The organism is Mesorhizobium sp. M0854, assembly GCF_040319815.1.
GTDB lineage: Bacteria > Pseudomonadota > Alphaproteobacteria > Rhizobiales > Rhizobiaceae > Mesorhizobium.
Genome location: NZ_JAMYOL010000006.1, coordinates 114,200 through 170,369, shown reverse-complemented (window position 1 = coordinate 170,369; position 56,170 = coordinate 114,200). Strand labels below are relative to the sequence as shown.

Below are 56,170 nucleotides of genomic sequence, written 5' to 3'. Positions count from 1 at the left end.
GATGCGGTCGAATTCCTTCGCGCGCCGTGCCGAGGTGTGTTCCTCCAGCACCCGCTCGCGCGCTCGACGGCGGATGGCGTCAAGCTCGGCGTCGGACAGGTCGAGCGCGGCGACCACGTCGTCGGTGCTGTTCGCCACGACGATCTCTTCGCCGGGCCGGAAAAAGGCCTCCAGTCCCGGCCATGTGTCGCTCACCATCGCGGCACCGCAAGCGGCGGCTTCGAACAGCCGGCCGGATGGGCACCAGCCCCTTTCTGCCATCGCCTCGCGGGTCACATTCAGAGTCAGCCGTGATGATGAAAAGAAGGCGGGGTGGTCGGCGGGCGGCAGGTGACGGACGAAGAAAATATTGTCGCTCCACGGGAATTCCTGCGGATATTGTGCGCCGCCAATGATGAAGCGGCGCTCCGGCAGGCGCGCAGCCGGACTGACCAGCAGCCTCTCGACCCCGGCCTGGCGGTCTGCCGCATAGGTCCCGAGATAGGAAAGGTCGCCGGCAAACTCCGGCCTGGGCGGAGCCGGCCGGTGTCGCTCTGGATCGACATGGCCGTAGAGCGGCATGACGTGGCGCGCACCCAGCATCGACCTCAATGCGTCGATCGCGGTTCCTCCCGTGTAGCTCAGCACGAGATCGAAATCGCGAAGCCCTTCCGGCCCGAAATAGGCCGGAGGCTCACCTTGTTCGATCCGCGCCAGCGTCACCGGCGTGTCCAGATCGTAGAACACCTTCAGTCCGCGGCAGGCCTGGTGGGCAAGGCGCGACGCGCTCACGGCATCGGGGCAATAGGAGGTGACGATGACGACATCGGCCTCACTCATCGCCTGCTCGGCAACGCTCTGGATGTCCTGCCAGTCCGGATAAAGGACAATGCTGCCGCCATCCAACTGATCGAGGTCGCGCGTCCCGGCATAATAGGGAGTGTTGCGTTCGAAGAAGGTGATGGACCAGCCCAGCCCGGCCATCGCCCGGATCAATCCGCGCCACAGTGTGGCGTGCCCATTGCCCCACGACGATGTCACGGTAAGACCGAAAATAGCCATGCGCATCCGGCAATTCCTCGTCAGGCAGCTTCGTTGAGTCTGATCAGCTTCGACCCCCAGTCCCCCCAAACAACCGTGGTGATCGAGGCTGGGTCGATATCGAAGCGAAAGCAGTTCCCCAGCGACAGGCCGAGCACCTTGCACACGGCGGCCTTGATGACGTCGGCATGGCTGACCAGTGCGACGCCCTGGTTCTGGTAGGTGCCGCGGACCTGCTCGATCAATGAGACGACGCGTTGCTGCACGTCCAGCATGGTCTCGCCGCTCGGTGTTCTCGCCTGCTGACGCTGGTCGTTCCACACCCGCCAGTCGGCATCCTGGTTCAGCTCCTCGAAGGTCTTCCCCGACCAGGTGCCGAAGTCGATCTCATCGATCTCCTCGCGGATCGCGATTTCACCGGCATTGCAGGCGAGCGCGATCGGATTGGCAGTCTCCTGCGTGCGTTCGCGCGGGCTGCAGAAGATTGCCGCTATCGCCTCACGTGCCATGCGGTCTGCCAGATGCGAGGCCTGTGCCTTGCCGGCTTCGCCGAGGCAAACGCCGGCCATCCTTCCGGCAAGATAACAGCCGACATTGTCGTGCGCGGCGTGGCGCACCAGAAAGAACGTCGTCGTCATTCCGCGGCATCGAGCATCGGCTCGTCCTTGCCGGCGATAAAAGAGAGCGTGCGCTGGCGCGCTTCCGCGTCGGTGAACTGCTCGGGCGGCGATTTCATGAAATAGCTGCAGGGACCGGTCAGCGCGCCCGCGATACCGCGGTCGAGCGCCAGCTTGGCGCAACGCACCGCATCGATGACGACGCCGGCCGAATTGGGCGAATCCCACACTTCCAGCTTGAGCTCGGCATTGAGCGGTACGCCGCCAAAGGTCGTGCCTTCGACCCGGATATAGGCCCACTTGCGATCGGTCAGCCACGGGACATGGTCGCTCGGCCCGACGTGAATGTTGCCGGGCTCCAGGGGAACGTCGATCTGGCTGGTGACGGATTGCGTCTTTGAGATCTTCTTCGATTCCAGCCGCTCGCGCTCCAGCATGTTGAGGAAGTCGGTGTTGCCGCCGAAATTGAGCTGGTAGGTGCGATCGATGCGCACGCCGCGCTCGCGGAACAGGTTGGCGAGCAGCCGGTGGACGATCGTCGCACCGACCTGGCTCTTGATGTCGTCGCCGATCAGCGGCAGGCCGTGCTGCTCGAAGCGCCGGCGCCACTCCGGCCGCGAGGCGATGAAGACGGGTATGCAGTTGACGAAGGCACAGCCCGCCTCGAGCGCGCACTCGGCATAAAAGCGCGTTGCCTCCTCCGAACCGACAGGCAGATATGACACCAGGATTTCGGCGCCGCTTTCGGCGAGGATCTTGCTGATGTTGGCGACGGGTTCGTCGGCCTCCACGATCTCGTCACGCAGATATTTGCCGATGCCATCCAGCGTCGGTCCGCGTTCGACGCGGGCGCCGGTAGGCGCTACATTGGCAAAGCGGAAAGTATTGTTCGGCGCGCTGTAGATCGCGTCGGCCACATCGCGTCCGACCTTGCCCTTGGCGACGTCGAAAGCGCAGACCACCTCGATGTCCTTGACATGGTAGCCGCCAAGATCGGCATGCATCAGCCCGGGTATGGGCTCATTGCTTCTTGCGTCGCGGTAATAGGTGATGCCCTGAACAAGGGAGGAGGCGCAGTTGCCGACGCCGACTATTCCGATCCGAACTTTCTTCGATCCCACGAAACCGCTGCCTATGCTGTTGAAGGTAAGTTCTTCGTGCCAAACCGCCTGCCTCGCTGATTGTTCCTTGCCGGCTGCAAAAATCGTGCAACCGATGGTGGATCAAAGTAGCGCTCGCCGAGTTGTGCAGTGAGGCCAACCGGGACGGGACAATGATCGTCTATGGCGACCACAAGCGAATTGAGAGCGCGCGACATGTTCGCAGCTCGGCCTGCGAAGCGGCCGGGCACATTGCGGACATGCCCAGCGGGATCGAACGCCACGCAGCCCTGGTCGGCCTGTTCATCAAGACCTCGGAATTGGTCCAGGGCCTTGCCGATGCTGAATTCGAGGCCAACGGCATCGACAGGTATTCTCGACAGCGGATCGCGGGCGCAAATCTCCTGGTCGGCTTGGCCCGGGACGTGGGCAGATCGTGGAGGGCCGGATTCGCCGTCGACGGCCCGATCGATGCCGACGTGCCGCGAATGCTGGCCGAACTCGATTGCGACGGCGAAATCCTCATCGGCACGGCCGAGGGCTACGCGCATTACGCGCTCTATCCGGAAAGCTATTTGGTCGCCGCGCGGCAGTCGGGTCTCGATGCGAACACATGCGTAATCGGCATCCGCAGCATCGGCCTGGGGCTTGCAGCGATGGTGGCTGCAGCCATCGGCGCACCGGCACCCGTCAGCGTCCGTCCGACCGGTCATCCGTTTCGCAGGCGGCTTGCCGCCGATCCGGAGTTGATCGGTAGCTGGATGGCGAAGCCGTCGGCCCGCTTTGCCATCGTCGATGAGGGCCCGGGCCTGTCCGGCAGCTCGTTTCACGCCGTCGTCGCATGGCTGCAAGCGCTGGATATCGATGCCGGGCGCATCCATCTGTTCCCCAGCCATTCGGGTGGGCCGGGGGCCGAGGCATCGGCGGACATCCGTGAGGCATGGACGGTTTGCCAACAACACACAGCGGATTTCGAACGGACTTTCCCCGCGGGATCCGCTCTGCCGGCGCTGCGGGATTGGGTGGCCAGGACGATCGGCCGCACAGCGGTCAGCCTGATGGAAATATCCGCCGGAGAGTGGCGTCGCTTGCATTATGGCTCGCAGGATCATTGGCCACCCGTCCACCGCCGCTTCGAGCGGCGAAAGTTTCTTGCTTCTGCGGGCCGGGAAAAATGGTCGGTCAAATTCGTCGGCCTCGGTGAAATCGGAATGCACAAGGCCGAGACTGCCAGGAGGCTGCATGACGCAGGCTTTGGCCCGGAAATTGCCGGGCTGTGCCATGGCTTTCTCGTCGAACGCTGGAGCGACGGTGCAACGCTGGAGCGGGCAAGGCATTCGAAACAAAAAATGGTCGCTCATCTCGCGCGCTATCTGTCCTGGCGCGCAGCCAATCTGCCCGCCTCCGAACCGGGCGCCTCGCTGAAGGCGCTTGCCGACATGGCCGTGCGGAATACAAGCGAGGCTTTGGGCGAAAGCCGCGCGGCGGAGCTGCGGAACTGGTTCTCGAAACAGGCTCCACCAAAGACCATGCCGCGGGTCGAAATCGACGGGCGGCTTCATCCGTGGGAGTTCATCCTTTCGCGCGGCGGAACGCTGATCAAGACGGACGCCCTCGACCATTGCCGATCGCACGATCTGATCGGCTGCCAGGACATCGCCTGGGACATTGCCGGCGCCCGTGTCGAGTACAGCCTCTCCGACGCGGCGACTGCGGCACTGTACAAAGCTGTCGAGGCGACTACGTCTCGTCCCGTCGATGCCAAACTGGTCCACTACTACGAGCCCTGCTATCTCGCCTTCCAGCTTGGCTTGTGGAGCATGGCTGAGCGATCGGGCGATGATCGGGAACAGATCCGGCTGGCGGCCGCGGCAAGACGTTACGCTGCCGCGCTGCTTCGTTTCCTGGAAAGCCAAGGCGACCTGCCGCCGCTCGAGCGGGATCAGTCCAGCCGGCGCAGCATATCCGCTTCCTTTTCGAGGATGGCGGCTACCTCCTCGCGCTGAAGATGCGTCATCATCAGGCTCACACAACATTCCAGATAGGTGATAGAGGCGCGCCGCAGGAAGGCAGCCGTCTCCTTTGCGGCCATTTGTTCGATGTCTTTGGCGGATCGCTTCGGATGCACAATCGTCTCCATGCCGGTACCTTGGCAGAACCAGAAGCTGGACGGGTTGTTCCCGCGACGAGAAAAAGTGACCAAATCCGAAACGACCGCGCGATCATACAGCGTCCAGACGCTCCTCGCCTCAGGCCGGCAGGTTTTGCAGCCGGCCTGATGCAGAACGCACGGTGGCGGCAATTCGACGTCTTCTGTCGATCATCTGCGCCGTCTCAAGCTCGGCAAAATAGCCGATCGTGTGCATCAAACCCTGCCTGAGCGGCACTTTTGGCGACCAGCCGAGAAGCTTTCTTGCGCGGGAAATGTCGGGTTGCCGACGACGAGGATCGTCTTGCGGCAGCGGCAGGAATTTCAGGCCCGATTTGGTTGCGGTCATGCCTCTCACCAGGCCCGCCAGTTGCAGGATGGTGAACTCCCCCGGATTGCCCAGATTAACCGGCTGGCGTGGATTGGGATCGACCTCCATCAACCGGATCAAGCCGTCGACCAGATCGGAAACGTAGCAGAACGACCTGGTCTGCAGCCCGTCGCCGAATATCGTCAGCGGCCGTCTCTCGAGTGCCTGCATGATCAGATTGGAAACGATCCGTCCGTCCGCAGGGTCCATCCTGGGACCATAGGTGTTGAAGATGCGCGCGACTCGGATATCAGCCTTTCCCATTCTCAAATAATCGAAGCATAAGGTTTCGGCGGTGCGCTTGCCTTCGTCATAGCAGGCGCGGGGCCCGATGCAGTTCACGTGGCCGACATAGTCTTCCTTCTGCGGATGCTGTTCGGGATCGCCGTAAATTTCGCTGGTGGACGCCTGCAGGAACCGGGCGCCATTGCGGGCGGCGAGCTCCAGCAGATTGAGCGTTCCGATGACGCAAGTCCGCGTCGTATGGACGGGGTCGGCCTGGTAACGCGGCGGCGAGGCCGCGCACGCCATGTTGAAGATGCGGTCAACCGGTTCGCCAAGCTCCAACGGTCGGCAAATGTCTTGCTTGATCAGCCGAAAATCCGGACGATCGGCGATCGATGCTATGTTCTCCATGCGGCCGGTAAGGAAATTGTCGACGCAGATCACGCGCCAGCCGGCCTGGAACATTGTCTCGCAAAGATGCGAACCGAGGAAACCTGCGCCGCCGGCGACAAGCACGGTCTTGGTCCGTTGCGCCTTTCTTGATAGCTGCATCTCTATCTTCTCCCGTCTGCGGGTCATGCTGCGCTCTCGACGTCCAGATCGAGAACAGAACGTGGCGATTTGGCCTGCGCCAGCAGCGAAACGAATTCGCGAGCTCTTGCGATGCTTGTGTGAGCTGCGAGGATGAGCACGCGCGCCTGCCTGGCCATGGCAAGCCGGGCGCCGTCGGATTCCCCGGACAGGATACCGACTACGTCCTCGGTCCTGCGCGCCGTGTGGATCGTCCGCTCTGGAAACAGGCTGTCCAGTCCGGCCCAGCTATCGCTGATGATCGCCGTACCGCAGGCGGCTGCCTCGAAGAGGCGCACGCTGGGCGACCATCCGGCCGCGATCATGGAACTGCGCGTGACGTTCAACGTGTAGCGTTGGCGGCTGTAAAAGGCGGCGTGATCTGCCGGCGGCAGGTGTTCGATGCGATCCACATTGTCCGGCCAGGCGATTTCGCGCGGATATTGCGAGCCTGCCACGACGAAGCGGCGCTCCGGCATGCGACGCGCCGGTTCGAACAGCAGCGCCTCCAGCGTCGCCTGGCGGTCGGGGCTGTAGGTGCCGAGATAGCCGAGATCCCAGCGGATTGGATCACCGGTTCCGTGATGCCGTTCAGGGTCGACGGAGCAGTAGAGCGGCTCGGCCCGCCTCGCGCCGAATTCCGCCGTCAGACGGGCAAGCGTCGGCCCGCCGGTGAAGGAGAAATAGACGTCGAAATACGGGACCTGCCGCCTGGCAATGTACTCGCAATCATCGGTCGAAAGCTTTGCCAGCGTGATCGGCGTGTCGATGTCGTAGAAGCAGAACTGACCCGTGCACAGCGATGCCACGACGTCGATGATTTCAGGGCCTTCGGGAACGAAGGAGCCGACGACCACGATATCGGCATCGCGCAGGCAGCGCGCAAAATTGCGGCGAAGATCATCGATCGTTTCATAGTAGCGCAAGGCGCAGAAATCGGGATCGCGCAGATCCCGGTGACTTGCGTACCACGGCACGTCGCGTTCGAGAAAAGTGACGCGGTGGCCGAGTTCGTGGAGACCTTTAAGCAGCCCCCGAAAGGTGGTGGCGTGGCCGTTTCCCCAGGATGAGGAGAGCGACAGGCCAAGAAAGACGATGTCGAGCGGCTTTGTCATTCGGCCGCCTCCACGGTCGGACGCTCGAAATGGCGCCTGAAGATGGCGTCGGCCAAAACGGCACGTGTCGTATAGGTATGGTCGCCAAGCACGCGCCGAAGCGCCGATGTCCCGATCGCCTTGGCCCGTCCGGCACTAAGGCTTTGCATGATCTCGGCGACGTCCTCGCCATCGCGCGCGACCAGGATTTCCTCTCCGGGTTTCAGGAACAGGTCGACGCCGAGCCAGGCGTCGGTGATGAGGCATGCGCCGGCGCCCGCCGCCTCGAAAACGCGCGTCGCAGGTGAAAAGCCATTAGCCGCCATGCTGTCGCGGCTGATGTTCAGCACCGCCTTGGCCGTGACGTTCAATGCATTGTGGTCACGCGTGCCGACATGGCCGAGCCATCGGACATTGGCGGGCATCTGCTTGTCGCCCCAGCCCGATCCGCCGAGCAGGAAGTGCTGATCGGCGGAGCGGCCGGCCGGGTCGAGGAAGAAGGCCTCGACGCGCGCCTCGCGGTCCGGCAGCCGGTTGCCGAGAAAGGCGAGATCGCAGGCAAAGCGCATATCCTTGCCGACCGGATGATGCGTTTCCGGATCGAGCGCATTGTAGATCGGCACGCATTCGGCCGCCCCCATTGCCCGATAGGCCCAGACCACCGGGTCGCCGCCGCCATAGGTCAGCACGAGGTCGATTTCCTGCAGCGCGCGATGCAGCGGATGGTCGGGCTCGTCGCGCAACTGGCCAAGCGTCGCCGGCGCATCGACATCCCAGAATACGGTGAGCGCATCGGCACGGGCGTGATCGAGCACCGCCCGCAACAGCGCGTCGTCGGCGAATCCGACGCCGCTTGCCTTGACGACGATATCTGCCTCCGCCGCTCGCGCCGCCACCTGCATCATGGCATGCGGAGTGGCCTCGTAGACGACGACGGCACACCAGTCCGGCGCCTCGATATCGCGGTTCTTCTGGCGATCGTAGACGTCCGGCTCGTAGAAGGTGATGTCGTAGCCGAGCCTTGCCAAGGCCTTGAGCAGTCCGCGGTAATAGGTGGCCGCGCCGTTCCAATAGGACGACAGCAGGCTCGACCCGTAAAATGCGATCTTCATTCGGCGGCCTCCTTTGCAAGGATCGTGTCGGCGGCTTGGCGGTGCCCGCATTCGGCGAGCACGCCGAACAGCTCATCCGCCCGGTGCCGGCATGTGTGCCGCAAGCCGATGGTCTCGAGGCCCGACGTCGCCAGAGAGGCGGCGAGATCCGCGTCGTGCAGCACGGCGCGAAGATGACGCCGCATCTCGGAACCGTTGTTTGCAAACAGAAAATCTACGCCGGGCCTGAACAGGCGTTCGACATCGGACCACGGCGCCGAAACCAGCGGGATGCCGCAGGCGAGCGCCTCGAACATGCGGATGGTCGGGATGCCGGGCAGGCTTTCGCGGTATGGACGCCGCGGGATGTGAACCGTGATGCGGTTCGCCGCGAACGCCTTCGGCACGTCGGCATTGGCGATCCAGCCTTCGCAGCGCAGGCCGGCGGCCGCAAGGTCGGCGAGCGCCTCCCGCGGATAGCGAACGCCGTGGACGGTTCCGCTCAGGCCGAGTTCACGCACCGGGCCGACCAGGAACTCCCTGATTTCGGCACTGCGCTCGTCGTCGCCCCAATTGCCGATCCAGATAAGGTCGGAACTACGCTCGATTTCAGGATGCGGCTGGAACAGGTGGTCATCGGCTGCTTCATGCCAGGTGAAGACCCGCTTGCCCCATCCGGCGCGAAGATAGCTTTCCCGCAGCGCCTCGCCGAAGGCGAGCACGCCGTCGTAATGTTCAAGCCGCAAGGCGGAAATCGCTTGCGTAGCCGAGATAGCGCGATGGTGCGTGTCGTGGAACAGCAGCGTGAAACGCCCGCCAGTTGCTTTCGCCCTGCCCAGCCGCGCAACAAGGTCCGGCTCGGTCCACTCATGCACGATCACCACATCGGCGTCGGAGATCCAGGCTTCGTGGTCGAAAGCGGCATCGTAGGTCACCGGCATCAACTCGGGAAAGTCCTTCCGGAATCGCTCGATTGCGAAGGACCCTTTCTCGGCCAGCAGGTTCGACCGGCTCCAGCCGTCGGCGGGCTCCAGCGCGATAGCCTGGTGCCCGCGCGCGACCAGCTCACGCATGATGCCGCGCAGGAAATGTGCGTTGCCGTGGTTCCAGTCGGAAACGATCGAATGGGTGTAGAATAAAAATCGCATAATCAATTATCCGCCATGGTGGCCAGGGCCGCCTTGTCGTAGACGCCGCGCATGGCGGTCGCCTGTCTCGCCAATGAAAATCTGCGGCTTCGGCGAGCCGCTGCTTCACCGAGCTCTCGCCGGCGCTGCGCGTCGCTGCAAAGGCTGTTGACGCATCTGGCGAGATCGCCCGGATCGCGCGCGTCGAAGAACATGGCCGCCCCGTCCCACAATTCGCGATAGGTCGAGATATCCGCGAGCACCAAAGGCGTCTTCGACATCGCGGCTTCCAGCGTGGCCAGGCCGAACGGTTCGTAGAGCGACGGCGATACGAAAATGCCTGCCCGGGCCATCAGCGAGCGCACTTCCTCATGTGGCACCGGTCCGACGGGAACGGCGTGACTGAAGCCAACATGCTGGCCGTCCGGGCCTTGCAAGGAGCCGGCGACGAAGACCGGCCATTGCGTCAGGGAGGCGGCCTGGTCCAGCACCGCCGCATTCTTTCCTTCGTCCCACCAGCGCGCGGCGGCGAAAACCACCGATTCCCGTCTTTCGCTCTTCGCGCCGGGCCGCGCCCCGTTGCCGACGACGCTCAGGCGCGCGATCGGCCCGTAGCAGGTTTCGAGCATGTCGGCATGGCTGCGGCTGGGTGCAACGATAATGCCTGCTTTGTCGAAACCGCGCCGGTTGCGGTCCTTCTGCCAGGCCCATTCGCCGTCCGCCGCCTGTCCCTTGACGGCGTGGAACCATGTCACCACGCAGGAATGCGACACCGTCACGACCGGGCAGGGCACATCGAGCCCCGCGGCCTGCGTCGGCGCGTTGAGATGGACGATTTCGACGGCGTAGTCACGTATGAGCGGGTGCAGCTCCTGCTGTAATGTGTCGAGGTCGTGCTCGTTGCGGGTCATCCAGTCGGGCGGCGTGTTGAGCCATGTCAGCGCCGCGAATGACCGGGCCTCCTCCGCCTGCTGCCTGGACGGTTCCGGACCAAGCCCGGCAAGCACGACGCTGTCGCCGCCGGCGACCAGTTGCCTGGCCAGATCGAGCGCATAGCGCCAGACGCCACCGACGGCATCGACGGTCATCAGTATGCGACGCGGCGGGCTCAGTGTCCGCAACATGTGGCCTCCAATTCAGCCAGCGGACGCGGCCGCTTCTCCTGGATGTCGCTGAACGTTCGGAAGGATGCGAGGTAATGTTCATGCGCGCGCTCCCAGGCGAGATCGTCCGGCTCGCCCCAAAGTTCGCGATAGCTCGGCGAACTCGGATAAGGGTAGAGCGGCACCGGTTCGTTGGCCCAAACGCCGTTGTCGATCAGGTGCTTTCGCCAATAATCGACGAGCGCGGGATCGTCCTCGACCACGCCGATCAGATTGGCTTGGACGAACGGCACGTGGCGCCTTGCGTCGACCAGCAGCGCGGCCAGCTCCTCGGTGCCCAAACGGCAGCGTTTTGCCAGCATGGCGCGGCCTTCCACAGTCAGGCTTTCCAGGCCCGCCTCGATCGAGACGCAGCCGGCGGCACCGAGCAGCTTCAGCAATTCCGGCTTCCAGAGGTCAATACGGGTCTGCACGCCGAACTTCACATCGCGATCGACCAGCGCCTCCAGCAATGCCTTTTGCGGCAGGAAGATCTCGTCGATGAAGTAGATGTAGCCGACACCCTGTGCGATCAGCCGGTCGATCTCGGCGATCACTGCTTCGTGGTTCCGGCGGCGATAGGCATCGCGGAAATCGATCTTGGCGCAGAAGCTGCAATTATACGGGCAGCCGCGCGACGCCTCGACCTCCGCGCCAAAGCCGACCTGGTTGTCGTCGAAGCGATGATGGTGGTGCGAATGCGCGGCAATCCAGTCCGACGGCCATTCGAGCGGCGGGTGATCGATGAACGAGCTCGCATGCACGCCGCCGTTCGAGACCAGTTCTCCATCCTCGAAATGGGCCGTGGACGGCACCGCGCTCCAGTCGTCGCGCCGGGCAAGTTCCGCGACCACTTCCTCGCATTCGCCGCGCACGACGATGTCGACGCCTAGCTTGCGCAAAGTCGGCGTCGGCGTCGCCGAGCCATGCGGCCCGACGGCGACGGTGCGACCGCCGCGCCCGGCAAGATGATTGAGGAAATCGGCCGGCACCCGCAACTCGGGCGGTGCGCAGCGCCAGAACAGGTAGGTCGGCGCGGTGCTGACGACGGTCATGTCAGGCTCGAATGCGGCGACGCGATCGGCGAGCGCGGCGTTGTCGAGCTTCTGGATCTGCCCGTCCAGCATCAGCACCTCGTGGCCGGCGGCGTCGAGCAGCGCTTTCGAATAGCCGAGTTCGAGCGGCAGATGCGGCTGGCGGCAGCCGAAATAGATGCTGTCCTGGTACGTCCAGGACGGATTGACCAGAGCGACCCTCATGCCACGTACCTCGCCGGTTCGGGATGCGGGTCGAGGCGATGACGCTGCAGCCAGTCGGCGAGGTCGCGGATGCCGTTTTGCCACGGGACGTGCGCTTTCCATCCCAGCGCCGCCTCGATCGAGCGTGTGTCGGCGACGAAGAACGGTTGGTCGCCGGTGCGTTCGCGGTCGTAACGGATCGGAACGTCCCGTTTCGTTATGTCGCGAATCTCGTTCAGCAGCGTGCGCAGGCTGACGGCGTTTTGTGGTCCGCCGCCGAGATTGAATGCTTGGCCGCTGATTTCCTCGATCCGGTCGAGCACGGCGCGATAGGCCGCGACCGCGTCGGCAACGTGGAGGATGTCGCGCACCTGCTTGCCGTCGCCATAGATGGTGATCGGCCGGTCCGAGAAGGCGCTAAGCAGGAAGTGGGCGACCCAGCCCTGATCCTCCGTCCCGAACTGGCGCGGTCCATAGATGCAGCTCATGCGCAGCACCGCCGTCGGCAGGTCGTATGACTTGGCGTAGTCGAGGACATACTGGTCCGCCGCGCCCTTGGAGCAGCCATAGGGCGTGCAGAAATCGAGGCCGCGCGTCTCGTCGATGCCGTGCGCATGGATGGCCGCGTCGCGAGGCGCGTATCTGCCGTCCTCTTCGCGCATGGCGAGATCGGCAAGGCGGCCATAGACCTTGTTGGTGCTGGCGAAAACGACGGGGGTGCGCTTGCCGCTGCGGCGAGCGGCTTCCAGGACGTTGAACGTCCCGCGCAGGTTGACGTCGAAATCCTCGTCTGGCCGAACCAGGCTCGTGGTGACGGCGGTCTGCGCGGCAAAGTGGAAAACCGCTTTCGAACGCGCCACCAGCGGCGCGAGCGCCTCTGCGTCGCGGATATCGGCGATTTCGATGGTCAGGCCGCTGCCGTGCTTTTGCGTCAGCCATTCCAGGTTCTGCTCGACGCCGGGACGGCTCAGGTTGTCGATGACCAGCACCGGTTCGCCGTCCGACAACAGGCTGTCGGCGAGGTTCGAGCCGATGAAGCCGCTGCCGCCGATAATGGCGATGGGCATTTCGCGAAAATCGGGTGACTCCGGTCTCATGATACCAGCCCTCGCGCTTCGAGTTCCCGCTTCATCTCGGCGCTGCGATCGATGGCGACCGTGTTGCGCACCCAGGCGACGAAATCGCCGAGCGAATGCTCCAGCCGGTACTGCGGCTGGAAGCCGAGCAGTTCGCGCGCCTTGGAGATGTCGGCAAAGCAATTGCGGATATCGCCGGAGCGTGCCTTGCCGAGGATTTCCGGCTGGCGGCCAGGCACGCCCATCGCTTCGGCGAGCAGCCGGGCGACGTCGCTGACCGCGTAGGCCCGGCCGCTGCCGATGTTGATGACGTGCCCGCGCGCCTGCGGCTGTTCCAGCGCCAGCCGGAAGGCGCGCGCGACGTCGCGTACATGCACGAAATCGCGCTGCTGTTCGCCGTCTTCGAAGATCAGCGGCCGCTGGCCATTGGCGATGCGCGAGGCGAAGTTCGCCAGGACGCCGGTATACGGGTTCGAGAGTGCCTGTCCGGCGCCGAAGACATTGAACAGGCGCAGCGCCACCGCATCGACGCCATAGGCTTCGCCGAAGATCAGCACGGCTCGTTCCTGGGCATATTTCGTCAGCGCGTAGATCGAGGCGAGGTCGACCGGTTTCTGCTCGTCGGTCGGCAGCGGCAACAGGACTTCACCTTCCGGCGACAGGGGATTCCATTGGCCGCTGCGGATGTCGTCCGGCTGCCGTCTTGCATTGTCGATGCGCCGGCCGTCCGGCGTGGCATAGAGACCCTCGCCATAGACGCTCATCGACGACGCAACGACCATCCGTTCGATCGGCCGTTTGATCAGGGCCTCCAGCAACGTGGCGGTGCCGAGGTCGTTGGCGCCGACATAGCGGGCGATCTCGTACATGGACTGGCCGACGCCCACTTCAGCCGCCAGGTGAATGATCGCGTCGACATCGTCGACCGCCTCTGCGATGGCGTCGCGATCGCGAACGTCGCCTTTGATCAGCTTGGCGCCTGGCGGCAGGCTGATTGCCTCGCCACCATGCACCTGGTCCAGCAGCGCATCGAGAATTGAAACCCCATAGCCATGTTCAACGAGTTCCTGGGCGACGTGGCGGCCGATAAAACCGCAGCCTCCCGTGACCAGTATACGTTTCACGACAACTCCTCATACGAATGGCTTTGCCGCCCCAAACTTCCGGGCGAAAGGTTTGTTCCCTTGCTTCAACAAAGTTCCCGGAACGCTGCGCTCTGAAAGCGACCCCGCCTTGGGCTGGGCACGGGAACATCGAAGCGCGCTTGGTGTTAGGAGCCATAATCAACCAACCGCGCGCACATGCCGGGCAGCAATGCATCTGCTGGTTGTGTGAGGGCAGACCGGAGCAACGCGTGAGATCTCGCGGCCTGCGGTGGAATCGAAGGGAGATTGCGATGTCTGAATCCAAGACGACCACCGATCACGACGAAATCCGCCGTTGGGCCGAGGACCGCGACGGGCGACCGGCGGTGGTGCGCACCAAGGGCGAGGGAGGCATACTGCGCATCGACTTCGGCGAGCCTGAAGAGACGTTCGAGCCTGTCGAATGGGACGAGTTCTTCAGGATCTTCGATGAGAACGAACTGGCCTTCCTCTACCAGGATGAGACCAGCGGCGGAAAGACCAGCCGCTTCAACAAATTCGTCGAACGCAGCCGGAAGTAGGATCGCGGCAAACAGCGGCCACGGTCAGTGCAGCAGGTTTGGCCCGCGTGCCCTGACGATGTTTCGCATGATGCCGTTGAGCCAGTCCTCCGTGGAGGAGCCGGATCGTCTCTTGTCGATTTCGCCGATGGCCTGTTCGAGCGTTCGCTCGACCAGCCGGTCGGAGGCCTCCACATCTCCCAGCAGCAGGCGCGCCGCGAGCCTGAGCTTGGGCAGCAGCGAAAATACGTCGTCCGAGGGCTCCGACGATCGGCCTCCTTTCGATGCCGACGTCTCGGCTGGGAAGAGAGCATCGAAGACAGCCTGGCCGTTCGAGGATTTTCGGAGGCTGCTGGCATAGCGAAGGCGCTCAGGAATAACGATGTCTTCGTCGCCGCTGAAAAACACGAACGGCACGCCACGGCGCATCAACTCGTCGGCGATCGGGAATACCCGTCGTCCGTTGAGATTGACGTCCAGGATCGCGGCCTCCGCCTCGTCCGTATGTTTTGATGCCTGTTCGACCGTCGCCACCGGGCCAAGCACCACGGCGCCCATCTTGCTGAAGTAACGTGCAAGATCGCCCGCCAGCATCCATTCGTCCTCGACGATCAGGATATGCAAGCCTTGCAGGTCGCGCACCTCATTGTTCCTTCTTCCTGCGGGATTTACGGCTGTCGGCGCGGACTTCCGCAAAATGGCGGGCCAGGACCTCTTGCAACCGTTCCGCGAGCGCGAGCAGGCGAGGCGGGATGTTTCCAGATACCGGGAACTTGGTCAGATCCGGCGAGGGCAACAGGATTCGCTTGGCCGGCTTTATTTCAGGTGGTCGTCTTGCCATTGGAACCGCCTCCGAAGTCAAATGTTAATGCCCAGCCGCGGTGCTTTGTTCCGTTACTGGACTATTTACTGGCCTCAGGCTCGGCCCGGTCTTAGTCTGAGGCGTGATTAGGGTCTGAGGCCCGATTTGACGGCTTTGTGTTCGCGGCTGTTACCAGGGGCTTGGCGTGGCATCCCAGAATGGAAGGTTTCCCATAGTCGGCGTCGGTGCATCGGCCGGCGGCATTCCGGCGATGGAGGGCCTGTTCAAGGGAATGACCGGCGGCACCGGCATGGCGTTCGTCGTCGTCACGCACCTCAGCCCGGAGCGGGAAAGCCTGCTGCACGAGGTCATCCGACGTTATACCGAAATGCCGGTCTTGGTGGCCGAGGAGGGGGCAGCGGTCCAACCCGACCAGGTCTATGTGATGCCGCAAAACGTCGTTCTCACCATCCGTAAGGGCGCGCTTTCGCTGCGCCGGCCGAACACGTTCAGCCGCGAGCGCAAGCCGATCGATATCTTCTTCAGCGCATTGGCCGAGGACCAGGGCGAGTATGCCGTCGGCATTATCTTGTCGGGTGGCGATTCGGACGGCACGCTCGGCGCCAGGGCAATCAAGGAGCATGGCGGGCTGACCATTGCCCAGGCCTCCAACGGTTCCGGCCCGCGCAATCCAGCCATGCCGCAGAGCGCGATTTCGAGCGGCCTGATCGACATAGCGGCGCCCGCCGAGCAGATCGGTGCAAAGCTTCAGGCGTTTGTCCGCGGTTTCGACGTGCTGAACGGCCTGACCGAAGCAGACGACGAACACAAGGCCGAGATGGATCGAGCCCGCGATGAAATCTACGCCATTTTGCGCAGCCATTCCGGTCACGACTTTTCCGGCTACAAGGCCAAGACGTTCCTGCGTCGCGTAAAGCGGCGCATGCAGATAACGCAGCTGCAGTCGATCACCACCTACACAGAACGGCTGAAAAGGGATCCGGACGAGGTGGCGAAGCTGTTTCGCGACCTCCTCATCAACGTCACCAGCTTTTTTCGCGACGCCGAAGCGTTCAAATTGCTGGAGGACAAGATCATACCGCAGATTTTCGAAGGCAAGAACGCCTCCGATGCGGTGCGTGTGTGGGTGCCCGGCTGCGCCACCGGCGAGGAGGTGTTCTCGATCGGCATGCTGATGCGCGAGCGCATGGAGAAACTTTCGGCGCCGCCGCGCGTCCAGATATTCGCGACCGACATCGATGAGCCGGCGCTCGCGGTGGCGCGTGCGGCACGTTATCCAGAAGCGCTGCTGCACGGGCTTTCGCCCGAGCGCAGGCAACGCTTTTTCCACAGTGACGGCGAGAGCTATGTGCTCGGCAAGGAGGTGCGCGAACTGTGCATCTTTTCGCCGCACAGCATTATCCGCGATCCTCCCTTCTCGCGCATCGACATGATTTCGTGTCGCAACCTGCTGATCTATTTCGGCCCGCAGATCCAGAACCGGGTCATCCCGATCTTCCACTACGCGCTGCGCCCGGGCGGCTATCTGTTCCTCGGGACCTCGGAAACCATCGGTCAGCACGGTGACCTGTTCGCCACGGTCGACAAGAAGCAGCGGATATTCCAGGCGCGGGAACATGCCACGCCGCGGCCGCCGGTCCTGATCGGCAATGGCCGCACGGGTGCCCTTCCGGTCGGACGCGGCGGCTCGAAGAAGGATGCGGCCAGCCATTCACTGCGCCAGGCGATCGAGGCTCAGGTGCTGGAGCGGTTCGCCCCGCCTCACGTTCTGGTCAATGGCGATGGCGACATCGTCTACTATTCGGCGCGGACGGGCAAATATCTGGAAGCGCCGCAAGGCGCCCCGAGCCGGCAGTTGCTGACCCAGGCCCGCCACGGGCTGAGACTGGAACTGCGCGCCGCATTGCGGGAAGCAGCCACGACGCGCCGCACGGTCGTGCGGGAGAACATAGCGGTCGAGGAAGACGACGGACAGCTTCAGGTCATTACATTGACGGTCGAGCCATACACGGAACGGGGTAATGGCGAGCCCCTCTACCTCGTCCTGTTCAATCCGGTGGGACAGTCCCAGATCCGCTCCGAGCCGGCACACGAAAGCCGCGGCACCGACGACGCGGCCGATCTCGAGCGGGAGTTGCGCGACACACGCGAGCGGCTGCAATCGACCATCGAGGAATACGAAACCGCGCTGGAGGAAGTAAAATCTTCGAACGAGGAACTCGTCTCCGTCAATGAAGAGGCGCAGTCGACCAATGAGGAGCTTGAGGCCTCGAAGGAGGAGATGCAGTCGCTCAATGAAGAGCTAAACACCATCAACGCGGAGCTGACCGGCAAGATAGAGGAACTCGATCGCGCCAACAGCGATCTCAGAAACTTGTTCGAAAGCACGGAAATCGCCACCATCTTCCTCGATCGCAACCTTGTGGTGCGGACCTTTACTCCCGCCGCGTCGTCGTTCTTCAACTTGCGTCCGTCCGATGTCGGCCGCCCGCTGACCGATCTTTCGAGCCGACTCGACTACCCCGAGTTGAAGCGGCACATCCAGGCGGTGTTCGAGACGGGAGAGACCCTGAACCATCACCTTGCGCGCGATGACAACGGCCGGTTTCACCTGGTTCGCATCAACCCTTATCGGGACAAGAGCGGCGGCGTCCAAGGCGTGGTCGTGACCATGATCGACGTGACGACGCTGGCACAGGCGGAAGAGCGCCAGCAGGTGCTCATCTCGGAGCTGAACCATCGCGTCAAGAACATGCTGGCGGTCGTCGCCAGCATCACCAACCGGACCCGTGAAAACTCGGCGTCGAAAGACGAGTTCGCCGACGCCTTGATCGGCCGCCTGCAGGCGATGTCACGAGCATACAGTCTGCTCTCGCGAGAAAGCTGGACCGAAGCTTCCGTCGAGGAACTGCTGCGCCAGGAACTCGATCCCTTCGGGGCCGAACGGTTCGAACTCCATGGCAAACGGGTGAGCCTCAAGCCGGTACAAGGGCTTTCCTTCGGCATGGCAATCCATGAACTTGCGACGAATGCCGCGAAATATGGCGCACTTTCGAAACCTGCCGGGCGGATAGTCGTGAAATGGTCGGTGGCGGACGGAACCTTCAGGCTCACTTGGCGCGAGAAGGGCGGCCCCCGCATCAAGGAGCCAACCGACAGCGGCTTCGGCCTTACCCTTCTGCGCGGAGAAATCGGCTACCGGCTGGGCGGAAAGGTTGAAACAACTTTCCACTCAAATGGTTTGGAGGCGGAAATCGCATTCCCTCTGACCCGTGAGGGCTCGTCGTGACCGGAAAGATGCGTGTGCTGATCGTCGAGGACGAATGGCTGATCGCCGACGACGCGGCGGCTTACCTGCGCAAAGCCGGCCATCAGGTGGTTGGACCTGTTTCGTCGGTAACGGCGGCACTCCGGCTCGTTGGCGAAGGCGGGATCGACGCCGCGTTGCTGGATATCCAGTTGAACGACGAGACCAGCTATCCGATCGCGGAAGCGTTACGGACGCGCGGTGTTCCGTTCGCCTTCCTCTCAGGCTTTGGCGAACGCGAAATTCCAGCCGGGTTCCGCGCTTGCAGGATGGTGCAGAAGCCGGCGAGCCAGAGTGCGATCCTGAATGCCGTGGATGAACTCGCGCGAGCCGGCTGAGGTCGCGATTGAAAGTCGCGCCAGGTCACATCGGCGTGGTGCGTGCCTGCCGCGAACGACGAACGCCTATGGCAATATCCGCACCGGTACCGATTTGACCGCCGGAACATGAGCCCTCTCGGCTCTGTGCCACAAAGGAACCAGCGGGTTGAGCTCGGGGTAGTAACCGGCACAATTTCCCTCCGGCACCGAGTAAGGCGTGATGCGCAGTCCGTGCACGCGGCGCTCCACACCGTCCCGCGCGTTGGCTTCGAGATCGACCTCCTGTCCCGCGCTCAAACCGAGGCGCTGGATATCCTTTTCATTCATCAACAGCACCATGCGTGTGCCGCTGATGCCGCGCAGCCGGTCGTTGTAGCCGTAGACGGTCGTGTTGAACTGGTCGTTGGAGCGCACCGTGATCAGTGTCAGCACATCATCGCCGGCGACATCGATGTCAGGATCGGTTTCAAGGCCACTTGGCAGCTTGAAATTGGCCTTCTTGTTCGGCGTCTCCCACACCCGCTTGCTCGCCTTGATGTCGCGATGGAAGCCGCCGGGCGTCAGGAAACGCTCGTTGAAGTCGCGGAAATGTTGGGGGTAGCAGCGCTCGATTTCGTCGCGGATGCGGGAATAATCGCCAACCCACTCATCCCATGGGATCGAACTCCTGCCCGGCACCGTGGCCTTGGCGAGTTCGGCGACGATCCTGGGCTCTGAAAGCAGATGCGGCGAAGCCGGAGGTCGCGATCCGAACGAGCCGTGGATACAGGCGGTGGAATCCTCTACCGACACCCTTTGTCGCCGCTTGCCTGATGGTCTCTTTCCAGCCGTGACAGGCAAGGCAGCAAATAGGTTGTCCGGCCGGCGATCAGGTGACTGCGGTTGAGCTTGGTCGCGATCTCGACATGCAGGTCGAGCCCACGCCAGGCTTTCTCGACCAGGCCGGTTTCCGGCACGGCCCGCACGAAATTGCCGCCGAGCCCGACAAAGCCCTTGACCGATCCGTCGATGACGCCTTCGCAGGTCTCGACCGTATCGAGACCTTTCTCGCGCGGCGGTTCAAAGGCGTAGAACTTGGCGAACTTGTCGAGCGGGACGAGCTGGGGCTTTTCCGATATGCCGACGGTGCGCTGTCCCTGGACATTGGAATGGCCGCGCAGCGGCGAAATGCCGGCGCCGGGTTTTCCGATATTGCCGCGCAGCATCAAAAGGTTGCACAGCATCTGGACGTTCTCGGTGCCGTGCCGATGCTGGGTCAGGCCCATGCCGTAATTGCCGATCACCGCGTTGGCATGGCTGTAGACCTCGGCGACATGCTCCAGGTCGGTCTGCGCAATGCCGGATCGCGCGACGATATCGCTCCACTGGGTTTTGCGCAGGAAGGCTTCGAATTCGGCGAAGCCATGCGTGTGTTCGGCGATGAAAGCCGTGTCGAGGACACGCGTCCTGCCGCTTTGGCGGGCGTCGTCGTCGAGCGCCAGCAACGCCTTGGCGATACCCGTCATCGCGGCGATATCGCCGCCCGAACGAACCTGGAAGTAGTCGCTGGACATTTTGGTACCCGGTCCGGGCGACAGCATGTCGAGGGGGTTTTGCGGATTCTTGAAGCGCTTCAGTCCCCGCTCGGGCAAGGGATTGAAAGTGAAGACGGGCACGTTGCGTTGACGTGCCTCCTGCAGCGGATGCAGCAGGCGCGGCGCCGTCACCCCGGTGTTGTGCCCGAAGAAGAACATCATGTCGCATTTCGCAAAGTCTTCGAGCTGCACGGTCCCCACCGGCGAGCCGATCGATTCCGGCAAGCCGACCGAGGTCGATTCATGACACATGTTGGACGAATCGGGCAGGTTCGAAGAGCCATAGATCCGCGCAAAAAGCTGGTACATGAACGAGGCCTCGAGCGAGGCCCGGCCGGACGTGTAGAACACCACCGATTTTGGATCGAGCCGCCGCAGTTCGGCAGCTATGTCGCGGAATGCATCGTCCCAGGAAACCGGCTCGTAACGGTCGGTGGCGGCATTGTAGCGCATGGGCTCGGTAAGCCTGCCCTGCTTCTCAAGATCGTGGTCCGGCCAATCGAGTAGTTCCGTCACCGAATGCTCGGCGAAGAAAGCGGGTTCGCAGCGCAGCTTGGTCTGGTCCCACATCGTCGCCTTGGCGCCGTTTTCACAGAATTCGAAAGGCCTCGGCTGGGCTGGCTTTGCCCATGAGCAAGACACGCACATATAGCCGTCGGCCTTGTTCTGCTTGAGCAGCGTGCTCCATATCCCGGACAACAGCAGGCCTTCGCCGCGCGCCTTGCGGACCAGGGATTTGAGCGATCCCCAGCCGCCTGTCGGGTGGTCGTATTTCTTGGTTTCGATGCGATCGGTTACGGCGGGTTTCATGCGAGCCACTCCCTGTAAGAAGAGCATGCATAAGAACCCGCCGTAAGGCTGAATGTTCCGGGCCGGGTCCGTTCCGTCTCGCCGGAACCATTTCCGCCATCGTTTGTTCGGCCCGAAGAAAGGAGCCGCGCGAAATGGAGCGACGTAACGCGTTAATTGCGATGGTGATTTCGGCCATCATCATCGTCGGCTTTCTCATCGGCTTTTTGTACGGCGATATGGGCTGGCGAACTTCGCCGCTCAAAAGAGCCCCTGAGCAGAACCAGGGTGGCAATGCTCCGGCCGACACCTCGCCTGCCGCCGGCATCAAGAAGAACCCCAAGGAAAATACCGAAATGCCAGGCCAGCAATGAGTGAGGTCAGCAATGAAGGCAGGCAATGCCACGAACTGAAACGGGGTCCTGTTTTTGCGGCGCCATAACGGCGGAGATGCGCGGCGAGCCGTTCTGGGTTTGCTCCGATCACGATGACGACTGCCGCAAGGCGATAGGAAGCCCGCTAACGGTGTGGGTCGGCTATCGGCCTTCCGAATTCACATTGCTCACCGGCACGCCCAAGACCTTTTCGAAAACCCCCGGCGTGCTCCGGTCCTTCTGTGCGGATTGCGGAACATCGATCGGCTATGTCGACCAGGGTCTGCCCGGCGAACTCTATCTGTCGATCGGCTTTCTCGACCACCCCGAACGGTTTCCGCCGCAGGCCCACGCATATTGGGACATGAGGCTTCCCTGGGTCGACTTTCCAGACGAGCTGCCGCGGGTGGGAAGGTATTCGAGGCGGCGCGATCCCGCTTTCGGAAATCCGGCGGACCGCTAGCCTGCTGCCCGCCTGCAGGTGGAAAACGTACCGTTCGCAGTTTCGTACGAATACGACAATTGGCGCGCGGCCGAAAACGCGCAATTATAGGCCAATGGGCCGCCGTTTGGATGACAAGCTCGATTGCAAGGCGTGCGGGACGATCCTGATGGAAATTCCCGACAACCCGAAGGATTCGACGCCGATCTATTGCAGCAATTGCGGCGCCTATCTTGGCGAATGGGGCGATCTGCAGGAGGATTTCTTCAGGCAGGCGTTCGGTGCCCAGGCCTTCGATCTGAACAACGGAAACATCATCAAGAAATAATCCTGGATCCCGCCGGCCAAGCCACGGCCTGCGGGCCCGGCTATTCGCGGCAATTGCCGTTCGGACCGGGCCATCGGGAACCTTTCTCCCGAGCCGCTTGTTTGGGTGACGGAAGGAGAAACGCCATGAGCACAAAACCTCCCCCTGTGCCGCCGAAGAATCTGAGCCCAAAGGGCACCGGTGACAAAAAACCGGTAGCAGCCGACCAGGCACCGCAATCAGCTGTTCCGGATCCCGACAAGCAGGGCCAGCAAGGCAATACGAAGGTCAACACCACCCATCAAGGCAACGTCCAGGATCGCTAGGTCATGTCCACGTCGAAGAAGACTCCTGCCAGCATCCGCCAGGGCGGTCCCGGCGCCGCGCACGAAAACGCCAAGAAGCCGCTGAGCGTCGAAAAGCCGCCGGCCGACTCCGACCGTCGCAGCCACAGCAAGGTCTCCGGCGGCGGCGGCGAACACGACAGCCACCATACCCACGACCCCGAAAAGAAAGGCGACACCCGGCCCGCGCATCAGGACAAGTGAAGTCGGGCGGCGACGCGACGATCGGTGAGGTTCGAGCGAAGTGTCAGCGGGGACGGCGCGCCGAGGCAATCGGCACGACGTTGTCGACCACCGGCAAATCGAACAGCATCGGAAGCCCCCGCGTCGCGGCCATCTCCACGATCAGTTCTTCGATGGAGTGATCGGTCAGACGCGTCTCGACGCCCAGCCGGATCATCGCCGCCAGCTTGTGCACCGGCACCGGCACGGACTTCGCCCGGTCGTCGAGCAGCTTGCTGATTTCGATCACGACGTCGGCGTCGATATTCCTGGGCAAGTCTCGCATAAGCGCCTCCCCGCCAAACGAAACGAAAAGCCCGCCGCACCTTTCGATACGGCGGGCGATCCAGTAATGCGTACCGGCGAGGGGATCGGGGTGGGCGTGCCGGCGCGCGCAGATCGCAAGTAATTTTAGTTAAATCCGTCAACTTCGATGTGTCACGGAAAAACGTCTGTACGTTTTTTACCGAACCGCGCGGATCGTTAGCTGTCCCCGCCGTCGCGCGGCGCGGCAGCACGGATGGCGCGATCCATTGCCCTCCGGACAGCGAACTCAAACAGTATACATTATAAACTTAAAACATCTTGCCAGGTGATCCAGCCTATGCTCCACTTGAGCCGGGAACATGGCTGATAGGTCAATTTCTGCCGACACGTGGCTGCATTTCAAACGGCACGACTGCGAGAACACAGCCTCAAACGATATACGAAATCTTCGCATGGGAAGGCGTGGATGACGGAAACGATCGAGCTCAAACGGGTTGGCGATGGCAATCTGCGTGCCCAGGTCTATCAACAAATCCGGCTGACCATACAGCATGGCGAATTGGCGCCTGGCCAGAAGCTCGTCGACGTCGATATTGCCGCCCAGCTCGGTATTTCCAGAATGCCTGTCCGCGACGCCTTGATGCAGTTGGTGCATGAGGGCTATCTCGTCGGCACCACACGCGGCTTCACCCTGCCCACGCTTACCGCGACGGATGTCGCCGACATCTTCGAGGTCCGCCGCCTGCTTGAGCCGCGGGCCGCCGCGCACGCGGCACGGACACTTGACGCCGCTGGCCTCAAGACGCTGGCAGCCGCGCTTCGGGAGGCCGAGGCTGCGGCCGCCGCCGGCGATGCCGACCGCTTTTTCCAGGCCAATTCGGCATTCAGGAATTGTTGGCTCGGCGCCGTCGAGAACGAGCGCCTTTCCCAAACGATTGCAAGGTTCGCCGACCATGTGCTCGTCGTCCGCTTAAGGACGCTGTCGCACCAGCCGACGCAGGCCGTTATCGTTGCCGGCATGCGCGCAATCTACGAGGCCTTCGTCAAGCGCGACGCCGTCGCCGCTTACGACCGCATGACCCACTTCATTCAGAACGCCGAGGAGCGTTTCATGAAGCTTAGCCCACCGTTTCAAAACTCCAACGGTGAAGGTGAGGGCATGTCGCGGCAGGGGAAAGCATGATCAGGAAGCAGCACCCTCTGAAAGGGCCGAACAGGTTCAAGCTCGGCGTCTTTTCAATGAACGCCGATGGCGGCCTGGCAATGACCACCGTCCCCGAGCGCTGGCGTGCCCGCTGGGAGGACAACCTCAATTCCGCCTGCATCGCCGATCGCGCCGGCCTCGAGTTTCTGCTGCCGATCGCCCGCTGGCGCGGCTTCGGCGGTTTGACGCATGTGCGGGAATGGTCGTTCGAGACTTTCACCTGGGCGGCGGGCCTTGCTGTCGCCACGGAAAACATCGGCCTGTTCATGACGGTGCATGTGCCGCTGGTTCATCCGCTGCAGGCTGCAAAAGCGCTGGCGACGGTCGACCACATCTCCAATGGGCGGGCCGGCTTGAACATTGTCTGCGGCTGGAACCCCGACGAGTTCGCCATGTTCGGGCAGACGGTCGGCGATCGAACCTACGATCAAGCCGAGGAATGGATCAACATCATCGTGCGTGCCTATCAATCGAGGGAGCCGTTCGACTTCGGCGGCGAGTTCTATGATCTGAAGGGGGTCGTCAGCCGCCCGCCAACTCTGCAGGCGCCACGACCGGTGACCATGAACGCCGCCTTCGGCGCGCCGGGGCGCAACTATGCAGCGCGCCACTGTGACTATTTGTTTTCGACTTTTTCCGAAATCGCCGACGGCCGTGCGCATGTGGTCGACATCACCAACCGCGCGGCCGAAGTCGGGCGCGAAGTCGGCGTCTATACGGTCTGTCACGTCGTCTGCCGGGAGACCCAGCAGGAAGCCGAGGACTACTACCGGCATTACGCGCTGGAATGCGCGGACGAGGGTGCGGTCGACGAGCACATGCGCAAGAAGAAGGAATTCGCGAACTCGCACGATGCGAAGGCTTTCACCGAATATCGGCAAAGGTTCGCCGGCGGTGCCGGAACGTTCCCGCTCATCGGCACGCCGGAAAAGATCGTCGACGATCTCACCGAGATCATGGACCAGGGTTATTCCGGCGCCGCCCTCACATTCGTCAACTACACCTACGAATTGCCCTTCTTCTGCGACCGCGTGCTGCCGCTGATGCGTCAGGCCGGGCTTCGAGTCAATTGATGCCGGCGGCCGCCATTCCGACCCCGTGGGTGGATGGGCACGACGCCATCAATCCGCGCGCCTTCAAGCAGGCGATGCGGGCCGTGGCGGGCTCGGTCGCCATCCTCGCATCGGAACATGACGAGATCGGTTTTTGCGGCATCACGGCGACGGCTCTCTGCTCGTTCAGCGCCGAGCCGCCGTCGCTGCTGGCTTGTGTCAACCGCGGCAGCACCTTTGCCTCGGTCATTCGCGAAGGTTTGCCGTTTTCGGTCAATCTTCCCGCCGGCGACCAGGAGAACGTTGTACGTGCCTTTGGCGGTATGACCAAAGCCAAGGGCGCTGCGCGGTTCTCGTCCGGATCATGGGTGCGTGGCGAAACCGGCGCGCCCTTGCTCGTCGGCGCACGGGCAATATTCGAATGCCGGGTGGCCGAAATCATCGTGCGGGCATCGCACATGATCGTCATCGGCATCGTGTCGGGCGTTGCGCTGGACCGCGCTCATCGATCGCCGGTCTTCTACGCGCATGGGCGGTTCCTGACAGTAGGAGATGATGCCAACTAACCGCCGTTCACGCGGCGGCGCGGCGATTGCAATTTTAGATCGAACCCGATCATGGGCCGGATCATGGACTATCAAAGGGAGTATGGCAATGCGCATTTGGAAATCCCTTGTTCTGGCTGCACTCATGTCGGGTGTGGCGGGTAGCGCCGCGGCCGAAGAGGTCGTCCTCAACGCCGTGCATTTTACACCGACGCAGAACGGCTACGCCCAGAGCTTCCTGAAGTTCGTTCAGAAAGTGAACGAAAAGGGCAAGGGCGTGGTCCAGATCAACGTGCGTGGCGGGCCGGAGGTCATTCCGCCGATCCAGCAGGGCGCGGCGCTCAGGAGCGGCCTGATCGATGTTATCGATACGCCGGCAGGGCAGTTCCTCGAACTCGTGCCCGAAGGCGAAGTTTTCTCCGCATCGACGAAGACGCCCTGGGAGGTTCGCGACAATGGCGGCTGGGACTTCATCAGCGGGATTTTCGAGAAGAAGGCCAATGCCCATCTGCTGGCGCATGTCGACGCGGGCTCGGGCTTCAACGTCTTCACCGTCGACGAACCCAAGCTCAACAGCGAAGGCAGCATCGACTGGGGCAGTCTGAAGATCCGCTCGTCGCCGCTCTACCGCGATTTCCTTGAATCCTTGGGCGCAACGGTGATCGTGCAGGCGCCGGGGGATGTCTATACCTCGCTCGAGCGCGGCGTCGTCAATGCCAACGCGTATACCGTGTTTGGCTATGCGTCGTTCGGCTGGGACAAATTCACCAAATACCGTGTCGACCCGCAGTTCTTCAAAACCGACGTGCTGATCTCGATCAACAAGGCCAAATGGGACACGCTGTCGCCCGAAGCGCAGAAGCTGCTTGCCGACACGGCCGTCGAATACGAGCGCGCGAGCTATGACGCCAACCTTGCCCAGTCCGAAAAACAGGCACAGGCGATGATCGACGGCGGGCAGAAGGTGATCAGCTTGACCGGCGCCGGCCGCGACAAATTCCTGGCGGCTGCCACGCAGGCGAGCTGGGCGAGAATGGCCAAACGCGATCCCACCAACATCGATCAGTTGAAGAAATTCTTCCAGTAGCCCGAGCCGAGGGCGCTGGTGCGCCCTTCATCAAGGTGGATATGAGGGTCGTCGGGCATGGACAGATTGTTTGCAGCGATCGGGAAGCTGAGCCTTGCGTTGGCGGCGGCGGCAAAAGTGGTGCTTGGCCTCATCATCGTCGCGGTGGTTGCTGATGTGTGCGTCCGCAATCTCGGCCTGAGGCCGCTTGCCTGGGCGGTGTCGGCGACGGAATACGGCCTGCTTTACGCGGCATTTCTGCCGATGCCATGGCTGGTCCACAGCAAGGGCCATGTCTTCGTCGAGTTCCTGCGCCAGGCGCTGCCGGTGCGGGCACGGGCGGTGCTTGAAAAGCTGGTCTATCTCGCCTGCATCGGCGTCAGCCTCTACCTCGGCAGCGTCGCTCTGTCTTCGCTGACAAGTGCCGTTGCGGGCGGCGAATATGAAACGCGCAGCTTCGATATGCCGAAATGGCTGGTCTTTCTGCCCATCATGCTCGCCTTCTATCTCTCGGCGCTGGAATGGCTCAGATATCTGCTCGGCCGTGACACGCTGTACACGCTCGATCCGCTGGAAATGGAAGGGCTCTGACCGGTGGCCTGGCTGTTTCCATTCGCCGTGCTCGTTGGCACCATCCTGGTGTTGATGGGCCTTGGGCTGCCGGTCGCCTTCGCATTCTTCGTCACCAATGTGATCGGGCTGTATCTGTTCTTCGGCGGCTCGATCGGCGTGACGCAGATGGTCGCCAACTTCTCCGACGCTGTCTCGACCTACGCGCTTGCTCCGCTGCCGATGTTTCTTGTCATGGGCAGCCTGTTCTTCCGCTCCGGCCTCGGCGAGAAGGTCATCTACGCGCTCGACCTGTGCATCGGCAATCTGCGCGGACGCCTCGCCTATGTCGTGCTGGCCGCCGGCACGATCTTTTCCGCGCTGTCGGGCTCGAGCCTCGCCAATACCGGCATGATGGGCTCGCTGATGGTGCCCGAGATGCTGAAGCGAGGCTACAAGCCGCATATGGCCTACGGCCCGGTGCTTGGCGCCGGAAGCCTTGCCGTCATCATCCCGCCATCCTCGCTGGCCGTCTTGCTCGGCTCGCTGGCCCAGATCGACGTCGGCGCGCTGCTCATCGCGGGGGCTCTGCCTGGACTGCTGCTCGTTGTCATGTACGCGGCCCTGATCTTCGCGCAGACAAAGATCGACCCGGACGCCGCTCCGCACTATCCGGTGTCCGCCGTCCCCGCGGCCGAGAAGGTGAGGGCGGTCGCCGTCAACATCATTCCGATGAGCGTCATCGTGTTCATGGTGGTCGGCACGATCATCCTTGGAATAGCGACCCCGACCGAGTCGGCAGGCCTCGGCTGTGCCGCCGTCTTCGCCTTGTTGGTTGTCTACCGACGGTTCAGCTGGTCGGTTGTCTGGAAGTCGCTGGACGATGCGATGAAGGTCACCGGCATGACCTTCCTGATCATCTCGGCTTCGACGACGTTCTCGCAGATATTCGCCTTCTCCGGCGCCTCCAACGGCTTTATCCAGTTCATCGTCGGCTACGATCTTGGACCGTATCCCATGCTGCTCATGATGGTGCTCGTCATCCTGCTGCTCGGCATGTTCATGGATCAGGTCTCGATGATGCTGATCACGCTGCCGATCTTCCTGCCGATCGCCCAGCAATTCGGCTACGAGCCGGTATGGTTCGGGCTGATCCTGCTGCTCGCCTACGAGGTCGGCTTCACCACGCCGCCGTTTGGTCTGCTGCTGTTCATCATGATCGGCGTTGCGCCGAAAGGCACATCGCTCAAGACGGTTGCCATGGCTGCGGCGCCTTACATCGCGCTGACGCTTCTGCTGATCCTGCTGATTGTCCTCTTTCCGCAGATCGCTCTCTTTCTTCCGAATTTGATCTAGTCGAACTCGATCCAGCAGGTGTCCACATGCGCTTTGCCTATCTTGCTTTCTTCCATGATGACCGCGAGGCAAATTTGGCCATCGCCGGTGAAGACGTTGACGCCGTGCGGCGTGTGATTGCTTCAACGCCGGGCCTTGGGCTTGCAAATATCTATCTGCCCGAAGTGGCGACGGACATGTTCAACAACGATGGTCCACCGCCGGTCTTTGGCTTCCAGCTCTATTTCGACGAACTGGCGGACATGGAGGCGGCGCTGGCGCCGTCCGGCCATCTGCAGGCGCTTGCCGCACCTGGTATGCTGTCGAGCATCGCCGGTTCGAGGCCGACGCAACAGGCAATGTGCGTGCGTCCGTTTCCCGTCGACGACGCTGGCGTCAAGACGTCCGGGCTGCCCTGCAGCTATCTTGTCCACTATCCCGGGCCGGCCGAAGACATGAATGCCTGGCTCTACCACTATGTGACGCATCATCCGCAATTGATGCGGGGCTTCCCCGGCATTCGCCACATCGAGGTTCTGTCGCGACTGGATTGGTGCGGTTCGCTGCCCTGGCCGCGGATCGACCATATGCAGCGCAATCGCGTCATGTTCGACAGTCCCGCCGCATTGACGCACGCGCTGCAATCGCCGGCGCGGCTGGAGATGCGCGCCGACTACAAGACCTTCCCGCCGTTTTCAGGCGGCAGCCGGCATTTTCCGATGTCGACGGAAGCCGTGCATCCTTCGTCAAGGGCCACATAGGCAAACAGGTTTTTGCCGACGCCGAAAATTTCGGGAGATTTCATGTACGACTTTCGCAAGAAATGTATCTCTCTCGATCGCCTCATCGGCACCTTCTGCGCCATCCCGCACCCTGTGGCGGTCGAAGTGGCCGCCGCCAGCGGGGTCGATTTCCTGTGCATCGACTGGGAGCATTCGCAGATCGGCCGCGAACGGCTCGAGGATCTGATCCGCGCCGCCGATGTCCACAAGGTTCCCGCGATGGTGCGCGTTCCCGGCCACACGCCGGAGTGGATGGCCGCCGCGCTCGACGCCGGCGCGTCGGGTGTCCTGGTACCCCGCGTCTCCACGGCCGAGCAAGCGCGCGTGGCGGTCATGGCCTGCCGGTACCCGCCGGTCGGCGCCCGCGGTGTCGGCCCGGGCCGCGCCGCCGGTTATGGCTACAGGATTCCGGACTACCTCAACTCGGCCAACGATGTCCTGACGGTCGCCATCCAGGTCGAGACGGCCGAAGGGCTCGCCAACATCGACGACATCGTCCAGGTCGACGGCGTCGACGTGATCTTCATCGGTCCCGGCGACCTGTCGGTTTCGATCGACGCCATGGGGCCGGCCGGCCAGGACAAGCTCAATGCAGCGATTATGAGGATCGCGGCCGCGGCGCGCACGGCCCGCAAGGCCGTCGGCATCTTTCGCCCTTCGGCGGATGATGTCGGCAAATGGTCGCGGCACGGCATCAGCTTCTACATGCTGGCCAGCGACACGATGTTTCTCGGGGCCGGCCTTGCCGCCGGCGTCGCCTCGGCGCGCAGCGCCTCATAGCAAGAGTTTGCCATGAAGATCATCAAGACCGACGGTGTGCTGTCAGTCGAGGAGGAGCAGCTGCGCTACCTTGACGGCCTGAACGTCGAATTTGTCGAGAAGACGCTGCTCACGGAAGATGCCCTGATCGAACACTGCCGCGACGCCGACGCATTGATGGTATTGCGGGAGCCGATCACGGCTCGCGTTTTGGCGGAACTGAAGAGGCTCAAGGTCATCGGACGGTTCGGCGTAGGGCTCGATTCGATCGACGTCGAGGCTGCCAGCCGTGCCGGTGTTCAGGTAACCTACGTGCCGGACGCCAATCTGGTTGAAGTCAGCACCCACGCCATGGCCCTGATCCTGGCCTTGACGCGCAGGCTGAAGCAGTTCGACAGCGCGGTGCGCGCCGGCCGCTGGGCTGCAATGACCGATGGCGCCGGCATCACACGGCCCGACAGGCAGATCCTCGGCCTGATCGGCTTCGGCCAGATCGGGCGGCTGACTGCCGAGCGGGCGCGGGTCTTCGGCTACCACATCATCGCCTACGATCCGCATATGCCGGCCGAGCGCATCGCGGCCGGTGATGCCGAACCGGTCGGCTTCGACGAGTTGCTGGCCAGGGCCGACATCGTCTCGCTGCACGTTCCAGCGACACCGGAGACCAGAAACATCATGTCGGCGCAAGCCCTGTCGCGGATGAAGAAAGGGGCGATACTCATCAACGTGGCCCGCGGCGGCCTGGTCGACGAGGTCGCATTGGCGGACGCGATCCGGCGCGGCCATCTGGCAGGCGCCGGCATCGACACGTTCGAGCGGGAGCCGCCTTCGCCCGACAATCCGCTGCTGGCGCTGGACACCGTCCTGGTCAGTCCACACGCGGCGCACTACTCGACCCAGTCTTACGCGGAGGTTCGCAACAAGGTGTTTGCCGATGTCGCATCAGTCCTGCGCGGCGGCAAGCCTGTATATCCGGTCAACCGGATATGACCAATTCCCGATGTCGGCACCACCTCTATCCGCCTGCTCCGCGGAACCCAAGTCCTGCAAGTCGGGGTTCGCAGGGCGATAAGGGGCAGCGCAACCTGTCGCGATTTATCCGGTTTGCCACATTTTGTTCTTGCTTTGTGCCGGCAGCTATGCTACTAATTTGCGTATGGTGATGATTCACCGAGGACCCGCCGCAAGGCGGTTTTTTGTCTTTAGGTTTCAGCGTCATCTGTCGAGGCTCTGCTCGGCTTGTCGCGACGCTCGACGATGTAGATGTGATCAGCGACCAGCACCACGTCGCCATGCTGGTTGATCACCTCGCAGCGCTCGACGACCCGGCCTGAATCGGGTCGCTTCGGGTCGTCTTCCCTAGCCGAGATGGTGGTGCGGGTCCTGATCGTATCGCCGATGAACACCGGCTTGATGAAGCGCAGCCGGTCGTAGCCATAGGAGAAGGCAACCGGGTTGACGACGCTGGCCGTCAGCCCGACGCCGACCGAAAACACCAGCGTGCCGTGGGCGATGCGCTGCCCGAACGGCGTCGTCTTCATGAACTCGGCGTCCATGTGGTGGGGAAAGAAATCACCGGTATGGCCGGCATGGACGACGAAGTCGGTCTCGGTGATGGTGCGCCCGCTGGTCATGCGCGACGAGCCGATCCGGTAGTCCTCGAAATAGACTGTCTGCTCCATGTCAGGGCCTCGCCGCTATCGGTGTTGCCGGCGCCGCGCTCGATCGGTAGGCGGCTTCGACCAGCGCCATGGTGTTCCAGCCGTCCTCGACGGAACTGACAAGCTCGGCGTCCTCGCCCGACGCGTAGCGCTGGACATTGGCCATGCGGCCGGCAAAGGCGTCCGGAAACCATGCGCCGACGAGTGGAACCGCAATCCAGTCCGTGCCGCCTTTGGGGTAGATTTCGAGAATGTCCGGCTCGCCGCGCGGATAGTCGAGGTTGACGCCCAGTTTGAGGTAAGCGGCGCCTTCGGTGCCGCAGATGCGGAATTCGCAGGCCTGGTGTTTTCGACCGAATTTGTGATCGTGGTTGATCGACAGTGCACAGCGCACCGTGTCGCCATAGTCGAGAATCGCGCTGGTGCGCGTTTGCGCAACCTTGTGGCCGGGATGGCCGAGCGTCTTGGCGTGAACCCCCTTGGGGTCGCCGAGCAATTGCCGGATCAGGTCGAGATAATGGATGGAATGCATGGCGATCTCGACGCGCGGCGCCTGCAACAGGAATTCCCAGAGCTGCCAGGGTGTCGCCAGCGCCAGCCATGCATCGAAATCGACCACGTCGCCGAGCCAGCCCTTGGCGATCGCATCCTTGAGCGCCAGCATCATCGGCGCGAAGCGCAGCTGGAAATTCACCGCCGCCTTCAGGTCTTTGGAGCGGCAGATTTCGAGGATCTCGGTCGCCTCGGCGAGATTGCTACCCATCGGCTTCTGGATCAGCGCCACCGCACCATCGGACAGCGCCCTGAGCACCCCGGCGTGGTGAGCCGGCGGCGTCGCCAGATCGAAGACGGCGTCCTTGATTGACGCAGCTTCCTCGACCGACCGGTAAGCGGTGACACCCCATCTCTGCGCCAGTTTTTCCGCCTTGGCCAGGTCGGGGTCGAACAGCCCGGCAACCGGGAAGCCGGCTTTCCCATAGGCCGGGAAATGCGCATCACCGACGATCGAGCCGGCGCCGAAAATCACGATCGGCCGGGGTTTTGACGGCAGTGCCCAGGCCTGGGAAAGCGAGGCAGGATCGAAAATGTCATCAGTCATAATGGAAGACTTCGTCCATCGACGCCCACCACTCGCCGTCCTTGCGGGTCGGCAGCGGCTCCTGGCATGGCATGCAGAGCGCCCACCATTCCTGCGTCGTGGGATCGGCGGCCATCTTCGCCATGTCGGCGGCATAGTCGGTGCCGTGGTACTCGAAGGTGCTGAACAAAAGGTGCTCCGGCTCCCTCAGATAAATCGAATAATTCTTGATGTTGCAGGCGGAAATCATCTTGAGGACGTCCGGCCACACGGCAGCGTGAAGCCGCACATACTCGGCGACTTTCTCCGGCTTGAGGCCGAGCACCATTCCCATTCGCTGCATGTCCGCCTCCTACTTCACTATCGCCATGGTGAATTCCGCGATGCTCTTCGCCTTGATCGCATCCCAGTCCCAGTCGATGCCGATGCCGGGCTCGTCCGGCGCCAATGCGTGCCCGTCCTCGATACGCATTTTCTTGCCGGTCAGCTCGTCGAGCTGGGGAATATACTCGACATATCTGCCGTTCTGAACGGCGCATGTCAGGCTGACATGCAATTCCATCAGGAAATGCGGGCAGACCGGTATGTCGAACGCCTCGGCTGCATGCGCCACCTTCAGCCACGGCGTGATGCCGCCGGTGCGGCCGACATCGACCTGGACGATCGAGCACGCGCCCTTTTGCATATATTCGCGGAAATGCCGGATCGAGTAGAGCGACTCGCCGACGGCGATCGGCGTCGACGTCGCATTCGACAGGCGGACATGGCCGTCTATGTCGTCGGCCGGCAGCGGTTCCTCGATCCAGGCGAGGTCGAGTTCACGCAGGCGTTCGGCCCGGCGGATCGCCTCGTCGACCGAAAAGCCCTGGTTGCAGTCGGTCATGATTTCGTAGGAGTCTCCAACCGCCCGGCGCACCGCCGTCAGCCGGGCAAGATCCTCGGAGCCGTGCGGCTTGCCGATCTTGACCTTCGAGCCGCGAAACCCCTTGGCTTTGGCGGCCAGCGCATCCTCGACCAGCGCCTCGGTTTCGATATGCAGCCAGCCGCCTTCGGTCGTGTAGAGCGGGCAGCGGTCCTTGGCGCCGCCGGCCAGCTGCCACAGCGGCAGCCTCTGTTTCTTGGCCCGCAGGTCCCAAAGGGCAGTGTCGATGGCCGCGAGCGCGATTGCCGTGATCGCGCCGATCGTCGTGGCATGGGTGGCGAACTCCAGCTCGTGCCAGATCGCCTCGATCATGTCGGCGTCGCGGCCGATCAGCCGCGGCGCAAGGTGGTCGGCCAGCAGCCGCATCACCGAGGAGCCGCCCGTGCCGATCGTATAGCTGTAGCCGGTGCCGACCGCGCCGTCGGCGTCGGTGATGGTGACGATCGGTGTTTCCTGGCTGACAAAACTCTGGATGGCATCGGTGCGCTTGACCTTCGGCACCAGGTCGACCATCCGCAGTTCGATTTTCTCGATCTTTGCCATGGTTTTAACCTCGCAATGTCCTGCCTGTTTCGGCGGAAAACAGATGGGCCTGCGACAGGTCCAGGCTCATCTTGACCCGGTCGCCGGCTTTCAGCGGCCTTGGATTGAGCATCCGCGATACCCAGTCGCTGCCGTTGAATTCGGCAAACACCAGCGTCTCGTTGCCGAGCGGCTCGGTGACGGTCACCGGCAACTCCACCTGGTGGACGTCGACGTCTTCGCCGGAGCTGATGCCATGCCCGGTCGGATAGATGTCGTCGGGCCTGAGGCCGAACACGACTTTGTCGCCGGCCTCGATATTGGCCTTGAACTGGCTGGGCAAAGGCAGCCTCTCGCCGCTGGCGAACAGCAACTGTCCGTCGTCGACAACCGCCTCATGCAGATTCATCGGCGGCGAGCCGATGAAGCCCGCGACGAAGCGTGTCTGGGGCCGGCGGAAGACCTCGTCGGGTGTGCCGACCTGCTCGATGAAACCGTCACGCATGATGACAATACGGTCCGCCAATGTCATCGCTTCGACCTGGTCATGGGTGACGTAGATCACCGTCGACTTGACCTTGGCATGCAGTTTCTTGATCTCGGTGCGCATCTGCGTCCGAAGCTTGGCGTCGAGATTGGAAAGCGGCTCGTCGAACAGGAAGACGTCGGGATCGCGCACGATGGCGCGACCCATGGCGACGCGCTGGCGCTGTCCGCCGGACAGCTGCGACGGCCGGCGGTCGAGCAACTGGTCGAGGCCGAGAATGCCGGACGCTTCGGCGACGCGACGGTCCATTTCTTCCTTCGCGGCGCCGGCTATCTTGAGCGAGAAGCCGAGGTTTTCGCGCACCGTCATATGCGGGTAGAGCGCGTAGGACTGGAACACCATCGAGATGTTGCGCGAGCGCGGCGGCAGGTCGTTGACCATGCGGCCGCCGATCTCGATGACGCCGTCGCTGATCGCCTCGAGGCCGGCGATCATGCGCAGGGTTGTCGACTTGCCGCAGCCGGACGGCCCGACCAGCGCGATGAACTCGCGGTCGGCGACCTCGAGGTCGATGCCGTGCACCACCGCCACCGGGCCGTAGCTTTTGGTGAGGTTCTTGAGCGATACAGTTGCCATGTCAGCCTTTCACCGCGCCGGAAGTGAGGCCGCCGACGAGGTGTTTCTGGACGATGAAGGTAAGCGTGAGCGCCGGTATGACCATCACCACGGCGAGCGCGCACATGCCGCGCCAGTCGATGGTGAATTCGGCCGTATAGTCGAGCAGGCCGACCGGCAGGGTCTTGGAGTTGATCGAGCGCGTCAGCTGCGAGGCGAGCGCGAACTCGTTCCAGGAGGTGAGGAAGGCAAAGATGCCGGCCGAGGCGATGCCGGGCCCGGCCAATGGAAACTCGACCTGCCAGAACGCCTGCCAGCGCGTGCAGCCGTCGATCTGCGCGGCTTCGGCGAGATCTTTCGGCACCTGGCGGAAAAAGCCGTCGATCAGCCAGACGGTGAACGGCACGTTGAGCGCGACATAGACGAGGATCAGCCCGAAATGCGTGTCGATGATGCCAAGCCGCGCAAAGACGAAGAACAGCGGCAGCGACAGCGCGATGCCGGGCACCGTGCGCGTCAGCATCAGGCCGAGGAACATCGCCGACTTGGCGCGAAAGCGGTAGCGCGCAAAGGCGTAGCCGCCGGCCATGCCGATGACGATGGCGATCACCGTCGAGGTCACCGAGATGATCAGCGAATTGCGGAAGTAGTCGAGCACCGGAATGCCGCCCTGGCCGACGCCGCTGAACATGGCGATGTAGGCGTCGAGCGAGAGTTGCTGCGGGATCCACACCGGCGGCTTGGCCATGATTTCGACGGTCGGCCGCAGCGACGACAGCACGATCCAGATGCCGGGCAGGCAGATGACCAGCATGGCCAGGAACAGTCCGATGCCGTGAACGATGCCGAGCGCTTTGTTGCCGACGCGATGCAGGCTGTTCTGGTCCATCCTCACCACTCCGCCGCGATCTGCGTGCGCGCCGCGGCGAGCTTTCGGTAGAAATAGACGGTGAACAGTATCGATAGCAGGATCGAGAAATAGGCCATGGCATTGGCCATTCCCATCCTGGCATCGCCATAGGCGGTGCGGGCGACCAGCGTCCAGACCAGTTCAGTGCGGCCGGCGGGGCCGCCGTCGGTCATGATCTTGACGATGTCATAGGCGCGCGCGACGTCGAGTGAGCGGATGGTCATGGCGATAAAGGCAAACGGCATGATGAACGGCCAGGTGACATAGCGGAATGTCTGCCACGGCGTGCAGCCGTCGACGCGGGCCGCCTCGACCGGTTCGCGCGGCATCGCCAGCAGCCCGGCCAGGATCAGGATCGCGAACACCGAGGTCGACGACCAGATCTCGGCGATCAGGATGGCGATGAAGGCGAGATTGCCGTCGATCAGCCACGGGATGGCGCGGTCAGTCAGGCCGAGCCCCTGCAGGGCGTTGTTCACCAGGCCGATATTGTCATTGAACATGAATTTGAACTGAAAGCCGACGAGGATCGGCGAAAACATCATCGGAAACATCATGATGGTGCGCAGGATCCGCTGGCCGCGCGATGCCTTCTCCACCAGCAGGGCCAGCCCGAGCCCGATCAGCATTTCCAGGTTGAGCGCGACGGTCAGCAGCACCACGGTGCGGGCAAAGGCGACCCAGAAGGCGCGGCTGGTCAGGATGGTGACGTAGTTGCGCGCGCCGATGAAGACCCAGAACGTCTCCGGCCTGGTCAGCCGGAACGGCGTGAAGCTGGAATAGAGCGAAAGCAGCAACGGCACCACCACCACCGCCGCCAGAACGATCACCGCCGGCAGCAGGAGCAGCAATGGCGGCGAAGGTCTCCAGCCTTTCATGGCGATCCGGTTCTGGTTGGTGCCCGGACACCGAAGGCCGCCATCGGCGGCCTGGGATCAAGACAAAGCGTGTTGCGCATGGTTCGTAAAAAGTTCGGGGACGCCGCTCTTCGATGAGCGCGGCGCCCCCTTGGGAGAATGGTCAAAGCTTGCCGGCGTCCTCGAGGATTTGCGTGGCCTTGGCGGCAGCGTCGTCCAGAGCCTGCTTGGAGGTCTTGTCGCCAAGGATGGCGGCCTGCAATTCGGGATAGACGGCGTTGGAGATTTCGATCCATTCAGGTGTCTGCGGCACGGCAAAAGCGTGCTTTGCCTCTTCCTGGAAAGCCGCCAGCACTTCCTTCTTGTAAGGATCATTGGCCGCCTGCTGGATGTCCCAGTCCCACACCGCCGTGCGGGTCGGCAGTGGGCCGCTTGCCGCCTCGAGCTTCTGGCTGTCCTCATTGGTCAGGAACCAGACCAGCGACGCCGCGGCTTCCTTGCTGGCGCAGTTTTCGGTGACCGAAAATCCGTGGTGCCCCGACCAGCCGGTGCGAATGCCGGCCGATCCCTTCGGCGCCACCTTCACGCCGACATTGCCGGCGACCTTCGACGACTTCGGATCGTTGAAGAAGCCTGCCCAGCCCGGCCAGTCGAGGTTGATGGCGACGGTGCCCGAGGCAAAGCCCTGGCCGAGATCGTCCCACAGATAGTTGGTGGTGCCGGCCGGCACCGCCTTGGCCTTGTAGAGATTGACGAACCAGTCGAGCGCGTGCACGCCGGCTTCCGAGTTGAAGGCCGGCTTGCCATCCTTGTCGAGGTATTCGCCGCCGTCGGCGATGAGCATCTCGTAAAAGCGGCCGTTGATCGCCTCTTCCTTGCCGGCGAACTGGGTGCCGTAGAAATCGGGCGGGCTGGCGAAGAATTCCGCCTGCTGGGCGACCTCGTCCCAGGTGTCGGGCGGTGTCAGATCCTTGCCGTATTTGGCCTTGTAGGCGGCCTTCTTGGCTTCGTCCTGGTAGAGGCTCTTCTGGTAATAGAGCGCCGAGACGTCGAACTGCGCGCGCGGCAGCATGACCAGCTTGCCCTCGAGCGTGGAGGCCTTGATCGTCGACGGCACGAAGGCGTCGATCTCCTCCTTCGGCAGCAGCTTGTTGAGATCGGTGTAGATATCAGGATATTGCGGCGCGAAGGACGAGTGGTTCGACCCGACGCACCAGTTGATGCTGCCGGAGGCGATGTCCGACTTGATCTCCTTGTCGAGCTCGAAGTGGTTTTTCTTCGAGATCACGTTGACCTTGGCGCCGGTCAGTTTTTCCCATTCGCCGATGCGCGCGTACAGCCCTTCATATTGCTGGCCGCCGATCAGCTTGGCGTCGATGGTGACGCCGTCGAATTTACCGGGCAGGTCGGCAGCAAGGGCAGCACTCGCACCAAGTGCGAGCAGCGTTACGCCGGCCGACAGGCCGCAAAACAGTTTCGTCATTGGTATCCTCCCAAGAGTCTGCGTCGATCGCGTAGTGAGGTCGATCGGCAGGTTCATTCATATACAAACAAAATATTTATAAGATCGTCAAGCCGAAAGTTCTTCCGGAAGCAACCGTTATGCGTATATGAAATATGAAATTCACTGGAGAAGCCCAATGGCAGAGGACGAGGAAGACGAGCGCTATCGAGCCCCGGCGTTGGACAAGGGGCTCGACATTCTCGAGCTGCTGGCCGGCGTCGACGGCGGCCTGACGCAGGCGGAAATCGCCAAGAAACTCGACCGCAGCCCGAACGAGTTCTATCGCATGCTGGATCGGCTGGTGCGGCGCGGCTATGTCACGCGGCCGGATGGCGACCGTTACTCGCTGACGCTCAAGCTGTTTGGCCTGGCGCAGCTGCACGCGCCGGTGCGCCGGCTGGCTTCCTACGCGACGCCGCTGATGCGCGAACTGGCCGAAACCACACAGCAGGCAAATCAGCTCGTCGTCTTCGATCGCGGTTCCGCGGTGGTGATCGCACAGCAGGAGGCGCCGGATTACTGGGGCATCTCCATCCGCGTTGGCTCGCATATCAGCCTGTTCGACACCGGCTCCGGCCATGTGTTGCTGGCGTTCCGCCCGCCGGAAGAGCGGCAGATGATGATCTCAGAACATCTGCGCAGCACCGACAAGCCACCGCAATCGCCGGAATTCTTCGCCCGCCTCGACCAGATCCGGGAACGCGGCTACGAGATGATGGCGTCGATGCAGACGGCAGGCGTGTTCAACCTGTCGACACCCGTTCTCGGCTCGGACGGCAAGGCGATCGCCGCACTGTCGATCCCCTACATAACCCTGGTCAACGCACCCAAGGCGCCCGACATTACGAGGACGATTGAGCTGCTGCTGGCAGCGACCGAAAAGCTGTCGCAACTGGCGGGATCGACCGTCAAGCAATCGCGATGAATTCTTATTTGAATGAAGATTTTCTCCGTGAGATGATCCCGAAGTCGCCAAGGAGGAGCGCCGCCATGATCTTCGACACCCATCTGCACCTGATCGACCAGTCCGCGCTGCGCTATCCCTGGCTGGCCGGCGTGCCGGCGCTCAACCGCGATTTCTCCTACGACGAATATGCAGTCCAGGCCCGCCGCGCCGGCATCGAGGGCGCATTGCATATGGAAGTCGATGTCGATCCTGCCGACATCGAGGCTGAAACCAGCCGTGTCAAAGCGCTGTCGCGGGAAAAGGCCAGCTTGCTGCGGGGGGCAATTGCCTCCTGCCGTCCGGAAGAGCCCGGCTTTGCCGCCTATCTCGAGCGCCAGCGCGCCGATCCTTTCGTCAAGGGCTTTCGCCGCGTGCTCCACGTCATGCCGGATGAACTGTCGGAAGGCGCGCTGTTTCGTGAAAACATCAAGCGGCTAGCCGGCACCGGCCTGACCTTCGACCTTGTCGTTCTGCCGCACCAGATCCCCAAGGCGATTGCACTCGCCGACCTCGCGCCGGACGTGCAGTTCGTGCTCGACCATTGTGGCGTGCCCGACATCAAGGGTGGTGCCGAGCACCCCTGGCGCGAGCACATGGCGGAGATCGCACTGCGCCCGAACGTCGTCGGCAAAATTTCCGGTGTGGTCGCCTATGCGGATGCCGGATCCTGGACTGTCGAAACGCTGCTTCCCTATGTCGAGCACACCATCGAATGCTTCGGCTGGGACCGGGTCGTCTGGGGCAGCGACTGGCCGGTCTGCACGCTTGGCGGCGGGCTTGCGACCTGGATTGCGGCAACGCACGCGCTGCTTGCCGGCACCAGCACCGATGAACGGCAGCAACTGCTGTCCGGCAATGCCAAGCGGCTGTGGCGTTTGTAGAGCATTTTGCAGCCAAGTGGAATCACTTGGCGTCGCACAAATGCGGCTAAAACGAATAGGTGACCTCAGATCGTCGCCGACACGTGCCGCTCGCGACCGTAGAGCGAAACCAGGAGCACGATGACCAGGCCAAGTGCCGCCTGCACGGTCGAGGGCCGAAAGCCGAGGCCGATCAGCAGTGTGTTGATCTCCGTCAGCACCAGCACGCCGGCAATGGTGCCGAAACAGCTGCCGCGGCCGCCGACAAGGGCGGCGCCGCCGACCACCACTGCCGCGATCGTCTGGAACAGATAGGGCTGGCCGACATCGCCATAGGCAGAGCCGGTGAAGCCGAGCAGCAGCACGCCGGCCGCGGCGGCGAAGAAGGCGCTCGCGGCATAGGTCACGGTCCACATGCGGACTGGATCGATCAGCGCCAGCGGCGCAGCACCTGGATTGCTCCCGAGGGCGTAGAGACGGCGGCCGTATGGCGTGCGCGCCAGCACCAGCGCCACCAGCAAGGTCAGCACCGCGACGCATGGCACCAGCCCCGGCACCGGCAGCGGTCCGACCGAACCGCCGATCGAAACGAAGGCGGAAACCGCGGCAGGCGCCGATCCGGATGGAAAGCCACCGGTCCACAACAGGACGGCACCTTGCACGATCATGCCGATGCCGAGCGTGACGATCAGCGGGTGGATGTCGAGCCCACGTGAGATCAGGCCGTTCAGCGCCCCGATCAGTATGGCGAGCGGGACGACGACTGCGCAGACAAGGGCAAAATTCCAGCCGCCGCCGTAGAGCTGTGCGGCAACGACATTGGCAAAGCCGATGATGAAGGGGATCGACAGATCGATACCGCCGAGAATGACGACTAGCGTCTGGCCGATCGATGCCACCGCCAGCAGCGAGGCGATCACCAGCAGCGCCCGGATGGCGAACGGCTGGGAGTAACCCGGGATGAGCAAGGTGCCAAGGATATGCAAGGCGGCAGCGACGGCAAAGGCACCGGCGACGCGGGCATTGGTGGATTGGAACCAGGTCTGGCGCATGCTTCTCAGCCTTTCCCTCCCGAGAGCCGCTCCTGCAACGCCGTCATGATGACGGCCAAAACCAGGATCGCGCCATAGGCGATCTGCAGCACATAGGTGGAGACGTTGAAGGCGGTCAGCACGCTCTGCAGCAGGAAGATGTCGATGGCGCCGATCGCGGCCCCGGCGAGCCCGCCGCGTCCGCCGGCAAGGCTGACGCCGCCGAGCGCCACCGCGGCAATCGCGATCAGCGTGAAGGTTGGCCCGATATTAGGGTCGGCCGAACCGATCAGGGCGGTCAGCATCAGGCCGGCACAGGCGGCAAGTATGCCGGTCATGACATAGGCTATGAAACGTACTTTCGTCACCGGAATGCCGGCCGTGTAGGCGGCGCGGTCGTCGCTGCCCACCGCCATCAGCTGGTCGTAATAAGGCGTCTGTCGCACCAGCCACCAGAACAGCAAGATCAGCGCCAGCGGCAGTGCCGACCAGGGTCCGGCGATTGCCTTCAGCCAGCCCGGCGCCGGCCCGATCGGCGCCGGCAGGACGGTCAGCGTCATGCCGGTGAGGATCAGATAGGTGCCGAGCGTCGCAACGATCGGCTGGATGCGGACGATGGTCGCCAAGAAGCCGTTGGCAGCGCCGACGATCGCGCCGATCAGAAGCGCCGCCGGCACGATGACCAGCGGCGAAGATATGCCAAGCCTGAGAAACAGCACCTGGATCACCATCGCATTGACGAAGCCCATCAATGGCCCGACGGAAATGTCGATGCCGCCGCGCCCGGCGAGGATCACCGGAGCCGAGGCGACCGCTGCGCCGATCAGCGGCGCGGCGAGCCCGATCAGCGCGCCCCAGGCGGCAGGATGGAAGCGCGCCGGATTGAGCAGCAGATTGACCGCGATCAGGATCACCAACAGCACTGCCGCAAAGCCCACGCCGCGCCATCGCGCCGCCATGCGCCGCAAGCCGCTCATGCCGCGCGCCCGAACATGGCGGCGATCACCGTATCGCTTTTCATCTCGTCTCCGGTGATTTCAGCCGCCACCTGCTGTTCGCGGAACACCAGCACGCGATGGCAAAGCAGGAGGATCTCCTCGATCTCGCTCGACAGGATGACCAGAGCCATGCCGTCCGCCGCCAGTCGACGAAACACATCGTAGAGGACATGGCGCGTCGCCACGTCGACACCGCGCGTCGGATCATTGAGGAGCAGGATCGCCGGTTCCAGCGCCAATGCGCGGGCCAGCAGCACCTTCTGCTGATTGCCGCCGGAAAGCGTGGTGATCGGGGCGTCCGGCCGTGGCGCGATGATCGACAGTCTGTCCCGATAGCGTTCATAGCGCTGCCGCCGCGCGGCGAAGCTGAGCAGACCGAAACGCATATCGCGCGACAGCGTCGAGACGGCAAAATTGTCGAGCACCGATTGGGTCGGAAAAATGCCGGTGGTGCGCCGGTCGCGCGGCAAATAGGCGATGCCGCCGGCGACCGCCTTGCGGAAATTGGTGATCGCGCGTGCTCCGGTTGGCGCCTCGACGGTCACCTCGCCGCCGGCCGGGCGTTCCAGGCCGGCCAGCACTTTCAGGAACCGCTCCTGTCCGTGGCCGTCGAGGCCGGCAAGGCCGACGATCTCGCCCGGCGCAATGGTTTGCGTCATGGGGCTTGCGCCCGGCGCGATCACCAGGCCGCGCACCGAAAGGCTGGCGCCATCAGCCATGCGCCAGCTCCGCCGCCGTGCGTGGCGCCATCGCTCTGAGAAGTTCGGATGCGGTGGACGTGCCGCGTTCCTCAGTCGTCACCACGCTGCCGCCGCGCAGCACGGAAATCCGGTCCGAAAGCGACATAACCTCGTCCATGCGATGGGTGATGAACAGGATCAGGCAGCCTTCGGAGGCAAGCTTGCGCATCATGGCAAAGACCGCCTCGCGATCGGCAAAGTCGAGCGCCGCCGTAACCTCGTCAAGGATGAGAATGCGCGGGCTGCGCACCACGGCGCGGGCGAGCACTACCAATTGCTGAACCGCAAGCGGCAATTGCCCGGCCAACTGGTCGAGCGGGATCTCGGTCACCGCGAAGCGCTTCAGCACCGCTTGCGCGCGTTGCCGCCGCTCGGCGCGCGGCACGGTGCGCGTCAGCAGGCCGTCGAGGCCGAGCAGGATATTGTCCGTCACCGAACGGTCAGGCGCGATCAGCACTTCCTGGAACACGGTGGCCAATCCGGCGGTCTGGAACGCTGCCGGCGAGAGGCCGGTAAAGGGCGCTCCGTCGAGCAGGATCGCGCCGCTGTCCGGCTGGACGATCCCCGACAGCAGCTTGACCAGGGTGCTCTTGCCCGAACCGTTCTCGCCCAGGATGGTGTGGATCGTGCCGGCGCGGAATGCGATGGAGGCATTGGCCAGCGCAATCGTTTCGCCGTAGCGTTTCGAGATGGCCTGGACTTCCAGCATGAGCAATCCTGATCGAGAAAGCCGGCACCGCTGGTGCGGAGCCGGCCCTCATAAATGCTACTTGGCGCAGGCGTCCGGCACCTTCGAATAATCCCAGCCCTTGGTCGGTGCCGGATTGGCGAAGTAGGCATCGAGCCACTCCTCCGGCATCGGATCCTTCGGCGGGACCGGGAAGATCGAGACGGCGTCCGGCGTCATGCAGTCCTTGTACCAGGCGCCGAGGTCGGCATTGTGCACCGGCGGAATCGGGATCAGCAGCGTGTTGAGCTTCGCCTTCTGTCCGTCGAGCATGCGCACGCCGACACGAAACAGCGTCTCGGCCGTCCAGTGCGGCAGAACCGCATGGCCTTCGAAGCGGTATTTGTCGGGATTGGCCTTCCAGTAGCCGAGCGCATCGCCGGTGATCGAGCCGGTGATCAGCGGGGCAGGGCGGCCGGCCTCGGCAAAGGCCTCGGCGACGACGCGGCTTTCGCTGCCCGTCGTCCACACCGCATCGATCGGCGCCGGATTGGTGGCGATCGCCTGCAGCACCGCCGTCTTGGTGACGTTGGCCGTCCAGTTGCCGTTGACGCTGCGCGAGACCTTGAGCTTTGAATTTTCGGCCAGCGCCTTGTCGGCGCCCTGGCGCTCCTGCACGACGATCGGGTGACCGGCAATGCCTTCGACCAGAAGCACACTGCCGCCGTCCGGCATTGCTTTGCCGATCGCGGTCATCATGTCGTAGCCCCAGCGCGCATAGTTGGAATCGACGTTGATCGCATTCGGGCTGGTCACCGACCCAGCTGCCGTGATGAAGGGGATGCCGGCTTTGGCTGCGGCATCGATGGCATCGTCCAGCGCCGTCGCCGAGCCGGGGATCGAGGTGATGATCGAGCATTTCTTGTCGATGAAGGCGCGGATCTGGTTGATCTGCTGACTGGCGTCGTTGTTGGAATCCGACACCTCGAAGCTCGCCACGGTGCCGTCGGCGATCAGCCCGTCGACCAGCCGCTTCAACTCCTTGGTCACGGTGACGCGCCACGGATTGCCCTGGTAGGACTCGGAGTGGCACCATTTCCAAGGCTTTGACGGCGGCGTGAAATTATCCCAGGCCGACGGCAGCACCTTTTGCGGCGCGCCGTCATATTGTGCCTTCAGTTCGGTCGGCAATCCAGCAATCACGCCCGAAACGTCTTCAGCGCAGGCTATGGTCGTGACCGATGCAAGTGCGGTTGCGGCCATAAGGCCGCGGATCAGGCTGTTCATGTTCTCCTCCGTTCGGTTGTTCAGGCTCCTCCGCCGGCAACGCCGGACACCTGCGTCGAAAGGCTCTCCCGAAACAGGCGATTGAGATCGGCAACGACGCGAGCGGCATTGTGCCTTTCGCTCAGGCCGAGATTGATGCGATCGGACGCCGCCTGCTGGAACGCCATGTAGCCGTCGTGCCGCGGCCTCACCGAGGCACCTTCGAGCGTAGCCCGCGTGTCCTTGTAGAAATTGCCGGCGGCGGCGTTGACGGCGGCATCCGCCCAGGCTGCCGCATGGCCGGGCTGGCCGCCGGCCGAGGCGTAGGGGCCGCGCTGCACGTCACCGCTGGCGATCCAGTAGGCGAAGTCGATTGCTGCCTGTCCGGCCTTCGAGAAGGCCGACACGGCGATGCCGGTCCCGCCGAGCGCCGAGCCTTTGGGGCCGGCATTGCCAGCGGCCGGGATATCCGCGAAAGCCAGGCGGGTGGGTCGAAACCCGGCGATGGCATAGGAGACATAGCCATAGATCAGCGGCGCGCAGGCGATCCGCGAGCCGGATCCGGCCATTTGCTCCAGAACCGCGATCGGATCCATGCCAAGACAGGCCGGGTCGACGAGGGCTGCGATCTCGCGCATCATCTCGAAGACCTGCTTGCCCGCTGCCGGATCCACGTGGTCGCCAGGGCCTTCACCGGCGGGCCGGCCGAGATTGCCGGCAAGCGTGTAAAACACCATCAGCGAATGCGGCGGCCTCAGCGGCAACAGCACGTGGCCTTGCCGCGCCAGATCGAGGGCATCGGCCCAGCTCGCCGGCGCAGCCGAAAGCATGTCGGGCCGCCATGCCTGCACCTGGCTGGCCGCGTCGATCGGAAACGCCCACTGCCGGCCTTGCCAGTTGTAGCTCGGAAAGGACCGGCCGACACTGCCCGCCGCAAGTGCCGCGCGTTCGGCTTCCCGGCCGGCGACATCGAGCGGCGCCAGGCAATTCTCGGCGGTGATCTGGCCGACATGCGGATGGTCGACGACGATCAGGTCGTAGGCACGGGCCAGTTCCTCGACCGGGAAGGATTCGAAATCCTGCAGGGAGCGCTTGTCCCATTCAACGGCGATGCCTGTTTGTTGCTCCCACAGTCTCGAACAGGCGACCATCGGGTCATAGCCGCGCGGATGGCTCCAGGTCATGCCTTTGAGCGTGACGTCGCTCACAGCCCGAACTCCGCGCGGATTTTTGCGCTGTGCTCGCCGATGCGTGGCGCGGCCCGCTCGACCTTCGCGCGGATGCCGTCTACCCTGAGCGGCGAGCGCGTGGTGAGGATCGAAACGTCATCCTCGCGCGTCACCGTCTGCAGCATGTCGAGGACCTGGAAGCCTTCGCTGGCCATCATCTCCGGCCAGGTCAAAACCTTGGCGCACCAGATGTCGGCAGGCTCGAGAATGGCAAGCCATTCGTCGACCGTCTTCGTTGCGATCTTTTGCGCGATGATCGCCTTGATCTCGTCGCGGGCGGTGAACCAGGTCGACGGCTGGTCGCGATAGGGCGCAAGCTCCTCGAGCCCGAGGAGATCGGCGAGTTTCGAGATCGGCGTCATGGCGATCGCCAGATAGCCGTCCTTGGCCGGATAGACGCCGTAGGGCGCCGAGAGATAGGCGTGCGCGCTGCGGAAGCTCGACCGCCGCGGCAGCCGGCGCCCGTCATTGAGATGCGTGGTCAGCACCTCGAACTGGAAGTCGACCAGCGCTTCGAGCAGGCTGGTCTCGACATGGCTGCCCTTGCCGGTCACGCCGCGCCGCACCAGTGCGGCGAGGATGCCTTGCGCGGCGGCGGAACCCGCCAGCATGTCGGCGATCGCCAGGCCGAAGGGCACCGGCCCCTGGTCCTCGTCGCCGTTCAGCCACATCACGCCGGAGCGGGCCTGCGCCAGCAGATCCTGCCCCGGCCGCTTGACCCACGGGCCTTCCTCGCCATAGCCGCTGATCGAGGCATAGACCAGGCGCGGATTGATCTTGCGCACCGCCTCGTAATCGAAGCCCAGGCGTTCGATGACGCCGGGCCTGAAATTCTGGATCAGCACGTCGGCCCTGGCCAGCAGGCCGCGCAGCGCCGCAAGGTCGGCCTCGTCCTTCAAGTCGATGGCAAGGCTTTCCTTGGCGCGGTTGATCGCATGGAAAATGGTGGAATCGCCGCCGATCTCGGTGTCGCTGAGATAGAGCCGGCGCGACAGGTCGCCGCCGTCAGGCCGTTCGATCTTGATGACCCGAGCGCCGAGGTCGAGCAGTCGCAGCGAGCAGTAAGGCCCGGACAAGAACTGGCTCATATCGACAACGATGAGCCCGGTCAGCGGCAGTTCGGCAATGGCAGCCATTGCCTATTTCTCCGTCTTACCGGCGAAATCGGCCGGATTGCGGTACTTCACCGTCTGCAGGTGCTCGCAATAAAGCACGAGCTCGCCTTCACCCTTGAAGACTTCATAGCTGGCGCGGATCAGCCCCATTTCCTTGTATTTTGGCTTCTTGTCGAGGTTGGAGCGGATTGAATAGATCGTGTCGCCTATGAACACCGGCTTGATGAAGCGCAATTTGTCGTAGCCATACGAAAAGGCGTTGATGCAATTGGTGGCGACGAGACCGAGCCCGGCCGAGAACACGAAGGCCCCTGCCACCAGCCGCTTGCCGAAAATGCCTTGCGTCTCGGCGAACATCTGGTCCTGCACGTATGGATGGATGTCGAGCACCAGTGTGTTGAAGAGATGGCTGTCGCCCTCGGCAATGGTCCGGCGCAGCGAGCGGATCTTCTGGCCGACCGGCCAGTCTTCGTAGAACCAGTTCTCCGCGTTCCAGACGGGAAGGTCAGCGTGATCCCTAGGCATGTTGGCGGGGTGTGTCGATGCCACGCCCACGGTTGGCGCGAAACCACTCATGACGACTTCCTCTGGGAGCGGGAATCGTCCATCAGGGCGCGCCGCAGACCAGCGAAATGCATGATCGATCCTCCCGTCAATCTTCTTTTGTGAATAGTATTTTCACATATGGGGTTGTGTTGCAAGCGTGAACAGGCGAAATTTTGCCTGCTCCGTCGGGGCCAATGCCGGCGGAACAAGGGAGGAAGTGATGCAGAATGCCTGTCTGGTTTTCGTCGGCAGCCTCAATCGCGACGCCCCGTATTTTCAGGGCGCGCGCGGCATCGGGCTGGGTGTCTACAGTTTCGACGAAGGGACGCTGCAGACGAAGAAACTGGCCGAGACGGGAGACATCGACAATCCCACCTTCCTGTCGGTGACGCCGGACGGCTCCCAGATCTATGCCAACTCAGAAGTGTTCACCTGGCGCGAAGGGGTGGTCTCGGCCTACCGTTTCGACAGGCAGGCCGCCACGCTGTCCTACATCAACAAGCAGCCGACGCTGGGCAGCATCACGGCGCACAACACCATCACGCGCAACCGAACGAAGCTGCTGGTCGCCAATTACGGCATGGGCGAGGGCGGCCCCGATCGCTCGGTCGTGGTTTATGGGTTGGGTGAGAATGGCGGCCTGACAGCGCCGTTGTCGAGCGTTGCCCATAGCGGGACCGGGCCAGATCCTGCCCGCCAGGAGCGGCCGCATGCCCATAGCGTAACCGAGACGGTTGCCGGCGGCATGGCAATCGTCGCTGACCTCGGCATCGACCGGCTGGTGTCCTATCGCATCGGCTCAGACGGCAGCCTGACGAAGCTCGCCGAGTCGGCGCTTGCGCCAGGCGCGGGTCCGCGCCATCTCGCACTGCATCCGGGCGGTCGCTTCGTGTTCGTCATGAACGAGCTGGATTCGACGGTTGTCTCGCTGGCGCTGGACGAAGCATCAGGCAAGCTTACGGCGATCGACAGCAAGCCGGCCGTGCCGCCCGAGGCGCGCGACGGCAATCACTGCGCCGACATCCAGATCTCGCCTGACGGCCGCTTTCTCTACGGCTCCAACCGCGGCCATGACAGCATTGTGGTGTTTTCGATCGACCAGCAAACCGGCAGGCTTGCCCTTGTCGGCTATACGCCTTGCGGCGGCGCCACGCCGCGCAACCTGGCACTGACGCCCTCGGGCGGCCATCTGTTCTCGGCCAACCAGAATGCCGACCGCATCTCGATTTTCGCCCGTGATGCCGCAACCGGCCGGCTGACCGACACCGGCCGATCCATCGATATTGGCACGCCGATGTGCGTGAGGATCGTGCGTTGAGCGCTGGCGGGTGAAAATTCCGCCAGTACCATGGCCATAAGAACGTGTCGTTTCAATACGAGTGTCGGGACGCCCGTCGCGCGAGATAGGGAGCCACCAGCGCGCGTATGTCTGCGGCCGCTACGTCACCGGCAGCACGCAATGCGCGCTCGTAGCGCCCATATTCGTCAACTGCGCCTTCGAAATCATTGCGGCACAGTTGCTCCTTTATCAGCGCTTTGCAGATCGGTCCGGCATCTGGATAGAAGTCCAATACCCCTAAATATATCGCCCGTGCTTTGTCGGCTTGGTCGGCCGCCTCCAGCCGCTGGCCGAGCCGCAGCCCAAGATCGATCAGTTCGCGACGCACGCGCTCGCAAGTCGGGAGCGACCAGGAAGCGGTTCGCTCGTGCAACAACAACGGACCCGGGAATGCATGGAAGAGCGCCTCCGCGTCTGGCCGCAATCCCTCCGCATTGACCTTTGCGACAGTCTTGAGCCGTGCTTCCCAGTCGGCGAGGTCGACCCAGACCTTATCCGATGCAAGGCGAAGCTTGCCTTCGCGCTGGACGATGAGGTCGGTCCGTCCCAACAGCTTGCGCAGCCGATGAAGCGCCTGGTCGCACGCCGCCCGCGCCTGGTCGCCGTCGAGGTTGGGCCACAGCCAGTCCTGAATGGTCTCCAGCGAGCAGGTATTTTCCTTTGAGATCGCCAGCACTCGCAGGATGTCGAGGGCCTTCGTCGGCGGCTTCGCGCCGAGCGCGAGAGGGTTTGCATCGAGTTCGAGCCGAAAGCCTCCGAGGACGTGGACCCTGAGCGGCCAGGGCCAGGCGGCGGGCCGCCGGGGCGGCGGCTCGAGCCGGCGTTCGCGGATCAACGACCGGCAGAACTCGGGCTCGATGCCGCGCTCAAGCGCATCGCCAAGCAGTTCGGCGAGCAATTCCGGGACATTGAGCAGCACCATTGGCCAGCTGATGTCGCGCAGCGCTTCCAGGAAGGCCTGCAGCCGGTCGCCATAGTGCGGATCGTCGCTCCACAGGTTCTCCAATGCGGCCGCTGCCAGAATGCATATCTCGGTTCGCTTGTGGGCGCCGCCGTCCAGCCGCGGCAGCAGATCGCTGAGAAGCACGGCGGCTTCGCGCGGCTTCCTGTCCGCCAGCAGCACCTGGAACTGCGTGATGTAGTGCGGCCAGCGCTCGATCATCGGCTCGTTGGCCGCCTCGATGGCAGTCATGAAGCGCTCGCAATCCTGGTAAGCGGCCGTGAAATCGCCTTGCCTGGCATGGAGCGCGGCGTGGCAATCGGCGACGACGGCGACCTGCGTGGTGAAACGGCTGTCGGCGATCTCGGCCAAACGCTCGACCACTTGGTGGAACTCGGCAAAATCGTTGCGGACCTTCATCTGCATTTGCAAATGATAGAGCCCCCCGAACTCCACGCCCCTCAGCGATTCGCGCTCGCCAATCGCGATCGCCGCCCGCAACGCCGCTTCGGCCGACGGATAGGGAAAATCCCTTCTCTTGTAGGGAAAATAACGTCCACTTTCCGCACCAAAGGCGACCAGCCACATGCCGAGAATCCAAGGCAGCACGCTCTTGTCACTCAAATCGTCAACGACGCTGTCGACGGCCTTGGCGAACAGATCGGCGCGCATGGTCGATACCGAAAGATCGATCAGCGTTTCGCTGGCAAGCAGCCGCAATCCGCTCGGATCGTGCTCGGGATTCCGGGTCAACCGCTCCAGGAGTTCGGTTTCGAGTGCTTGTCCGGCGGGGCTGCTGCGATAGCAGTCGTCGCCGAAGTTCAGCGCCCGCATCATGCCAATGCGTACCAGCATCGCTTCCTCGGAAGGTAGTTCCGGAAGCCCGCGTTCGATCAGCTCGAACGCCCGTCGCGTCCACATGGACAGACCTTCGTACGTGCGCCAGCTGGCAGTCTTGACCAACACCGCCCGCGACACAGTGAGGCACAGGCCGCGCAGATCGTCGGCCTCGCCAAAGGCTTGCCACGCCTTGGACAGCCAACGCTCCGCCGCGGCGTCGTCGGGCATGTGGGCCACGCCCAGCCAATAGAAATGCCAGCCATTCATGATGGTTTCCGGCAATCGGCCGCACCACTCGATGAAGGTCGCGCGGCTCCCTTGCGCCAGCAAGTCCTCTGCGCGGCTCAGCAGCAGGTCGCTCGCTTGGTCCCAGTCGTCGGCCTGTAAGGCGAGGCGTATGGCTTCGTCATGACGGCCCGCCCCCGCAAGGACCTTCGCCGCCTTTCGCCGGAGCGATTGCTGCTCTTCCCTGGCAATTTGTTGTGCGAAACGACGCTCGAGGAAGTCGCGCAAGAGGTCATGAAGGTGAAAGATATCGCGGTTGTTTTCCGAGCGCGTGACCAGAAGCTGTCGCCTGTAAAGCCTGTCGAGCAGCTTTCCTGCTTCGCCCGACCCGATCATCTCGTCAGCCAACCCGGCGCTGATTTCGGGCAGCAGATTGAGTTTCAGCAGCATGTCCTGGTTGACGGAGGGAAGGGAAAGGAAGAAATGACGACCGAGAACGTCGGGCAGCACGTTCTGCCCGCCGGGGACCGTCTCCGTTGTGCCGTCCAGTCCGGCTTTGGTGCCTTGGTCCGCGAGCAGGACGAGCCCGACCGCCCAACCGCGCGCCGCCTCGACATCGACCCGAGCGGCGTCCCTCGAACGCAGGTGGACGAGATCGCGCGCTTCCGCGGTCGAGAATTCGAGCACGTGGCGGTCGATGACAGCCATTTTGCCCTTGAGAATGAGGTCGCCCAATTCCTCCTGGGGCAGCGTGCGTGAGACACAGATGCAGCGGACGGTGTCAGGAAGTTCACGGAACATCTCGGAAAGCACCGCCCGAAATTCTGCGGTATCGGCGTCGTGCAAATCATCGAGCACCAGAATTGTGCTAGGCTTTAGCCGAGCGAAATAGGCTCTGGAAAAGCGCCTGGCGAACTCCTTCGGCTGCTCGGCATACTCGACGCCGAAGACCGGCATGTCTCCAGCCGAGACTGAGTCCAGCGACTGCGCCAGATATTGAAAGAACCGCGCTATATCCTGGTCGCCCTCGTCGACACGGTACCATATGTGCGGCGCCTCGACGCTTTCGAGATAATCGATGACCGCGGTCGTCTTGCCGTAGCCGGCCGGTGCCGCCACCCAGCATACGCCCGACCGCGACACCCGATCGATCGCTTCGAGAACGCGGTTCCGCCTCAATATCCTGGCGCTGCGCGGCGCCGCCAGCTTGGCGATCCGGCCTGTGCCCGAGAGCGGTTGCGTCGCATCGGCTTCAAAGGCGTCTAAGGCGGCCATGGGGGCTCCCGCTCGACCAATCATCGAGCGACGGTCGTGCTGCCATGACCGTCCCGCCGATCCGATTGACGTTAGCCTAGCGCAGTCATGCGACAATTCGTGGGGGCTTCGTAGATGAAGCGGCACTGGCTGATCCCGGGACGGCGGATCTCGATGGTTGCGCAACCTGAAACTGGGCAATGGACGGCGGGCGAAGCTCGCACCCGGTCTTCGACCGTCGGCTCCAAATCCGGTAGAAGACCTGATCATGGCTATTCCCTCCGATTGGCAAGCTCATGGGCTGCCTGGCAGTCCTTTCCAAACGCACGAGCTCATCCTGTGCGCAGTGGCATCCGCGCACATCGGTACGGTCACCTAGTTTCCCGGCGATTGATCTCCCAGTTTTCGCAAGCGTGCCTAGTTTTCAAGGCTTGTTGGGCGCCCGGGTCTTCGGTGCCTTACGCAACCGGAAATCGGGAAGCGGACGGGACCGGATTGTGCGAGGGGATGGGCGACCGGTGGATCCCGCACTCTGTTTTCGACAATCCGCTCCAGCGGCCCGCGCGCGGATTGTCCGCACTGCCGCACGCGACGGTGCAGGGCGCACAACCGATCGAGAAATAGCCGTTTTCGATGAGCGGATGCCGGGGGAGGCGATGATGGTCGAGATAGACCTCGATCTGCTGCCGGGTGAAGCGGGCGAGCGGCTCGATTTTCAGGCGTCCGTCAGTTTCTTCCAGCGTCGCAACATCCGTGCGAACTCCGCCATGATAGCGCTTGCGGCCGGAAATCCAGGCCTTGAAACCGCTCAGGGCCTTCTCGAGCGGCAGCACCTTGCGGATGTGGCAGCACCGGTCCGGATCGCTGCGGTGCAGCGATCCAGAGCCGTCGAGCACCCGCAGGACATTTGCCCGGGGCGTGACGATGCGCACGTCGGTGAGGCCGAGCAAGGCCGTCAATTGCGTACGATAGGCGACCGTTTCCGCAAACAGCTTTCCGGTATCGAGCGTGACGATGGGGAGCGACCTGTCGATCGATGCGGCCATGTGCAGCAACACCGCAGATTCCGCGCCAAATGAGGAGACGAGCGCTACCTTTCCGCGGAACAAGTCGGTGACGAGTGGCGCCAGCAGCTCGGGTCCGTCGAGATGGTTCAGCTCCGCGATGATGCCTTCATGCATGGCGATTCGGTCCGGTTTTGGCGTGACGCGGCCGGTTCATAGTCTGCTCACGAAATCGAGGATCGCCTGGCGGTCGGCCTCGTCCAGGCCGAAGAAGCGGTCGCGGACGATCTGCGCCGTGCCGCCATGCGCGAACACTGCATCGCGCAGTGTGGTCGCGCGGCCGTCATGTAGGAAGCGCTGGCGCAGGCGGATGCCGACCAGCGGCGTTGTCCGCCATTCGGCGCCGATGGCGTTACCCTGGATGATCTTGTCGTCGAGCGCCGATCCCATGTCGTGCAGCAAAAGGTCCGAGTAGAGCCTGACTTCGCCGTTTGTGCCCGCCAGCGCCGGCACATGGCATTTGGCGCAGCCGACCGAAGCGAAGAGCCTTCCGCCATCGCTGGCCAGCATTGCGCTTTCGCTCGAGACCGACGGCGAGGCCAGGAAGCCGGCCGAGAACGGGATCAGTGCGCCATAGGCCAGGGTTGCCGACAAAAGCACTCCGCTGGAGCCGAGGCCGATCAGGCGCCACGCACCGCCGGCTTCGCCGAGACGGCCGATGCGTGTGGTGACCCCGAGCGCGACCATCACCATCAGGAACAGGAACTGGTCGACGTCGAGAATGCCGCGGCGCAGTTGCGGATCGAGCGTGATTTGCGAATTGAGCATCACCACGCCGATGAAGGCGACGATGAACCACGGGAACGGGATCGGCGTTGCTCCGGGCGCGCTCTTGCGGCCGCGAAAGAACGTGCCGATGGCCAGCAGAAGCGGGATGAGCATCAGCACCTTGCTGAGCTTGACGAGGGTAGCGGTGTTCAGCGCCCCGTCCGAGACTGCGAAGGAGGCGCCGTAGACCTGCGCCAGTTCGAAGATGCTCGCGCCGACGAACACGCCGTAGAGCCGGTCGTCGAGATGCGGCAGCCAGCCGCCCAGGAACATCACGGGATAGACGAGCAGCGCCGCGGTGCCGCTGAGCGTGATCAGGGCGATCGCAACCCCCGCGCTCTGGTCGCGTGCGCGCATCAGCGCAGCCACTGAGAGAATGGCGGCTGCGCCGCAGACGGCGCTTCCGACCGCGACCAGCAACGCGATCTCGGCCTCCAGCCTGAACAGCCTACGTGCGATGGCGTAGAGCAAAGCCGCGACCAGGATCAGTTCGATGGCCGCCACCGCGAGCGGCATCAGCCCGAGATCGAGGAACAGTCGCGTCGTGATGCGGAAGCCGACAAGGACGACCGCCAGGCGCAACAGGTAGCGCTTGGTGAAGTCGAGCCCCGGGCGCAGGACGTCGGGGCAGGCAAAGCTGTTGCCGATCAGCAGCCCGAAGAGCATGGCGACGAGGACCGGATTGCGCGACAGCGGCTCGCCCAATCCGCCGGCAATCCAGCCGCCCGCAAGGGCGAGCGCGGCCGCCACGGCTATACCGGGCAAGATCGAGTGCGCTTGTTCCGGCGCATGCGAAAACGTCAGGGCGATGCTCATCGCCTGGCCTCCTCGGCCGGGGTGAGCGTTCGCAGATAGGCAGCCACCGCCTCGATCTCTCCGGACCCTTGTTCGACGGGTTGCGTGTCCGTCCCGCTGTGGCCGGAGACGACGCTGGTGATGCCGAGCTCCCTGGTGAAAGCGTCGGCGACCGTCTCTTCGAGGATCGCAATGTCGGCCTTCCAGCCATAGCGGCCGACGCGCGTCGCGCCGTTGGCATCGAGGACATAGTGCGGGCGGCCCTTGATCCCGTCGCCTTTGCTGACTGCCTGCGCCTCGATGACGCTGTCGGGTATGTCGTCTATGCCAGCGACGCCGTAGAGGCTGGGCGGCATGCGCAGCGAGATGACATTGGCCTGCTGCGGCAGTGCAGCCGGTTCAGCCGCGATGCCGGCACCATCGCGCAGCATGTAGCGCCGGGCGACCGGGCTGTTGGGATGATCGA

At 63.2% G+C, this 56,170-nt stretch carries 56 protein-coding genes and 1 pseudogene (2 of these 57 cut by a window edge); 21 read left to right on the top strand and 36 right to left on the bottom strand.

The window, feature by feature from the left end:
- The 3 genes in view from NKH99_RS12970 to NKH99_RS12960 are tightly spaced (at most 14 nt apart) and all read right to left on the bottom strand, a layout consistent with a single transcriptional unit that may run on beyond the window.
- A protein-coding gene (locus tag NKH99_RS12970; RefSeq protein ID WP_352472875.1) for a CgeB family protein crosses the window boundary here: on the bottom strand, positions 1-1,047 show its 5' portion. 57 nt of this gene lie to the left of the window's left edge; only the first 1,047 of its 1,104 coding nucleotides appear in the window; the start codon lies at positions 1,045-1,047; the stop codon falls past the left edge of the window.
- A gap of 14 nt (positions 1,048-1,061) precedes the next feature.
- Positions 1,062-1,658, bottom strand: coding sequence for a histidine phosphatase family protein (locus tag NKH99_RS12965; RefSeq protein ID WP_352472876.1), 597 nt, complete (start codon positions 1,656-1,658; stop codon positions 1,062-1,064).
- Positions 1,655-2,758, bottom strand: a complete 1,104-nt coding sequence (locus NKH99_RS12960; protein WP_352488477.1) for an inositol-3-phosphate synthase — start codon at positions 2,756-2,758, stop codon at positions 1,655-1,657. The genes NKH99_RS12965 and NKH99_RS12960 overlap by 4 nt, the downstream gene beginning before the upstream one ends.
- A 239-nt stretch (positions 2,759-2,997) precedes the next feature.
- On the opposite strand from NKH99_RS12960, the gene NKH99_RS12955 reads away from it, so the two are divergent.
- Positions 2,998-4,743: a hypothetical protein gene (locus tag NKH99_RS12955; protein WP_353014351.1), complete on the top strand. Its 1,746-nt coding sequence runs from the start codon at positions 2,998-3,000 to the stop codon at positions 4,741-4,743.
- Here NKH99_RS12955 and NKH99_RS12950 read toward each other — a convergent pair.
- The 9 genes from NKH99_RS12950 to NKH99_RS12910 form a co-directional block, all read right to left on the bottom strand.
- Positions 4,680-4,877, bottom strand: coding sequence for a hypothetical protein (locus tag NKH99_RS12950; RefSeq protein ID WP_023676132.1), 198 nt, complete (start codon positions 4,875-4,877; stop codon positions 4,680-4,682). The two genes, NKH99_RS12955 and NKH99_RS12950, sit on opposite strands and share 64 nt — an antisense overlap.
- Before the next feature lie 109 nt (positions 4,878-4,986).
- Positions 4,987-6,033 (bottom strand): UDP-glucuronic acid decarboxylase family protein, encoded by a 1,047-nt coding sequence (locus tag NKH99_RS12945; protein WP_353014349.1) that lies wholly within the window; start codon positions 6,031-6,033, stop codon positions 4,987-4,989.
- Positions 6,034-6,056: 23 nt separating this feature from the next.
- Complete coding sequence (locus NKH99_RS12940) at positions 6,057-7,166, bottom strand: CgeB family protein (RefSeq protein ID WP_353014347.1); 1,110 nt, start codon at positions 7,164-7,166, stop codon at positions 6,057-6,059.
- The gene (locus NKH99_RS12935) at positions 7,163-8,257 is read right to left on the bottom strand and encodes a CgeB family protein (RefSeq protein WP_353014345.1); all 1,095 of its coding nucleotides are present in this window, start codon (positions 8,255-8,257) and stop codon (positions 7,163-7,165) included. The genes NKH99_RS12940 and NKH99_RS12935 overlap by 4 nt, the downstream gene beginning before the upstream one ends.
- Entirely contained in the window at positions 8,254-9,384 is a 1,131-nt protein-coding gene (locus NKH99_RS12930) for a CgeB family protein (RefSeq protein ID WP_353014343.1), read from the bottom strand. The genes NKH99_RS12935 and NKH99_RS12930 overlap by 4 nt, the downstream gene beginning before the upstream one ends.
- A gap of 2 nt (positions 9,385-9,386) precedes the next feature.
- On the bottom strand, positions 9,387-10,451 hold the full coding sequence (locus NKH99_RS12925; RefSeq protein WP_353014341.1) for a glycosyltransferase family 4 protein: 1,065 nt from the start codon (positions 10,449-10,451) through the stop codon (positions 9,387-9,389).
- Positions 10,452-10,471: 20 nt separating this feature from the next.
- Positions 10,472-11,764, bottom strand: coding sequence for a TIGR04295 family B12-binding domain-containing radical SAM protein (locus tag NKH99_RS12920; RefSeq protein ID WP_353014339.1), 1,293 nt, complete (start codon positions 11,762-11,764; stop codon positions 10,472-10,474).
- Positions 11,761-12,840, bottom strand: coding sequence for an NAD-dependent epimerase/dehydratase family protein (locus NKH99_RS12915; RefSeq protein ID WP_353014337.1), 1,080 nt, complete (start codon positions 12,838-12,840; stop codon positions 11,761-11,763). The genes NKH99_RS12920 and NKH99_RS12915 overlap by 4 nt, the downstream gene beginning before the upstream one ends.
- The gene (locus tag NKH99_RS12910) at positions 12,837-13,943 is read right to left on the bottom strand and encodes an NAD-dependent epimerase/dehydratase family protein (protein WP_353014335.1); all 1,107 of its coding nucleotides are present in this window, start codon (positions 13,941-13,943) and stop codon (positions 12,837-12,839) included. Before NKH99_RS12910 ends, NKH99_RS12915 begins: the two co-directional genes overlap by 4 nt.
- A gap of 272 nt (positions 13,944-14,215) precedes the next feature.
- Here NKH99_RS12910 and NKH99_RS12905 point away from each other — a divergent pair, with 272 nt between their 5' ends.
- Entirely contained in the window at positions 14,216-14,485 is a 270-nt protein-coding gene (locus NKH99_RS12905; RefSeq protein ID WP_352467978.1) for a hypothetical protein, read from the top strand.
- A gap of 24 nt (positions 14,486-14,509) precedes the next feature.
- Here NKH99_RS12905 and NKH99_RS12900 read toward each other — a convergent pair whose 3' ends face one another.
- Positions 14,510-15,106 (bottom strand): response regulator, encoded by a 597-nt coding sequence (locus tag NKH99_RS12900; RefSeq protein ID WP_352472887.1) that lies wholly within the window; start codon positions 15,104-15,106, stop codon positions 14,510-14,512.
- 1 nt (position 15,107) lies between these two features.
- Positions 15,108-15,305 (bottom strand): hypothetical protein, encoded by a 198-nt coding sequence (locus tag NKH99_RS12895; RefSeq protein ID WP_353014333.1) that lies wholly within the window; start codon positions 15,303-15,305, stop codon positions 15,108-15,110.
- Between the two features lie 166 nt (positions 15,306-15,471).
- On the opposite strand from NKH99_RS12895, the gene NKH99_RS12890 reads away from it, so the two are divergent.
- Together NKH99_RS12890 and NKH99_RS12885 are read left to right on the top strand one after the other, a co-directional pair.
- Positions 15,472-18,576: a CheR family methyltransferase gene (locus NKH99_RS12890; protein WP_353014331.1), complete on the top strand. Its 3,105-nt coding sequence runs from the start codon at positions 15,472-15,474 to the stop codon at positions 18,574-18,576.
- Between the two features lie 8 nt (positions 18,577-18,584).
- The gene (locus NKH99_RS12885; RefSeq protein ID WP_352502221.1) at positions 18,585-18,932 is read left to right on the top strand and encodes a response regulator; all 348 of its coding nucleotides are present in this window, start codon (positions 18,585-18,587) and stop codon (positions 18,930-18,932) included.
- A 66-nt stretch (positions 18,933-18,998) separates the two neighbouring features.
- On the opposite strand, the pseudogene NKH99_RS12880 reads toward NKH99_RS12885, so the two are convergent.
- A pseudogene (locus NKH99_RS12880) lies at positions 18,999-21,298 on the bottom strand (FdhF/YdeP family oxidoreductase).
- Between the two features lie 134 nt (positions 21,299-21,432).
- On the opposite strand from NKH99_RS12880, the gene NKH99_RS12875 reads away from it, so the two are divergent.
- From NKH99_RS12875 to NKH99_RS12855, 5 genes are all read left to right on the top strand, one after another.
- Positions 21,433-21,651, top strand: coding sequence for a hypothetical protein (locus NKH99_RS12875; protein WP_352472892.1), 219 nt, complete (start codon positions 21,433-21,435; stop codon positions 21,649-21,651).
- 25 nt (positions 21,652-21,676) lie between these two features.
- On the top strand, positions 21,677-22,114 hold the full coding sequence (locus tag NKH99_RS12870; RefSeq protein ID WP_352978683.1) for a GFA family protein: 438 nt from the start codon (positions 21,677-21,679) through the stop codon (positions 22,112-22,114).
- A 94-nt stretch (positions 22,115-22,208) separates the two neighbouring features.
- On the top strand, positions 22,209-22,421 hold the full coding sequence (locus NKH99_RS12865) for a hypothetical protein (RefSeq protein WP_036244132.1): 213 nt from the start codon (positions 22,209-22,211) through the stop codon (positions 22,419-22,421).
- A gap of 125 nt (positions 22,422-22,546) precedes the next feature.
- A complete protein-coding gene (locus NKH99_RS12860) occupies positions 22,547-22,726 on the top strand; it encodes a hypothetical protein (protein ID WP_352472894.1) in 180 nt (59 codons plus the stop codon).
- Positions 22,727-22,729: 3 nt separating this feature from the next.
- A complete protein-coding gene (locus tag NKH99_RS12855) occupies positions 22,730-22,948 on the top strand; it encodes a hypothetical protein (protein ID WP_352612137.1) in 219 nt (72 codons plus the stop codon).
- A 43-nt stretch (positions 22,949-22,991) separates the two neighbouring features.
- Here the strand turns inward: NKH99_RS12855 and NKH99_RS12850 are convergent, their stop codons facing one another.
- A complete protein-coding gene (locus NKH99_RS12850) occupies positions 22,992-23,252 on the bottom strand; it encodes a hypothetical protein (RefSeq protein WP_352502195.1) in 261 nt (86 codons plus the stop codon).
- A 447-nt stretch (positions 23,253-23,699) separates the two neighbouring features.
- On the opposite strand from NKH99_RS12850, the gene NKH99_RS12845 reads away from it, so the two are divergent.
- The 9 genes from NKH99_RS12845 (at position 23,700) to NKH99_RS12805 (ending at position 31,515) form a co-directional block, all read left to right on the top strand.
- Positions 23,700-24,416 carry a GntR family transcriptional regulator gene (locus tag NKH99_RS12845; protein ID WP_352472897.1) on the top strand — a complete coding sequence of 239 codons (717 nt, stop codon included), beginning with the start codon at positions 23,700-23,702 and terminating at the stop codon, positions 24,414-24,416.
- Positions 24,416-25,510 carry an LLM class flavin-dependent oxidoreductase gene (locus tag NKH99_RS12840; RefSeq protein WP_353014383.1) on the top strand — a complete coding sequence of 365 codons (1,095 nt, stop codon included), beginning with the start codon at positions 24,416-24,418 and terminating at the stop codon, positions 25,508-25,510. Before NKH99_RS12845 ends, NKH99_RS12840 begins: the two co-directional genes overlap by 1 nt.
- Complete coding sequence (locus NKH99_RS12835; RefSeq protein WP_353014328.1) at positions 25,510-26,055, top strand: flavin reductase family protein; 546 nt, start codon at positions 25,510-25,512, stop codon at positions 26,053-26,055. The genes NKH99_RS12840 and NKH99_RS12835 overlap by 1 nt, the downstream gene beginning before the upstream one ends.
- 88 nt (positions 26,056-26,143) lie before the next feature.
- The gene (dctP, locus tag NKH99_RS12830; RefSeq protein WP_352472899.1) at positions 26,144-27,121 is read left to right on the top strand and encodes a TRAP transporter substrate-binding protein DctP; all 978 of its coding nucleotides are present in this window, start codon (positions 26,144-26,146) and stop codon (positions 27,119-27,121) included.
- A gap of 57 nt (positions 27,122-27,178) precedes the next feature.
- Positions 27,179-27,691 (top strand): TRAP transporter small permease, encoded by a 513-nt coding sequence (locus tag NKH99_RS12825; protein WP_352502198.1) that lies wholly within the window; start codon positions 27,179-27,181, stop codon positions 27,689-27,691.
- A 3-nt stretch (positions 27,692-27,694) separates the two neighbouring features.
- Positions 27,695-29,005 (top strand): TRAP transporter large permease, encoded by a 1,311-nt coding sequence (locus NKH99_RS12820; protein WP_353014326.1) that lies wholly within the window; start codon positions 27,695-27,697, stop codon positions 29,003-29,005.
- Positions 29,006-29,031: 26 nt separating this feature from the next.
- Entirely contained in the window at positions 29,032-29,745 is a 714-nt protein-coding gene (locus tag NKH99_RS12815) for a hypothetical protein (RefSeq protein WP_352768352.1), read from the top strand.
- A gap of 42 nt (positions 29,746-29,787) precedes the next feature.
- Positions 29,788-30,546, top strand: coding sequence for an HpcH/HpaI aldolase family protein (locus NKH99_RS12810; protein ID WP_352819003.1), 759 nt, complete (start codon positions 29,788-29,790; stop codon positions 30,544-30,546).
- Positions 30,547-30,558: 12 nt separating this feature from the next.
- Complete coding sequence (locus NKH99_RS12805; protein ID WP_353014324.1) at positions 30,559-31,515, top strand: C-terminal binding protein; 957 nt, start codon at positions 30,559-30,561, stop codon at positions 31,513-31,515.
- Between the two features lie 212 nt (positions 31,516-31,727).
- Here NKH99_RS12805 and NKH99_RS12800 read toward each other — a convergent pair whose 3' ends face one another.
- From NKH99_RS12800 to NKH99_RS12765, 8 genes are all read right to left on the bottom strand, one after another.
- Positions 31,728-32,207: a MaoC/PaaZ C-terminal domain-containing protein gene (locus NKH99_RS12800; protein ID WP_352502203.1), complete on the bottom strand. Its 480-nt coding sequence runs from the start codon at positions 32,205-32,207 to the stop codon at positions 31,728-31,730.
- A 1-nt stretch (position 32,208) separates the two neighbouring features.
- Entirely contained in the window at positions 32,209-33,285 is a 1,077-nt protein-coding gene (locus tag NKH99_RS12795) for a Gfo/Idh/MocA family protein (protein ID WP_353014322.1), read from the bottom strand.
- Complete coding sequence (locus NKH99_RS12790) at positions 33,278-33,607, bottom strand: L-rhamnose mutarotase (protein ID WP_352502205.1); 330 nt, start codon at positions 33,605-33,607, stop codon at positions 33,278-33,280. Before NKH99_RS12790 ends, NKH99_RS12795 begins: the two co-directional genes overlap by 8 nt.
- 9 nt (positions 33,608-33,616) lie before the next feature.
- Positions 33,617-34,729, bottom strand: a complete 1,113-nt coding sequence (locus NKH99_RS12785; protein WP_353014320.1) for a mandelate racemase/muconate lactonizing enzyme family protein — start codon at positions 34,727-34,729, stop codon at positions 33,617-33,619.
- Positions 34,730-34,733: 4 nt separating this feature from the next.
- On the bottom strand, positions 34,734-35,831 hold the full coding sequence (locus tag NKH99_RS12780; protein WP_353014318.1) for an ABC transporter ATP-binding protein: 1,098 nt from the start codon (positions 35,829-35,831) through the stop codon (positions 34,734-34,736).
- 1 nt (position 35,832) lies between these two features.
- Positions 35,833-36,699 carry a carbohydrate ABC transporter permease gene (locus tag NKH99_RS12775; protein WP_352451567.1) on the bottom strand — a complete coding sequence of 289 codons (867 nt, stop codon included), beginning with the start codon at positions 36,697-36,699 and terminating at the stop codon, positions 35,833-35,835.
- Between the two features lie 2 nt (positions 36,700-36,701).
- Positions 36,702-37,598 carry a carbohydrate ABC transporter permease gene (locus NKH99_RS12770; RefSeq protein WP_352680372.1) on the bottom strand — a complete coding sequence of 299 codons (897 nt, stop codon included), beginning with the start codon at positions 37,596-37,598 and terminating at the stop codon, positions 36,702-36,704.
- 142 nt (positions 37,599-37,740) lie between these two features.
- Positions 37,741-39,060, bottom strand: a complete 1,320-nt coding sequence (locus NKH99_RS12765) for an ABC transporter substrate-binding protein (protein WP_352941127.1) — start codon at positions 39,058-39,060, stop codon at positions 37,741-37,743.
- Between the two features lie 157 nt (positions 39,061-39,217).
- On the opposite strand from NKH99_RS12765, the gene NKH99_RS12760 reads away from it, so the two are divergent.
- Complete coding sequence (locus tag NKH99_RS12760) at positions 39,218-40,006, top strand: IclR family transcriptional regulator (RefSeq protein WP_352488516.1); 789 nt, start codon at positions 39,218-39,220, stop codon at positions 40,004-40,006.
- A gap of 65 nt (positions 40,007-40,071) precedes the next feature.
- Entirely contained in the window at positions 40,072-40,908 is an 837-nt protein-coding gene (locus NKH99_RS12755; RefSeq protein ID WP_353014315.1) for an amidohydrolase family protein, read from the top strand.
- Between the two features lie 65 nt (positions 40,909-40,973).
- On the opposite strand, the gene NKH99_RS12750 is transcribed toward NKH99_RS12755, so the two are convergent.
- Genes NKH99_RS12750 through NKH99_RS12715 form a run of 8 tightly spaced genes read right to left on the bottom strand, consistent with a single transcriptional unit; the run spans position 40,974 to position 48,509 of the window.
- Positions 40,974-41,939, bottom strand: coding sequence for an ABC transporter permease (locus tag NKH99_RS12750; RefSeq protein WP_353014313.1), 966 nt, complete (start codon positions 41,937-41,939; stop codon positions 40,974-40,976).
- Between the two features lie 5 nt (positions 41,940-41,944).
- Positions 41,945-42,895 (bottom strand): ABC transporter permease, encoded by a 951-nt coding sequence (locus NKH99_RS12745; protein ID WP_353014311.1) that lies wholly within the window; start codon positions 42,893-42,895, stop codon positions 41,945-41,947.
- The gene (locus NKH99_RS12740) at positions 42,892-43,635 is read right to left on the bottom strand and encodes an ATP-binding cassette domain-containing protein (RefSeq protein ID WP_353014309.1); all 744 of its coding nucleotides are present in this window, start codon (positions 43,633-43,635) and stop codon (positions 42,892-42,894) included. The genes NKH99_RS12745 and NKH99_RS12740 overlap by 4 nt, the downstream gene beginning before the upstream one ends.
- Positions 43,628-44,365 carry an ATP-binding cassette domain-containing protein gene (locus tag NKH99_RS12735; protein ID WP_352874745.1) on the bottom strand — a complete coding sequence of 246 codons (738 nt, stop codon included), beginning with the start codon at positions 44,363-44,365 and terminating at the stop codon, positions 43,628-43,630. Before NKH99_RS12735 ends, NKH99_RS12740 begins: the two co-directional genes overlap by 8 nt.
- Before the next feature lie 57 nt (positions 44,366-44,422).
- Positions 44,423-45,610 (bottom strand): ABC transporter substrate-binding protein, encoded by a 1,188-nt coding sequence (locus NKH99_RS12730; RefSeq protein ID WP_353014307.1) that lies wholly within the window; start codon positions 45,608-45,610, stop codon positions 44,423-44,425.
- Positions 45,611-45,630: 20 nt separating this feature from the next.
- Complete coding sequence (locus NKH99_RS12725; RefSeq protein ID WP_353014382.1) at positions 45,631-46,773, bottom strand: extracellular solute-binding protein; 1,143 nt, start codon at positions 46,771-46,773, stop codon at positions 45,631-45,633.
- 20 nt (positions 46,774-46,793) lie between these two features.
- A complete protein-coding gene (locus NKH99_RS12720) occupies positions 46,794-47,954 on the bottom strand; it encodes a CaiB/BaiF CoA transferase family protein (protein ID WP_352612178.1) in 1,161 nt (386 codons plus the stop codon).
- Positions 47,955-47,957: 3 nt separating this feature from the next.
- Entirely contained in the window at positions 47,958-48,509 is a 552-nt protein-coding gene (locus tag NKH99_RS12715; RefSeq protein WP_352455282.1) for a MaoC family dehydratase, read from the bottom strand.
- A 190-nt stretch (positions 48,510-48,699) separates the two neighbouring features.
- Between NKH99_RS12715 and NKH99_RS12710 the strand changes: the two genes are divergently transcribed.
- A complete protein-coding gene (locus NKH99_RS12710) occupies positions 48,700-49,797 on the top strand; it encodes a lactonase family protein (RefSeq protein ID WP_353014305.1) in 1,098 nt (365 codons plus the stop codon).
- Between the two features lie 52 nt (positions 49,798-49,849).
- On the opposite strand, the gene NKH99_RS12705 is transcribed toward NKH99_RS12710, so the two are convergent.
- The 4 genes from NKH99_RS12705 to NKH99_RS12690 all read right to left on the bottom strand — a co-directional run.
- On the bottom strand, positions 49,850-53,098 hold the full coding sequence (locus tag NKH99_RS12705; protein WP_353014303.1) for an AfsR/SARP family transcriptional regulator: 3,249 nt from the start codon (positions 53,096-53,098) through the stop codon (positions 49,850-49,852).
- A 437-nt stretch (positions 53,099-53,535) separates the two neighbouring features.
- Entirely contained in the window at positions 53,536-54,258 is a 723-nt protein-coding gene (locus NKH99_RS12700; RefSeq protein WP_353014301.1) for a phosphoadenylyl-sulfate reductase, read from the bottom strand.
- A gap of 36 nt (positions 54,259-54,294) precedes the next feature.
- Positions 54,295-55,725: a putative sulfate exporter family transporter gene (locus tag NKH99_RS12695; protein ID WP_352819046.1), complete on the bottom strand. Its 1,431-nt coding sequence runs from the start codon at positions 55,723-55,725 to the stop codon at positions 54,295-54,297.
- On the bottom strand, positions 55,722-56,170 hold the final stretch of the coding sequence (locus tag NKH99_RS12690; RefSeq protein WP_353014299.1) for a di-heme oxidoredictase family protein. It continues 1,639 nt past the right edge of the window; the window shows 449 of its 2,088 coding nt (coding positions 1,640-2,088); its start codon lies beyond the right edge, outside the window; the stop codon is at positions 55,722-55,724. Before NKH99_RS12690 ends, NKH99_RS12695 begins: the two co-directional genes overlap by 4 nt.

Bases quoted from the DNA above. Each gene is read 5' to 3' on its own strand.
- NKH99_RS12795 (WP_353014322.1), bottom strand. From the start codon at position 33,285: ATGACTGATGACATTTTCGATCCTGCCTCGCTTTCCCAGGCCTGGGCA.
- NKH99_RS12940 (WP_353014347.1), bottom strand. From the start codon at position 7,166: ATGACAAAGCCGCTCGACATCGTCTTTCTTGGCCTGTCGCTCTCCTCA.
- NKH99_RS12725 (WP_353014382.1), bottom strand. From the start codon at position 46,773: ATGACCTGGAGCCATCCGCGCGGCTATGACCCGATGGTCGCCTGTTCG.
- NKH99_RS12930 (WP_353014343.1), bottom strand. From the start codon at position 9,384: ATGCGATTTTTATTCTACACCCATTCGATCGTTTCCGACTGGAACCAC.
- NKH99_RS12705 (WP_353014303.1), bottom strand. From the start codon at position 53,098: ATGGCCGCCTTAGACGCCTTTGAAGCCGATGCGACGCAACCGCTCTCG.
- NKH99_RS12710 (WP_353014305.1), top strand. From the start codon at position 48,700: ATGCAGAATGCCTGTCTGGTTTTCGTCGGCAGCCTCAATCGCGACGCC.
- NKH99_RS12870 (WP_352978683.1), top strand. From the start codon at position 21,677: ATGCCACGAACTGAAACGGGGTCCTGTTTTTGCGGCGCCATAACGGCG.
- NKH99_RS12815 (WP_352768352.1), top strand. From the start codon at position 29,032: ATGCGCTTTGCCTATCTTGCTTTCTTCCATGATGACCGCGAGGCAAAT.
- NKH99_RS12750 (WP_353014313.1), bottom strand. From the start codon at position 41,939: ATGCGCCAGACCTGGTTCCAATCCACCAATGCCCGCGTCGCCGGTGCC.
- NKH99_RS12770 (WP_352680372.1), bottom strand. From the start codon at position 37,598: ATGAAAGGCTGGAGACCTTCGCCGCCATTGCTGCTCCTGCTGCCGGCG.
- NKH99_RS12755 (WP_353014315.1), top strand. From the start codon at position 40,072: ATGATCTTCGACACCCATCTGCACCTGATCGACCAGTCCGCGCTGCGC.
- NKH99_RS12780 (WP_353014318.1), bottom strand. From the start codon at position 35,831: ATGGCAACTGTATCGCTCAAGAACCTCACCAAAAGCTACGGCCCGGTG.
- NKH99_RS12925 (WP_353014341.1), bottom strand. From the start codon at position 10,451: ATGACCGTCGATGCCGTCGGTGGCGTCTGGCGCTATGCGCTCGATCTG.
- NKH99_RS12775 (WP_352451567.1), bottom strand. From the start codon at position 36,699: ATGGACCAGAACAGCCTGCATCGCGTCGGCAACAAAGCGCTCGGCATC.
- NKH99_RS12845 (WP_352472897.1), top strand. From the start codon at position 23,700: ATGACGGAAACGATCGAGCTCAAACGGGTTGGCGATGGCAATCTGCGT.
- NKH99_RS12855 (WP_352612137.1), top strand. From the start codon at position 22,730: ATGTCCACGTCGAAGAAGACTCCTGCCAGCATCCGCCAGGGCGGTCCC.
- NKH99_RS12825 (WP_352502198.1), top strand. From the start codon at position 27,179: ATGGACAGATTGTTTGCAGCGATCGGGAAGCTGAGCCTTGCGTTGGCG.
- NKH99_RS12760 (WP_352488516.1), top strand. From the start codon at position 39,218: ATGGCAGAGGACGAGGAAGACGAGCGCTATCGAGCCCCGGCGTTGGAC.
- NKH99_RS12700 (WP_353014301.1), bottom strand. From the start codon at position 54,258: ATGCATGAAGGCATCATCGCGGAGCTGAACCATCTCGACGGACCCGAG.
- NKH99_RS12850 (WP_352502195.1), bottom strand. From the start codon at position 23,252: ATGCGAGACTTGCCCAGGAATATCGACGCCGACGTCGTGATCGAAATC.
- NKH99_RS12810 (WP_352819003.1), top strand. From the start codon at position 29,788: ATGTACGACTTTCGCAAGAAATGTATCTCTCTCGATCGCCTCATCGGC.
- NKH99_RS12720 (WP_352612178.1), bottom strand. From the start codon at position 47,954: ATGGCTGCCATTGCCGAACTGCCGCTGACCGGGCTCATCGTTGTCGAT.
- NKH99_RS12955 (WP_353014351.1), top strand. From the start codon at position 2,998: ATGCCCAGCGGGATCGAACGCCACGCAGCCCTGGTCGGCCTGTTCATC.
- NKH99_RS12785 (WP_353014320.1), bottom strand. From the start codon at position 34,729: ATGGCAAAGATCGAGAAAATCGAACTGCGGATGGTCGACCTGGTGCCG.
- NKH99_RS12790 (WP_352502205.1), bottom strand. From the start codon at position 33,607: ATGCAGCGAATGGGAATGGTGCTCGGCCTCAAGCCGGAGAAAGTCGCC.
- NKH99_RS12885 (WP_352502221.1), top strand. From the start codon at position 18,585: ATGCGTGTGCTGATCGTCGAGGACGAATGGCTGATCGCCGACGACGCG.
- NKH99_RS12860 (WP_352472894.1), top strand. From the start codon at position 22,547: ATGAGCACAAAACCTCCCCCTGTGCCGCCGAAGAATCTGAGCCCAAAG.
- NKH99_RS12765 (WP_352941127.1), bottom strand. From the start codon at position 39,060: ATGACGAAACTGTTTTGCGGCCTGTCGGCCGGCGTAACGCTGCTCGCA.
- NKH99_RS12735 (WP_352874745.1), bottom strand. From the start codon at position 44,365: ATGCTGGAAGTCCAGGCCATCTCGAAACGCTACGGCGAAACGATTGCG.
- NKH99_RS12935 (WP_353014345.1), bottom strand. From the start codon at position 8,257: ATGAAGATCGCATTTTACGGGTCGAGCCTGCTGTCGTCCTATTGGAAC.
- NKH99_RS12965 (WP_352472876.1), bottom strand. From the start codon at position 1,658: ATGACGACGACGTTCTTTCTGGTGCGCCACGCCGCGCACGACAATGTC.
- dctP (WP_352472899.1), top strand. From the start codon at position 26,144: ATGCGCATTTGGAAATCCCTTGTTCTGGCTGCACTCATGTCGGGTGTG.
- NKH99_RS12945 (WP_353014349.1), bottom strand. From the start codon at position 6,033: ATGCAGCTATCAAGAAAGGCGCAACGGACCAAGACCGTGCTTGTCGCC.
- NKH99_RS12835 (WP_353014328.1), top strand. From the start codon at position 25,510: ATGCCGGCGGCCGCCATTCCGACCCCGTGGGTGGATGGGCACGACGCC.
- NKH99_RS12950 (WP_023676132.1), bottom strand. From the start codon at position 4,877: ATGGAGACGATTGTGCATCCGAAGCGATCCGCCAAAGACATCGAACAA.
- NKH99_RS12865 (WP_036244132.1), top strand. From the start codon at position 22,209: ATGGGCCGCCGTTTGGATGACAAGCTCGATTGCAAGGCGTGCGGGACG.
- NKH99_RS12805 (WP_353014324.1), top strand. From the start codon at position 30,559: ATGAAGATCATCAAGACCGACGGTGTGCTGTCAGTCGAGGAGGAGCAG.
- NKH99_RS12800 (WP_352502203.1), bottom strand. From the start codon at position 32,207: ATGGAGCAGACAGTCTATTTCGAGGACTACCGGATCGGCTCGTCGCGC.
- NKH99_RS12875 (WP_352472892.1), top strand. From the start codon at position 21,433: ATGGAGCGACGTAACGCGTTAATTGCGATGGTGATTTCGGCCATCATC.
- NKH99_RS12915 (WP_353014337.1), bottom strand. From the start codon at position 12,840: ATGAGACCGGAGTCACCCGATTTTCGCGAAATGCCCATCGCCATTATC.
- NKH99_RS12730 (WP_353014307.1), bottom strand. From the start codon at position 45,610: ATGAACAGCCTGATCCGCGGCCTTATGGCCGCAACCGCACTTGCATCG.
- NKH99_RS12745 (WP_353014311.1), bottom strand. From the start codon at position 42,895: ATGAGCGGCTTGCGGCGCATGGCGGCGCGATGGCGCGGCGTGGGCTTT.
- NKH99_RS12695 (WP_352819046.1), bottom strand. From the start codon at position 55,725: ATGAGCATCGCCCTGACGTTTTCGCATGCGCCGGAACAAGCGCACTCG.
- NKH99_RS12715 (WP_352455282.1), bottom strand. From the start codon at position 48,509: ATGAGTGGTTTCGCGCCAACCGTGGGCGTGGCATCGACACACCCCGCC.
- NKH99_RS12920 (WP_353014339.1), bottom strand. From the start codon at position 11,764: ATGAGGGTCGCTCTGGTCAATCCGTCCTGGACGTACCAGGACAGCATC.
- NKH99_RS12740 (WP_353014309.1), bottom strand. From the start codon at position 43,635: ATGGCTGATGGCGCCAGCCTTTCGGTGCGCGGCCTGGTGATCGCGCCG.
- NKH99_RS12895 (WP_353014333.1), bottom strand. From the start codon at position 15,305: ATGGCAAGACGACCACCTGAAATAAAGCCGGCCAAGCGAATCCTGTTG.
- NKH99_RS12905 (WP_352467978.1), top strand. From the start codon at position 14,216: ATGTCTGAATCCAAGACGACCACCGATCACGACGAAATCCGCCGTTGG.